Origin of the sequence: Pseudomonas sp. RA_105y_Pfl2_P56 (assembly GCF_963970845.1) — a bacterium.
GTDB classification, from domain to species: Bacteria; Pseudomonadota; Gammaproteobacteria; order Pseudomonadales; family Pseudomonadaceae; genus Aquipseudomonas; species Aquipseudomonas baetica_A.
This window is the reverse complement of record NZ_CAXAPL010000035.1, coordinates 1-57,464: the sequence shown is the minus strand read 5'-3', so window position 1 is coordinate 57,464 and position 57,464 is coordinate 1. Positions and strand designations below refer to the sequence as shown.

The 57,464-nt window shown below is 60.4% G+C and carries 51 protein-coding genes (1 of these 51 running past the window's edge); 24 read left to right on the top strand and 27 right to left on the bottom strand.

Annotation, left to right across the window (positions count from 1 at the left end; translation table 11 throughout):
• The 7 genes from pqqF to AACY11_RS21380 form a co-directional block, all read left to right on the top strand.
• Nucleotides 1-1,964: the 3' portion of a pyrroloquinoline quinone biosynthesis protein PqqF gene (gene pqqF / locus AACY11_RS21410; RefSeq protein ID WP_339495679.1), read on the top strand. 451 nt of this gene lie to the left of the window's left edge; only the last 1,964 of its 2,415 coding nucleotides appear in the window; its start codon lies beyond the left edge, outside the window; the stop codon is at nt 1,962-1,964.
• A 163-nt stretch (nt 1,965-2,127) separates the two neighbouring features.
• Nucleotides 2,128-2,202, top strand: a complete 75-nt coding sequence (gene pqqA / locus AACY11_RS21405) for a pyrroloquinoline quinone precursor peptide PqqA (RefSeq protein WP_003422658.1) — start codon at nt 2,128-2,130, stop codon at nt 2,200-2,202.
• Nucleotides 2,203-2,283: 81 nt separating this feature from the next.
• The gene (gene pqqB / locus AACY11_RS21400; protein WP_339430224.1) at nt 2,284-3,195 is read left to right on the top strand and encodes a pyrroloquinoline quinone biosynthesis protein PqqB; all 912 of its coding nucleotides are present in this window, start codon (nt 2,284-2,286) and stop codon (nt 3,193-3,195) included.
• Nucleotides 3,196-3,323: 128 nt separating this feature from the next.
• A complete protein-coding gene (gene pqqC, locus AACY11_RS21395) occupies nt 3,324-4,076 on the top strand; it encodes a pyrroloquinoline-quinone synthase PqqC (protein WP_339495678.1) in 753 nt (250 codons plus the stop codon).
• Nucleotides 4,073-4,348 (top strand): pyrroloquinoline quinone biosynthesis peptide chaperone PqqD, encoded by a 276-nt coding sequence (pqqD, locus tag AACY11_RS21390; RefSeq protein ID WP_041070005.1) that lies wholly within the window; start codon nt 4,073-4,075, stop codon nt 4,346-4,348. Before pqqC ends, pqqD begins: the two co-directional genes overlap by 4 nt.
• 7 nt (nt 4,349-4,355) lie before the next feature.
• Entirely contained in the window at nt 4,356-5,492 is a 1,137-nt protein-coding gene (gene pqqE, locus AACY11_RS21385; protein ID WP_401160105.1) for a pyrroloquinoline quinone biosynthesis protein PqqE, read from the top strand.
• Nucleotides 5,458-7,266, top strand: coding sequence for an alpha/beta hydrolase family protein (locus tag AACY11_RS21380; RefSeq protein WP_339495677.1), 1,809 nt, complete (start codon nt 5,458-5,460; stop codon nt 7,264-7,266). Before pqqE ends, AACY11_RS21380 begins: the two co-directional genes overlap by 35 nt.
• A gap of 135 nt (nt 7,267-7,401) precedes the next feature.
• Here AACY11_RS21380 and AACY11_RS21375 read toward each other — a convergent pair whose 3' ends face one another.
• The gene (locus tag AACY11_RS21375) at nt 7,402-7,560 is read right to left on the bottom strand and encodes a YqaE/Pmp3 family membrane protein (protein WP_003228885.1); all 159 of its coding nucleotides are present in this window, start codon (nt 7,558-7,560) and stop codon (nt 7,402-7,404) included.
• A 196-nt stretch (nt 7,561-7,756) separates the two neighbouring features.
• Nucleotides 7,757-9,025 carry an aspartate aminotransferase family protein gene (locus AACY11_RS21370; RefSeq protein WP_339495676.1) on the bottom strand — a complete coding sequence of 423 codons (1,269 nt, stop codon included), beginning with the start codon at nt 9,023-9,025 and terminating at the stop codon, nt 7,757-7,759.
• A 169-nt stretch (nt 9,026-9,194) separates the two neighbouring features.
• Here AACY11_RS21370 and AACY11_RS21365 point away from each other — a divergent pair, with 169 nt between their 5' ends.
• Entirely contained in the window at nt 9,195-10,124 is a 930-nt protein-coding gene (locus AACY11_RS21365) for a LysR family transcriptional regulator (RefSeq protein WP_339464447.1), read from the top strand.
• Between the two features lie 226 nt (nt 10,125-10,350).
• Here AACY11_RS21365 and AACY11_RS21360 read toward each other — a convergent pair whose 3' ends face one another.
• From AACY11_RS21360 to bioB, 10 genes are all read right to left on the bottom strand, one after another.
• Nucleotides 10,351-12,129: an acyl-CoA dehydrogenase C-terminal domain-containing protein gene (locus tag AACY11_RS21360; protein ID WP_339430229.1), complete on the bottom strand. Its 1,779-nt coding sequence runs from the start codon at nt 12,127-12,129 to the stop codon at nt 10,351-10,353.
• A gap of 213 nt (nt 12,130-12,342) precedes the next feature.
• Complete coding sequence (locus AACY11_RS21355; RefSeq protein ID WP_339495675.1) at nt 12,343-14,139, bottom strand: acyl-CoA dehydrogenase C-terminal domain-containing protein; 1,797 nt, start codon at nt 14,137-14,139, stop codon at nt 12,343-12,345.
• 90 nt (nt 14,140-14,229) lie between these two features.
• On the bottom strand, nt 14,230-15,519 hold the full coding sequence (locus tag AACY11_RS21350; protein ID WP_339430231.1) for a GGDEF domain-containing protein: 1,290 nt from the start codon (nt 15,517-15,519) through the stop codon (nt 14,230-14,232).
• Nucleotides 15,520-15,741: 222 nt separating this feature from the next.
• A complete protein-coding gene (locus AACY11_RS21345) occupies nt 15,742-17,547 on the bottom strand; it encodes a phenylacyl-CoA dehydrogenase (protein WP_339430232.1) in 1,806 nt (601 codons plus the stop codon).
• A 276-nt stretch (nt 17,548-17,823) separates the two neighbouring features.
• A complete protein-coding gene (locus AACY11_RS21340; RefSeq protein WP_221731127.1) occupies nt 17,824-18,120 on the bottom strand; it encodes a pyrroloquinoline quinone biosynthesis protein PqqE in 297 nt (98 codons plus the stop codon).
• Between the two features lie 108 nt (nt 18,121-18,228).
• On the bottom strand, nt 18,229-18,909 hold the full coding sequence (gene bioD / locus AACY11_RS21335) for a dethiobiotin synthase (RefSeq protein WP_339495674.1): 681 nt from the start codon (nt 18,907-18,909) through the stop codon (nt 18,229-18,231).
• The gene (gene bioC / locus AACY11_RS21330; RefSeq protein ID WP_339430234.1) at nt 18,906-19,718 is read right to left on the bottom strand and encodes a malonyl-ACP O-methyltransferase BioC; all 813 of its coding nucleotides are present in this window, start codon (nt 19,716-19,718) and stop codon (nt 18,906-18,908) included. The genes bioD and bioC overlap by 4 nt, the downstream gene beginning before the upstream one ends.
• On the bottom strand, nt 19,711-20,442 hold the full coding sequence (locus AACY11_RS21325; RefSeq protein ID WP_339430235.1) for an alpha/beta fold hydrolase: 732 nt from the start codon (nt 20,440-20,442) through the stop codon (nt 19,711-19,713). The genes bioC and AACY11_RS21325 overlap by 8 nt, the downstream gene beginning before the upstream one ends.
• Nucleotides 20,435-21,613 (bottom strand): 8-amino-7-oxononanoate synthase, encoded by a 1,179-nt coding sequence (gene bioF / locus AACY11_RS21320; RefSeq protein WP_339495673.1) that lies wholly within the window; start codon nt 21,611-21,613, stop codon nt 20,435-20,437. The genes AACY11_RS21325 and bioF overlap by 8 nt, the downstream gene beginning before the upstream one ends.
• Before the next feature lie 158 nt (nt 21,614-21,771).
• Nucleotides 21,772-22,827: a biotin synthase BioB gene (gene bioB, locus AACY11_RS21315; RefSeq protein ID WP_339430237.1), complete on the bottom strand. Its 1,056-nt coding sequence runs from the start codon at nt 22,825-22,827 to the stop codon at nt 21,772-21,774.
• 90 nt (nt 22,828-22,917) lie between these two features.
• Between bioB and AACY11_RS21310 the strand changes: the two genes are divergently transcribed.
• The 5 genes from AACY11_RS21310 (at nt 22,918) to rarD (ending at nt 28,756) form a co-directional block, all read left to right on the top strand.
• On the top strand, nt 22,918-23,652 hold the full coding sequence (locus AACY11_RS21310) for a ComF family protein (protein WP_339464452.1): 735 nt from the start codon (nt 22,918-22,920) through the stop codon (nt 23,650-23,652).
• A gap of 91 nt (nt 23,653-23,743) precedes the next feature.
• On the top strand, nt 23,744-24,508 hold the full coding sequence (locus tag AACY11_RS21305; RefSeq protein WP_339430239.1) for a TOBE domain-containing protein: 765 nt from the start codon (nt 23,744-23,746) through the stop codon (nt 24,506-24,508).
• 70 nt (nt 24,509-24,578) lie between these two features.
• Entirely contained in the window at nt 24,579-26,480 is a 1,902-nt protein-coding gene (locus AACY11_RS21300) for a PhoX family protein (RefSeq protein ID WP_339430240.1), read from the top strand.
• A gap of 208 nt (nt 26,481-26,688) precedes the next feature.
• A complete protein-coding gene (locus tag AACY11_RS21295; protein ID WP_339495672.1) occupies nt 26,689-27,663 on the top strand; it encodes a serine/threonine protein kinase in 975 nt (324 codons plus the stop codon).
• A gap of 205 nt (nt 27,664-27,868) precedes the next feature.
• Nucleotides 27,869-28,756, top strand: a complete 888-nt coding sequence (rarD, locus tag AACY11_RS21290) for an EamA family transporter RarD (protein ID WP_339430242.1) — start codon at nt 27,869-27,871, stop codon at nt 28,754-28,756.
• A gap of 223 nt (nt 28,757-28,979) precedes the next feature.
• Here rarD and AACY11_RS21285 read toward each other — a convergent pair whose 3' ends face one another.
• On the bottom strand, nt 28,980-29,498 hold the full coding sequence (locus AACY11_RS21285; RefSeq protein WP_339495671.1) for a glycine cleavage system protein R: 519 nt from the start codon (nt 29,496-29,498) through the stop codon (nt 28,980-28,982).
• Between the two features lie 453 nt (nt 29,499-29,951).
• Here AACY11_RS21285 and AACY11_RS21280 point away from each other — a divergent pair, with 453 nt between their 5' ends.
• Nucleotides 29,952-32,129 carry a malate synthase G gene (locus tag AACY11_RS21280; protein WP_339495670.1) on the top strand — a complete coding sequence of 726 codons (2,178 nt, stop codon included), beginning with the start codon at nt 29,952-29,954 and terminating at the stop codon, nt 32,127-32,129.
• Nucleotides 32,130-32,246: 117 nt separating this feature from the next.
• Here AACY11_RS21280 and AACY11_RS21275 read toward each other — a convergent pair whose 3' ends face one another.
• Entirely contained in the window at nt 32,247-32,693 is a 447-nt protein-coding gene (locus tag AACY11_RS21275; RefSeq protein ID WP_339430245.1) for a response regulator, read from the bottom strand.
• A 253-nt stretch (nt 32,694-32,946) separates the two neighbouring features.
• On the opposite strand from AACY11_RS21275, the gene AACY11_RS21270 reads away from it, so the two are divergent.
• From AACY11_RS21270 to AACY11_RS21260, 3 genes are all read left to right on the top strand, one after another.
• Nucleotides 32,947-34,887, top strand: a complete 1,941-nt coding sequence (locus tag AACY11_RS21270) for a putative nucleotidyltransferase substrate binding domain-containing protein (RefSeq protein WP_339495669.1) — start codon at nt 32,947-32,949, stop codon at nt 34,885-34,887.
• A complete protein-coding gene (locus AACY11_RS21265) occupies nt 34,884-35,591 on the top strand; it encodes a 3'-5' exonuclease (RefSeq protein WP_339430247.1) in 708 nt (235 codons plus the stop codon). Before AACY11_RS21270 ends, AACY11_RS21265 begins: the two co-directional genes overlap by 4 nt.
• An 85-nt stretch (nt 35,592-35,676) precedes the next feature.
• On the top strand, nt 35,677-36,306 hold the full coding sequence (locus AACY11_RS21260; RefSeq protein ID WP_339430248.1) for a glutathione S-transferase: 630 nt from the start codon (nt 35,677-35,679) through the stop codon (nt 36,304-36,306).
• 175 nt (nt 36,307-36,481) lie between these two features.
• Here the strand turns inward: AACY11_RS21260 and creD are convergent, their stop codons facing one another.
• On the bottom strand, nt 36,482-37,852 hold the full coding sequence (gene creD, locus AACY11_RS21255) for a cell envelope integrity protein CreD (RefSeq protein ID WP_339495668.1): 1,371 nt from the start codon (nt 37,850-37,852) through the stop codon (nt 36,482-36,484).
• A 143-nt stretch (nt 37,853-37,995) separates the two neighbouring features.
• On the opposite strand from creD, the gene AACY11_RS21250 reads away from it, so the two are divergent.
• Nucleotides 37,996-39,006, top strand: a complete 1,011-nt coding sequence (locus AACY11_RS21250; RefSeq protein WP_339495667.1) for an acyltransferase family protein — start codon at nt 37,996-37,998, stop codon at nt 39,004-39,006.
• Between the two features lie 21 nt (nt 39,007-39,027).
• Here AACY11_RS21250 and creC read toward each other — a convergent pair whose 3' ends face one another.
• The 3 genes from creC to rloA2 all read right to left on the bottom strand — a co-directional run bounded on the left by creC (nt 39,028) and on the right by rloA2 (nt 41,703).
• Nucleotides 39,028-40,446 (bottom strand): two-component system sensor histidine kinase CreC, encoded by a 1,419-nt coding sequence (gene creC, locus AACY11_RS21245; RefSeq protein ID WP_339495666.1) that lies wholly within the window; start codon nt 40,444-40,446, stop codon nt 39,028-39,030.
• Nucleotides 40,446-41,126, bottom strand: a complete 681-nt coding sequence (creB, locus tag AACY11_RS21240; RefSeq protein ID WP_339430251.1) for a two-component system response regulator CreB — start codon at nt 41,124-41,126, stop codon at nt 40,446-40,448. Before creB ends, creC begins: the two co-directional genes overlap by 1 nt.
• A gap of 73 nt (nt 41,127-41,199) precedes the next feature.
• Nucleotides 41,200-41,703: a retropepsin-like aspartic peptidase RloA2 gene (gene rloA2 / locus AACY11_RS21235; RefSeq protein ID WP_221731146.1), complete on the bottom strand. Its 504-nt coding sequence runs from the start codon at nt 41,701-41,703 to the stop codon at nt 41,200-41,202.
• 282 nt (nt 41,704-41,985) lie between these two features.
• Between rloA2 and AACY11_RS21230 the strand changes: the two genes are divergently transcribed.
• Nucleotides 41,986-42,873 (top strand): acyltransferase, encoded by an 888-nt coding sequence (locus AACY11_RS21230; protein WP_339495665.1) that lies wholly within the window; start codon nt 41,986-41,988, stop codon nt 42,871-42,873.
• A 1-nt stretch (nt 42,874) separates the two neighbouring features.
• Here AACY11_RS21230 and AACY11_RS21225 read toward each other — a convergent pair whose 3' ends face one another.
• Nucleotides 42,875-43,432: a DUF2780 domain-containing protein gene (locus tag AACY11_RS21225; protein ID WP_221731148.1), complete on the bottom strand. Its 558-nt coding sequence runs from the start codon at nt 43,430-43,432 to the stop codon at nt 42,875-42,877.
• A gap of 148 nt (nt 43,433-43,580) precedes the next feature.
• Here AACY11_RS21225 and AACY11_RS21220 point away from each other — a divergent pair, with 148 nt between their 5' ends.
• From AACY11_RS21220 to AACY11_RS21210, 3 genes are all read left to right on the top strand, one after another.
• Entirely contained in the window at nt 43,581-44,216 is a 636-nt protein-coding gene (locus AACY11_RS21220; protein WP_339495664.1) for a sigma-70 family RNA polymerase sigma factor, read from the top strand.
• Nucleotides 44,213-44,887: an anti-sigma factor gene (locus AACY11_RS21215; RefSeq protein WP_339495663.1), complete on the top strand. Its 675-nt coding sequence runs from the start codon at nt 44,213-44,215 to the stop codon at nt 44,885-44,887. Before AACY11_RS21220 ends, AACY11_RS21215 begins: the two co-directional genes overlap by 4 nt.
• Before the next feature lie 123 nt (nt 44,888-45,010).
• The gene (locus tag AACY11_RS21210) at nt 45,011-45,349 is read left to right on the top strand and encodes a hypothetical protein (RefSeq protein ID WP_339430255.1); all 339 of its coding nucleotides are present in this window, start codon (nt 45,011-45,013) and stop codon (nt 45,347-45,349) included.
• A 52-nt stretch (nt 45,350-45,401) separates the two neighbouring features.
• Here the strand turns inward: AACY11_RS21210 and fdhA are convergent, their stop codons facing one another.
• The 8 genes from fdhA to AACY11_RS21170 all read right to left on the bottom strand — a co-directional run bounded on the left by fdhA (nt 45,402) and on the right by AACY11_RS21170 (nt 55,209).
• Entirely contained in the window at nt 45,402-46,601 is a 1,200-nt protein-coding gene (gene fdhA, locus AACY11_RS21205) for a formaldehyde dehydrogenase, glutathione-independent (RefSeq protein WP_093429915.1), read from the bottom strand.
• A gap of 202 nt (nt 46,602-46,803) precedes the next feature.
• Nucleotides 46,804-47,661: a formyltetrahydrofolate deformylase gene (purU, locus tag AACY11_RS21200; protein WP_339430256.1), complete on the bottom strand. Its 858-nt coding sequence runs from the start codon at nt 47,659-47,661 to the stop codon at nt 46,804-46,806.
• Nucleotides 47,662-47,672: 11 nt separating this feature from the next.
• Entirely contained in the window at nt 47,673-48,305 is a 633-nt protein-coding gene (locus AACY11_RS21195) for a sarcosine oxidase subunit gamma (RefSeq protein WP_339430257.1), read from the bottom strand.
• 123 nt (nt 48,306-48,428) lie between these two features.
• The gene (locus tag AACY11_RS21190) at nt 48,429-51,446 is read right to left on the bottom strand and encodes a sarcosine oxidase subunit alpha (RefSeq protein ID WP_339495662.1); all 3,018 of its coding nucleotides are present in this window, start codon (nt 51,444-51,446) and stop codon (nt 48,429-48,431) included.
• Nucleotides 51,443-51,772 carry a sarcosine oxidase subunit delta gene (locus tag AACY11_RS21185; RefSeq protein WP_339430259.1) on the bottom strand — a complete coding sequence of 110 codons (330 nt, stop codon included), beginning with the start codon at nt 51,770-51,772 and terminating at the stop codon, nt 51,443-51,445. The genes AACY11_RS21190 and AACY11_RS21185 overlap by 4 nt, the downstream gene beginning before the upstream one ends.
• 14 nt (nt 51,773-51,786) lie before the next feature.
• Nucleotides 51,787-53,037, bottom strand: coding sequence for a sarcosine oxidase subunit beta (locus AACY11_RS21180; protein WP_221731155.1), 1,251 nt, complete (start codon nt 53,035-53,037; stop codon nt 51,787-51,789).
• Between the two features lie 20 nt (nt 53,038-53,057).
• Nucleotides 53,058-54,311, bottom strand: coding sequence for a serine hydroxymethyltransferase (locus AACY11_RS21175; RefSeq protein WP_339430260.1), 1,254 nt, complete (start codon nt 54,309-54,311; stop codon nt 53,058-53,060).
• Nucleotides 54,312-54,498: 187 nt separating this feature from the next.
• Nucleotides 54,499-55,209, bottom strand: a complete 711-nt coding sequence (locus tag AACY11_RS21170; protein WP_339430261.1) for a TraX family protein — start codon at nt 55,207-55,209, stop codon at nt 54,499-54,501.
• Between the two features lie 128 nt (nt 55,210-55,337).
• Here AACY11_RS21170 and AACY11_RS21165 point away from each other — a divergent pair, with 128 nt between their 5' ends.
• Both AACY11_RS21165 and AACY11_RS21160 read left to right on the top strand, forming a co-directional pair.
• Nucleotides 55,338-56,378, top strand: coding sequence for a threonine aldolase family protein (locus AACY11_RS21165; protein ID WP_339430262.1), 1,041 nt, complete (start codon nt 55,338-55,340; stop codon nt 56,376-56,378).
• Nucleotides 56,379-56,501: 123 nt separating this feature from the next.
• The gene (locus tag AACY11_RS21160) at nt 56,502-57,326 is read left to right on the top strand and encodes an SDR family oxidoreductase (RefSeq protein ID WP_339430263.1); all 825 of its coding nucleotides are present in this window, start codon (nt 56,502-56,504) and stop codon (nt 57,324-57,326) included.
• Nucleotides 57,327-57,464 lie beyond the last annotated feature (138 nt).

Sequence of the window (57,464 nt, the reverse complement as noted above, 5' to 3'; positions counted from 1 at the left end):
ACCAAGGTTTGCCAGCCGAGCATCCCTTGCGCGGGTTTCATGCGGGGAATCGGGCCAGCCTGCAAGTGGAGCTGCCGGCGTTTCAAGAGGCGTTGAAGGATTTCCACCAGCGGTTTTATCGCACCGGGCAAATGACATTGAGCCTGGTGGGGCCGCAGAGCCTTGAACAATTGCGCGCACTGGCCGTGCAGTTTGCGGCGACGTTGCCGGCCGGGGATCACGTTGCGCAAGCCGTGAGCCTCCCGCTGGCGGTGAGCCGTTATCAACAGGTCGGTGAACAGCGCTGCAATCTGCTGTTTGCGTTCGACGCGTTGCCCGAGTCGTCGGCTGAGGCGATGGCGTTTCTCTGCCATTGGCTCAACAGCGCCAAACCAGGTGGATTGCTGGCGTACTTGCGGGCACAGGCTCTGGCTGACGGCCTGCACGCAGCGCCGCTGTATCACTTTGCCGGGCAGGCCTTGCTGCATCTGGCGTTCAATGCACCCGCCGAATCGCTGGGTGCCATTGGCGAACACGCGCGCGACTGGCTGAGTTTCTTCGCGCAACAGGATTGGGCGCCGCTGCGCAAGGAATACGCCGCCGTGCTTGCGCGTCAACAACAAGTCAGCGCTGCGTTGCCACTGGCGCGGCTCGACAGCGAGCAACTCGAAAGCGGTTTGTCGGAATCGGGCGCGAGCGCGCTGAAACGAATGCTGCGTGAAATGGGCACGGTGGATAACTTCAGTCACCACTGGCACCTGCCCGCCGCCAATCCTTTCCTGCGGGCCAACGAGCCGCTGGCCAACGCCGGACTGATCCGCGGACAAACCAGCGCCCACCGAGGCCTGCGCACGTTTGCTCAGGATCGCTCACGCGGGCGTCGCGAACGTTCGCCAATGCAATTGAGTCAGGCCTTGCCGGACAACGGTGATGACGGGGCGATTTATCTGCGCTGGCAACTGGAGGCGGCGGCCTCTGCAGCTCTGCAATCGAGGCTGCTGCGCAGTCTGCGAGCAACTCAGGATGATGCGCGTCAGGCCGGGGTCGAGTTATCGCTCAGCATGGGCGGCAATCAATGGCTGTTGAAACTGACCGGGCTGCAAGAGCCCATGCCCAGCGTCCTTGAGCACGCGCTGAAATGTCTGACGCAAGTTGACGCCGATTCCCTGCCGGGTGAGGCGCAAGCGGCGTTGATACCGATCCGCCAACTGCTCAAGGCACTCCCGGAGCATTGTCTGCAACCCGCGAACACCTGCGATGACGCCAAACACCTGTGGACAACTTCTCGCTGGGATGGCCTGGCGTTGGGCCTTCATCCACAGACCCAATCGGCAATGGGCCTGGCCCTGAGCCGTATTCCCGGCGTACCGGACAATCAGTTGCCGGCACCGACAGCGCTCACCACACAACATTTGTGGCACCCCATCGAGACAGCATCCAGCGAACACGCCTTGTTGCTGTTCTGCCCGACCGCCGGGCGCGACATCGCCGACGAAGCCGCATGGCGCTTGCTCGCACAGCTTTGCCAGACGCCGTTCTATCAACGCCTGCGGGGCGAGTTGCAGTTGGGTTACGCCGTGTTCAGTGCACTGCGGCAAATCCATGGAAAGGTCGGGTTGCTGTTCGGCGTGCAATCACCAAACGCCACGACTACAGAATTGCTCGGCCACATTCAGCAATTCCTTGAAGGCATGTGCGCATTGATCGAATCCACCGACGAGGCCTGTCTCGACCAACAGCGCCAGCGCCTGGCGGATCAGTTCGACAGCACCCATCTGCCTTTCAAGGACACTGCCGAACTGCTCTGGCAGGCCAAACTCGCCGGCCACCCGTCGGATTATCTGGAGCAACTGGTCGCGGCAATCGGCCAACTGAGTCGACCGACATTGCTGGCCGCTGCGCAACGGTTGACCGCTGCCGAAGGCGGCTGGCACTGCCTCGCCAACGGCCCGATACCGGGCGCCCCCTGGCAAGCGGGAAAATGATCATTACCGAGGCTGCAAGGAGCTTTCTCAAAGATTCACGGACAATCCCTCTGAAATTTTGAGTAACATAGCCGCCTAACTATTTGGAACGTCCCTGCGCTGCCGTGGACTATACCTATGGATAGCGCTATCCCACCCGCCCTTTCAATGAAGGAGTCACCTGATGTCCTGGACAAAACCGGCTTATACCGACCTGCGTATCGGCTTCGAAGTCACCATGTACTTCGCCAGCCGCTGAGTTCTGCCTCGTCAGAATTGCAGTGCAACGCCTCGGCTCGCCGAGGCGTTTTATTTTCAGCGTTGAAATGATGGAGCGTTCATGTTCGTCCAGATTCTGGGTTCGGCCGCCGGTGGCGGTTTTCCGCAGTGGAACTGCAACTGCGTCAACTGTGCAGGCTTTCGCGACGGCAGCCTGAATGCCAAGGCCCGCACCCAATCGTCCATCGCCATTTCCGATGACGGCGTGAACTGGGTGTTGTGCAACGCCTCGCCGGACATCCGCGCCCAGTTGCAGAGCTTCGCTCCGATGCAACCGGGCCGTGCGCTGCGCGACACCGGGATCAGCGCGATCATCCTGATGGACAGCCAGATCGACCACACCACTGGCCTGCTCAGCCTGCGCGAAGGCTGCCCGCATCAGGTCTGGTGCACGGACATGGTTCACGAAGACCTGAGCACGGGTTTTCCGTTGTTCAAAATGCTCACCCACTGGAATGGCGGGTTGAACTGGAACCGCATCGAACTCGATCAAAGCTTCACCGTCGCCGCGTGCCCGAACCTGCGCTTCACCCCGCTGCCATTGCGCAGCGCCGCACCGCCCTACTCGCCGCATCGTTTCGACCCGCATCCGGGCGACAACATTGGCCTGATCGTCGAAGACTTGAAGACTGGCGGCAAACTGTTCTATGCCCCGGGTCTGGGCAAGGTTGACGCGCCGTTGCTCGAGATTATGGCGGGCAGCGATTGCCTGTTGGTCGACGGCACAATGTGGGACGACGATGAAATGCAGCGCCGTGGCGTCGGCACCCGCACCGGTCGCGAGATGGGCCATCTGGCGCAGAACGGCCCTGGCGGCATGCTCGAAGTGCTGGAACAGCTTCCCGAGCAACGCAAGGTGCTTATCCACATCAACAACACCAACCCGATTCTCGACGAGGATTCGCCGCAGCGCGCGGAACTGGCGCGGCGTGATGTTGAAGTGGCGTATGACGGCATGAGTATTGTGCTGTAGCGACCGGCCTCTTCGCGAGCACGCCCGCGCCCACAAGCAGACTGCATTCCAACGTGGGAGCGGGCTTGCTCGCGAAGGCATCAGACCAGACACCCAGGATCCCAACGGTTGTTCCCCGGAGAACCGCAATGACCGACCAACCGATGTCCCCCGCCGAATTCGAAGCGGCCCTGCGCGCCAAAGGCGCCTACTACCACATCCATCACCCGTATCACGTGGCGATGTACCAGGGCCGCGCCACCCGCGAACAGATTCAGGGCTGGGTTGCCAACCGCTTCTACTATCAGGTGAATATTCCGCTGAAAGACGCGGCCATCCTCGCCAACTGCCCGGATCGCGAAATCCGCCGCGAATGGATTCAGCGCCTGCTCGACCACGACGGCGCCCCCGGTGAAGACGGCGGCATCGAAGCGTGGTTGCGCTTGGGCCAAGCCGTCGGCCTCGATCCGGATCAACTGCGCTCCCAGGAACTGGTGTTGCCCGGCGTGCGTTTCGCCGTCGACGCCTACGTCAACTTCGCCCGCCGGGCCAGTTGGCAGGAGGCCGCCAGCAGTTCACTGACCGAACTGTTCGCACCGCAGATCCACCAATCGCGCCTCGACAGTTGGCCGCAACATTACCCGTGGATCGACCCGGCCGGTTACGCGTATTTCCGCACCCGCCTCGGCCAAGCGCGCCGGGATGTCGAGCATGGCCTGGCGATCACCCTTGAGCACTACAAGACCCGCGAGGGCCAGGAGCGCATGCTGGAAATTCTCCAGTTCAAACTGGACATTCTTTGGAGCATGCTCGATGCCATGAGCATGGCTTACGAACTGAACCGCCCGCCGTATCACAGCGTGACCGAGCAACGGGTCTGGCATAAAGGAATCACCTTATGAGTTTTGATCGCAGCAAGATCCCGACCTGGCGTCCCGGCTACCGTTTCCAGTACGAGCCGGCGCAGAAAGGCCATGTGCTGCTGTACCCCGAAGGCATGATCAAACTCAACGACAGCGCTGCGCTAATCGGCGGTCTGATCGACGGTGAGCGCGATGTCGCGGCGATCATCGCCAAACTCGACGAGCAGTTCCCCGGCGTGCCCGAACTCGGTGACGACATCGAGCAATTCATGGAGGTTGCCCGTGCGCAGCACTGGATCGAACTTGCCTGATTCATCGGTGCAAGTACCGCCCAAGCCTGAGATCGGCCTGCCGCTGTGGCTGCTCGCCGAGCTGACCTACCGCTGCCCCCTGCAATGCCCGTACTGCTCCAATCCGCTGGATTTCGCCGAGCAGGGCAAAGAGCTGAGCACCGAGCAGTGGATCAAGGTGTTTGGCGAGGCGCGGGAAATGGGCGCGGCGCAACTGGGTTTTTCCGGTGGCGAACCGCTGGTGCGCCAGGATCTCGCCGAGCTGATCGGCGAGGCGCGCAAGCTTGGGTTCTACACCAACCTGATCACCTCGGGCATTGGGCTCACCGAGCAGAAAATCAGCGACTTCAAGAAGGCTGGCCTCGATCACATCCAGATCAGTTTTCAGGCCAGCGACGAGCAGGTGAACAATCTGCTCGCCGGCTCGAAAAAGGCTTTCGCACAGAAGCTGGAAATGGCCCGTGCGGTGAAGGCCCACGGCTATCCGATGGTGCTCAACTTTGTCACCCATCGGCACAACATCGACAAGATCGACCGCATCATCGAGCTGTGCATCGCGCTGGAAGCAGACTTCGTCGAGCTTGCCACCTGCCAGTTCTACGGTTGGGCGCAGCTCAATCGTGTCGGTCTGCTGCCGACCCAGGAACAACTGGTGCGCGCCGAACGTATCACCAACGAATACCGCGCCAAGCTGGAAGCCGAAGGGCATCCGTGCAAGCTGATTTTCGTCACCCCGGACTATTACGAAGAACGCCCGAAAGCCTGCATGAATGGCTGGGGCAGCATCTTTCTGACCGTCACACCGGACGGCACTGCCCTGCCCTGTCATGGCGCGCGACAACTGCCGGTACAATTTCCCAACGTGCGCGACCACAGCATGCAGCACATCTGGTACGACTCGTTCGGCTTCAACCGCTTTCGCGGGTACGACTGGATGCCCGAGCCGTGCCGCTCCTGCGACGAGAAGGAAAAGGACTTCGGCGGCTGTCGCTGCCAGGCGTTCATGCTCACGGGTGACGCGAGCAATGCCGACCCTGTGTGCAGCAAATCCGAACATCACGGTGTGATCCTCAAGGCCCGCGAAGAAGCCGAGCACGCCACTCAAACCATCGAACAACTGGCCTTTCGCAATGAACGAAACTCACGCCTCATCGCCAAAAGCTGAGCCTTTCAGCGCCGCTCAAGCCGTCGCCGCCGGGATGGATTTCGCCGAACTGCAACTGGGTAGCAACGGTTTGTTCTGGAATGAATATCGCCCGGAGGATGCGGCGTGCCGGATCTGGCATTGGCGCGATGGCCTGGCGAGATGTCTGACGCCCGAAGGTTTCAGCGTGCGCAGCCGCGTGTACGAATATGGCGGTGGCGCGTTTTGCCTGACACCCGACGGGGTGGTTTTCGTCGGCGAGGCGGATCAGCAGTTATATCGACAGGCGCTGGATGGTCAGCCTGAAGCGCTGACGTCGGGTGAGTGTCGCTACGGCGATCTGCATGTTGCCCAGGGTCGGGTCTTGGCAGTGGAAGAACACCACGATCAGCATCGCTTGGTCGCGATTGATCTGGCTGACGGCACGCGTCATGTGCTGGCCGAGGGCGCGGACTTTTATGCCGCGCCGATCATCAGCCCGGATGGCCAGCGTTTGGCGTGGATCGAGTGGAGCCGGCCGCATCAACCGTGGACTTCGACTCGGTTGATGGTGGCTGGGCGCTCGGCTGACGGGGGCTTTTCAGCACCACGTTGCCTGGCGGGTGACTGGGTTGAGGAGTCGATCCAGCAACCGCGATTCAATACCGAAAACCGCTTGTTTTGTCTGACTGATCGCGGCGGATTCTGGCAGCCGTGGGGCGAAACAGACGATGGTCTGCAAGCGTTGCCAAGCGCCGAAGCCGATCATGCGCCCGCGCCTTGGCAACTGGGTGGCTGTACTTGGTTGCCCGTTGGCGACTCGTATCTGGGCAGTTGGAGTGAGGGCGGCTTCGGTCGTCTGACGCTCGACGGTGAAGACTTCACCGGCGACTACAGCCGCTTGCGTCATCTGGCACTGGATCAGCAATTCATCTATTGCATCGCGGCCTCGCCGATCAGCCCTTCGGCGGTGATCGCCATTGATCGCGCATCCCACGACGTAACAGTGCTGGCCGGTGGCGTCGCACCGTTGCCCGCCGAACGCATCAGCCGTCCACAAACCCTGCGTTATCCCAGCGGTTCGGGAGAGGCTCACGGGTTCTTTTATCCGGCCATGGGCGGTGAAGTGAAACCGCCGCTGGTGGTGTTCATCCATGGCGGCCCAACCTCGGCTTGCTACCCGATGCTTGACCCGCGCATCCAGTACTGGACGCAACGTGGCTTCGCCGTCGCTGACCTCAACTATCGCGGCAGCAGCGGTTATGGCCGCGAATATCGGCAGGCGTTGCATCTGAGCTGGGGCGATGTGGATGTCGAAGATGCTTGCGCAGTGGTGGGGTATCTCGCCGCACAAGGGCTGATCGACGCTGAACGTGCGTTCATCCGTGGCGGCAGCGCGGGCGGCTACACCACGCTTTGTGCCTTGGCGTTTCATCAGGTGTTTCGTGCCGGCGCCAGCGTTTATGGGGTCAGCGATCCGGTGGCGTTGGCTAGAGCGACGCACAAGTTCGAGGGGGATTATCTGGATTGGCTGATCGGCGATCCCGAGCAAGACGCCGAACGCTACGCCGCCCGCACGCCGTTGCTGCACGCAAGCAACATCCGCGTGCCGGTGATTTTCTTCCAGGGTGAACTGGATGCTGTCGTAGTGCCGCAACAGACCCGCGACATGGCCCAGGCGCTGGAGCGCAACGGCATTGCGGTCGAGGCGCATTACTACGCCGATGAGCACCATGGCTTCCGCCGCGCAGTCAATCAGGCGCATGCGTTGGAGCAGGAGTGGACGTTTTATCGGCGGGTGATGTTGGCGGACTGAGATCCACGCCCACTTTCATCCATCGAGTCGCCCCATTCGCGAGCAAGCCCGCTCCCACAGGAGATTTGTGAACAACACACATCCAGTGCGGGAGCGGGCTTGCTCGCGAAGACTATTTACCTGACGCCGCAGAACTCAACGCTTGGCGATGATGTAAACCGCATGCACGATCCCGGGAATGTAGCCGCACAACGTCAGCAAAATGTTCAACCAGAACGCCCCGCCAAACCCGACCTGCAGAAACACACCCAGCGGCGGTAACAGAATAGCGATGATGATGCGAATAAAGTCCATGGGGCAGCTCCTGAGTGGGGGCTGGCTCATTTGAGCCATACAAGCTAATCGACCTTTGCCGTTCGTCAGGGTTCACTGCATCTGACTGCTGTTTGCCACTACTGCGTACAAAAAAACGCCCCACGCCAAAAGAATCAGGCGTAGGGCGTGCGTTATACCGCGAGACGGTTCTTGAATTCGGGTAAGACAGTTCGGATCAGACGGCAATCCCTTTGCGGCATTGCATCTGTGCGCCAAGCACGCGGGAGAAGGCTCGGGCCAGGCGCAGGAGCATTTCGTCGATGTTGGCTTTGCTGACAGTGAGCGCCGGGGTGAAGCGCAGGCAGTCGGGTTGCGCAGCGGTGAGCAGCAGGCCTTCGTGCCGTGCGGCCTGGACCACAGCTTCGGCTGAATCGTCCGACAGGGTGAGGCCCCAGAACAACCCTTGACCACGCAACTCGCCATGGCCGTAGCGATGAGCCAAACGCGCAAGACCTTCGCGCAGATGCTGGCCGTTGTCTTTGACCTGTTCAAGAAAGGCCCGGTCCTGCACGCTGTCGAGTACCACCAGACCGGCCGCTGTCATCAGCGCGTTGCCGTGATGGGTCCCGCCCAGTTCACCGGGTTCGAAACAGCAAGCCTTGCCTCGCGCCAGCAGCGCCGCCAATGGCACGCCACCGCCCAGACCTTTGCCCAGCACGACGATATCGGCACGAACGCCGTAGGATTGTTCAGCAAGCAAGGTGCCGCAGCGGCCGATGCCGGTCTGCACTTCGTCGAGAATCAGCAGAATGCCCAACTCGCGGCACAGACGCTCAACGCCTTTGAGGTAATGCTCGGTGGCCGCAACCACCCCGGCATCGCTCTGGATCGGCTCCAGCATGATGGCCACGGTCTGCGCATCGACCGCCGCGTGCAGGGCCGGCAAATCGTTGAACGGCACGCGGTCGAAACCCGGCAGCAACGGAGCGAAACGGTTGTGCAGGTTGCCACTGTCCGACGCTGAAATCGTCGCCAGACTACGGCCATGACAGCCCTGTTTCGCAACGATGATCCGCGAGGCGCCACCGCGATGCAGTTGGCCCCACTTGCGCGCCAGTTTGATTGCCGCTTCACAGGCTTCGCTGCCGCTGTTGAGCAAATAAGCACGATCGCTGGAGGTGCTGGCGCACAGGCGTTCGACAAGGCTGAGCATGCCGCGATTGTGCAGGTTGAAACCAGAATTGATCAGCGCCTGAGCCTGACTGGTGATGGCTTTCACCAGCGCTGAAGGACTGTGACCGAGACTGTTGGCGCCGCCCGCCTGGGAAAAGTCCAGATAAGCGCGGTCGTTGCTGTCCCACAGCCAAGAACCCTGGCCCCGGACGAACACCTGGTGTGGTCGCTCGACGCTCGGCATCAGGCGCTCGCCGGTATCGGGCGGGGCGGCCTCGAATGAGAGGTCATCAAGGCTTGGCGTCTGGCGCCGCAAACTGAACAGATTCATTGAAAAAAACCTCGCTTGGAGTTTTTTGAACTGCCTATGCAAACACTGTCGAAGCGAACGTTCTTCATCGCGCTTTCTGGCCCTGTAAGCCTTGTGAATGCGGGTAGACTAGGCCCACTGACGGCTTCGAGCCATTTCGATTTCCCAGCATTTTCGATAAGTGTTACTTATGGATTTCAAACAACTGCGTTATTTCGTCGCGGTCTACGAAGAAGGCCATGTCGGCCGGGCTGCTGAGCGGCTGTCGATCTCGCAACCGGCGTTGTCGCAGCAGATCCGCCAGCTTGAGCAGAACCTCGACGTCACCCTGTTCGAACGCAGCAGCAAACGCCTGCTGCCGACGCTGGCTGCGCACACGCTGTACAACCACGCGCAGCCCTTGCTCGATGGCTTGCAACGGGCGCGCGAGGCGCTGGGTAACTTCAAGGGTCAGGCGTTGCGCACGTTGGCGATTGGTGTGCTGCAAACCGTACACACCGGCCTGGTGCCGCAACTGCTCGAACGCGTGCGCAAGGCCCAACCGCATCTCGTTGTGCAAATCTATGAGTTGACCGGGCTGGAGATCGAACGGCGCCTGCTCAATGGTTCGCTGGACATCGGCATCAGCTATCTACCACCGCGCCAACCGGGCCTCCATGGCGTGATGCTGTACGAAGATGAACTGACGCTGGTCATCCCGGCGGATCATCCATTGCGTGAATTCAAGAAAGTATCGATGCGCCAAGCGGCCGAATTGCCAATGTTGCTGCTGGGGGAAGAATTTCAGATTCGTCAGATCTGGCAGGCACAGCTGACCAGCCTCGGACGGCGCCCGCAGGTACAGGCCGAGCTGAACAATATGGTGGGGATTCTCGACAGTCTGCCGCACACCAAACTGGCGACGGTGCTGCCGGGACGTTCTCAGAAGGAGTACCACGATCAGGACCTGCTGTGGAAACCGCTGAGCGAACCTCGGGTGCCATTGAAAGTCGGGCTGGTGTGTCGCGATGTGCAACGTCAGCAGGCTTCTTTGGCGCTATTGCGCACATTGCTGGAAGAGGTGATGGCGCGTGAGGAGAGACCGCTTACAGGCGCATCGCCACTGGTCCCCTTGGCCTGAGACTTTTCTGCGGGAAAAAGAAAACCCCGCCGAAGCGGGGCTTTGCAGACTGTTTCCCTGACATCCATTTCACTCCGCCACCCTGGCAGAATCCTACGTGTCCGTGTTGTTGCTTTGCGCTTCCTGCGCGACGTCCATGAAATGTAGATTAGCTGTGGATCCAATCTACGCCTATGGGAGAACAGCATCATGTCACGTAAGCAAATGCTTACATGACGTTACATCATCAGAATTGCGCCGCCTCCAGCAGGAACAGCGACTCGCTGCCAGCCTTTACCGACGCGCTCAACGAATGAATACGCGGCAGCAGACGGGCGAAGTAGAAGCGTGCAGTGCCGAGCTTGCTGGCATAGAAATCTTCCTGCGCTTCTTTGCCCAATGCGGCTTTGGCCATCAATGCCCACATGTAGGCGTAAGCGGTGTAGCCAAACGCTTGCAAATATTCGACTGACGCCGCGCCGATTTCGTTCGGGTTGTTTTTTGCCCGATCCAGCAGCCATGCGGTCAACTCGTCAAGGGTGTCGACAGCCTCGTTCAGCGGCTTGGTGAATTCGCCCAGATCAGCACTGGCGGTTGCGGTGAAATGGCGGATCTCGTCAGCGAACAGTTTGTAGAACGCACCGCCGCTACCGACGATCTTGCGTCCGACCAGGTCCAGCGCCTGAATGCCGTTGGTGCCTTCGTAGATTTGGGTAATGCGTACGTCACGCACCAGTTGCTCCTGGCCCCATTCACGAATGTAGCCATGACCGCCGAAAATCTGCTGGCCGTGTACGGTGGTTTCCAGGCCTAGGTCGGTGAGGAATGCCTTGGCCACCGGCGTCAGCAACGCGACCAGATCTTCCGCACGCTTGCGCGTGGTCGCGTCTTCGCTGAACTTGGCGGTGTCGAGTTGCATCGCGACGTAGGTGGAGAACGCACGCCCACCTTCGTTCGAGGCTTTCATGGTCAGCAGCATGCGACGCACGTCCGGGTGGACGATGATAGGGTCAGCGACCTTGTCTTTGTTCTGCGCGCCGGTCGGCGAACGGCTCTGCAGCCGGTCACGGGCGTATTCAACGGCGTTCTGATACGAGCGCTCGCCAGTCGCCAGACCTTGAATACCGACGCCCAGACGTTCGTAGTTCATCATGGTGAACATCGCAGCCAGGCCCTTGTTCGGCTCGCCGACCAGATACCCGACGGCTTCGTCGAAGTTCATCACACAGGTCGCGGACGCCTGAATGCCCATCTTGTGTTCGATCGAACCGCAATTGGCCGGGTTACGCGCGCCCAGGCTGCCATCGGCATTGACCATGAACTTCGGCACCAGGAACAGCGAAATGCCTTTCGGACCGGCCGGCGCGTCCGGCAGTTTGGCCAACACCAGGTGGATGATGTTTTCAGTGAGGTCGTGTTCGCCACCGGTGATGAAGATCTTGGTGCCGCTGACCTTGTAGGAACCGTCGGCCTGCGGCTCGGCCTTGGTGCGGATGATGCCCAGGTCGGTGCCGGCATGCGGCTCGGTCAGGCACATGGAACCGGCCCAGACGCCGGCGTACATGTTTGGCAGGTACGCGGCTTTCAACTCTTCGCTGGCATGGGCGTTGATCGACAGGCAAGCACCGGCGGTCAGCATCGGGTACAGACCGAAGGACAGGCTGGCGGAGTTGACCATTTCTTCGACCTGGGCCGACACGGCTTTGGGCATGCCCATGCCACCGTATTGCGGATCACCGCCAACACCGACCCAGCCGCCTTCAGCGTAAGTCTGATAGGCCTGTGGGAAACCGGCGGGCGTGGTGACGGCACCGTCGGCCCAGTGACAACCTTCTTCGTCAGCGGCGCGGCTCAGCGGCGCAATGCTTTTGCTGGTGACCTTGCCAGCCTCTTCGAGAATCGCTTCAACCGTTTCAGCATCAACGGTCTCTGCCAGTGCCGGCAACTCAGCCCAGAGTTTGGCGACTTCGAATACTTCATTGAGGACGAAGCGCATATCGCGCAGCGGCGCTTTGTAGTCAGCCATGGCAAACCTCGCAAGATCTAAACAGGTGATTCGTGGAATGGTGCTTTCGTTGAGGCTGAGTGTACCTCAACAACTTTTGCGACACATAGGGTCAACCGGTGACTGATTTGTTATTTTTAGTCACCACAAAAAAGACCGCAGCCTTCGCCAGCGACCCAGGTAAAACGCGATTACCTGGAGAAGCCGACGAAGGCGGCGATCTTTTTTTTGCGCTTAGAGCGCAAATAGCTCTGCCGGCAGTTTCATCAGACAATCGCTACCCGCCTCGACCGCCGCACGATGCGCCGCCGTGCGCGGCAATAGCCGTTTGAAATAGAACTCGCACGTTGCCAGTTTCCCCCGAAGGTAATCCGCCTCACCCTCGCCCGCGTCCAGTTGCGCCTGCGCCACCTGCGCCATGCGCAGCCATAGATAGCCGAGAATGATGTAGCCGCTGTACATCAGATAGTCCACCGAGGCGGCACCGACTTCGTCCGGGTTCTTCATCGCCGCCATGCCGACCTTCATGGTCAGGTCGCCCCACTGCTGGTTCAGCTCGTTGAGCTGAGCGACAAAACTGCCCAGTTGCGCATGCTCAGCATTCGCCGCGCAGAACTTGTGGACGATTTTAGTGAAGCCCCGCAGCAGCTTGCCCTGACTGCCAAGCACCTTGCGCCCGAGCAGATCGAGCGCCTGAATGCCGTTGGTGCCCTCGTAGATCGGCGCAATCCGGCAGTCGCGAACCAACTGCTCCATGCCCCATTCACGAATGAACCCATGCCCGCCGAACACCTGCATGCCGTGGTTGGTCACTTCCAGCCCGGTGTCAGTCATGAACGCTTTGCAGATCGGCGTGAGGAACGCCAACAGGTCTTCGGCGTCCTGACGCGCTTGGGCATCGCCGCTCAGGTGCGCGACATCGAGCATCTGCGCGGTGAAGTAGGTCAGTGCACGATTGCCTTCGTTGAAGGCTTTCATGGTCAACAGCATGCGCCGCACATCCGGGTGGACGATGATCGGGTCGGCCGCTTTGTCCGGGGCTTTGGCGCCGGTCAGTGAGCGCATCTGCAAGCGGTCATTGGCGTATTTGATCGCACCCTGGAAACTCGCCTCGCCCAGACACAGCCCCTGCATGCCGGTACCAAGCCGTGCGTGGTTCATCATGGTGAACATGCAGTTCAGGCCCTTGTTCGGCTCACCGATCAGGAAGCCCTTGGCGCCGTCGAAGTTCAGCACGCAGGTGGCTGAAGCCTTGATGCCCATTTTGTGTTCGATCGAACCGCAGGACACGCCATTGCGCTCACCGGCCTCACCCGCAGCATCCGGCAAGAACTTCGGCACGATGAACAGCGAAATGCCCTTGGTGCCCGCCGGCGCGTCCGGCAGTTTGGCCAATACCAGATGGATGATGTTGTCGCTCATGTCGTGCTCGCCGGCAGAGATGAAAATCTTGCTGCCGGTGACCGCGTAACTGCCGTCAGCCTGGGGCACGGCACGGGTCTTGATGATGCCCAGATCAGTGCCGCAATGGGCCTCGGTCAGGCACATGGTGCCGGTCCATTGGCCGGCGGTGAGTTTGCTCAGGTAAGTGTCTTTCTGCTCGGCGGTGCCGTGGGCGTGGATCGCTGACATTGCGCCGTGGGTCAGCCCCGGGTACATGCCCCAGGACGTGTTGCTGGAGCCGACCATTTCACTGATCACCAGCCCCAACGAGCTCGGCAGGCCCTGGCCGCCATAAGTCGGATCCGCCGCCAGACCGTGCCAGCCGCCCTCGACATATTGTGCGAAGGCCTGCTTGAAGCCCGTAGGCGTTGTCACCACACCGTTGTCGAAATGGCAGCCCTCTTCGTCACCGCTGCGATTGAGCGGTGCCAGAACGTTCTCACAGAACTTCGCGCCCTCTTCAAGGATCGCGTTGATCATGTCCGGGCTGGCGTCATACGCGCCGAGGGCGGCGTAGTTGGCGTGGAAGTCGAAGACGTGGTCGATCAGAAAGCGCATGTCGCGCAGGGGAGCTTTGTACTCGGGCATGGTGGCTTCTCCGTCAGCAGATTTCTTCAACCTACTGCCGGCCACCCTGCCCCACAATCATTGTCCAGACGCTGAATGCGCCGTCATCACTCAACCGGCGGCAGTGTCCATGCGCACCGCGCCACGGCGGTTCTGTCCGAACGCCACCACGCAGTTACGCCCCGCGCCCTTGGCGCTGTAGAGCGCCTCGTCCGCGGACTTGAGCACTTGTTCGGGGTTGCGCTGCTCCACTCGTTCGGCAACGCCGATGCTGACCGTGACCGAAACGCTGGAAGCACCAGAGCCGGCGCGGCGCTGACGACCTTGCTGATCGTCCTGCGGGCGGTTTTCCTGGTTGCGCAGTTGAATGTTGTAGGAAGCAATCGACTCGCGGATGACTTCCAGGTGCGGCATGCATTCCTCAAGGGTTTTGCCTGCAAACACCAGGGCGAATTCCTCACCGCCATAACGATACGCCCTACCGCCACCGCTGATTTTCGACAGCTTGCTGGCGACCAGACGCAAAACCTGGTCACCAACATCGTGGCCGTGGGTGTCGTTGAATTTCTTGAAGTGGTCGACGTCGCTCATCGCCAGCACGTAATTTCGGCCAAGGCGTTGCATGCGCTCGTTGAGCGCGCGCCGGCCCGGCAGCCCGGTCAGTTCATCGCGAAAGGCCATCTGATAAGCCTCGTGCGCCACCGCCGCCGCAATCATCAACATCACCTGACTGCACATGATGTTCAGGGTGAATGGCAGGATGAAGGTTTTCGGCAGCATCCAGAACACCCCGAGCAACCCGACCAGTTGCGCCGCGTGCAGCGGACGCGGATTGCGCCAGTACTGCCAGGCCAGCAACACAAAGGCCGAGATGAACACCGGATACGACAACTGGATCAGGCTCATCCACGCGCCGTGCAGCGCCGGCCAGCGGATTTCCGAAAGCCACATCAGCAGCGCTTGTGGGTAACTTTGCTCAAGCCCCAGCGCCACGCTGCCGAAGGCCAATAACACGGCAAACCGCGCGACCATGTCCTGAAACAAATGCGTACGCTCTTGCCAGGCAGCGAACACACCGAACAACAACGGCAGCAGCAGGCAGACCAGATGGAACACCACGGCAGCGTCTTCGCGCACCTTGCCGTTGTCGCGGTAATAATCGGTCTGGGTGTCGAGCAAAAAGTAGGCGATGTACACCGTGAGCATCAGAAACAGTTCGCGCTGACGTCGGTAAACCGCGCAGTAGGCACCGCCCAGCAGCAGCACCAGAGTCGGCAAAACGTTGAACAGCGACGTGAAGAACACGTTGAGGTCTTTGACGTACGCAGCCGCCAACCCCGCGAGCAACAACAGCAGTGAAGGTAGGAAATGGCTGAGACGTACAGCGGAAGAACGCGGCAAAGGGTAGAACTCCGACCCGGCAAAAGATGGCGTTGTGCCTGCATTTTGAGCAGTTGAGCACATGCGGTGTGACGCGCGTCACATCGAAGCCTCTTTAACGGCAGGAAATCGTCTTTTCTTAGCGTTTTAGTGGGGAATTTTCATCGCTTAAACAATTTTTCATCAGGCAAGAAAAAGCCGCTGCCCCGAAAGGAGCAGCGGCTGTGCAGACCGCGTTAAGGCTTAGTAGCCCAGCGCGAAATCTTCTTCTTTCATGTCCATCAGGTTGTTGGCGCCCGACAGCATGGTAGCCACGTGGGTACGGGTACGCGGCAGGATGCGCTGGAAGTAGAAGCGCGCGGTTTGCAGCTTGGCGGTGTAGAACGCTGCGTCGCCAGTGCCTTCTGCCAGCTTCTGGGCTGCCAGACGTGCCATGTCAGCCCAGAAGTAGGCCAGGCAGGCATAACCGGAGTACATCAGGTAGTCCACGGAAGCCGCGCCCACTTCTTCGCGATCTTTCATGGCGGCCATACCGACCTTCATGGTCAGTTCGCCCCACTCTTTGTTCAGTGCAGCCAGCGGTTCGACGAATTCCTTAACGGCTTCGTTGCCTTCGTTGGTCTGGCAGAACTTGTGGACGATCTTGGTGAAGCTTTTCAGGGCTTCGCCTTGAGTCATCAGCACTTTGCGGCCCAGCAGGTCGAGTGCCTGGATACCGGTGGTGCCTTCGTACAGCATCGAAATGCGGCTGTCGCGAACGTTCTGCTCCATGCCCCACTCGGCGATGAAGCCGTGGCCACCGTAGATCTGCACACCGTGGTTGGCCGATTCAAAACCGACTTCGGTCATGAACGCTTTGGCGATGGGCGTCATGAACGCCAGCAGTGCGTCGGCTTTCTTCTTCTCTTCTTCGTCCACGCCGTATTTGACGATGTCGACCTGTTTGGCGGTGAAGTACACCATCGCGCGGTTGCCTTCAGCGAAGGCCTTCATGGTCAACAGCATGCGGCGAACGTCAGGGTGCACGATGATCGGGTCAGCCGCTTTATCCGGCGCTTTCGGGCCGGTCAGGGAGCGCATTTGCAGACGATCGCGAGCGTATTTCAGGCCACCCTGGAAACCGATTTCGGCGTGGGCCAGACCTTGCAGCGCGGTACCCAGGCGAGCGGTGTTCATAAAGGTGAACATGCAGTTCAGGCCTTTGTTTGCCGGGCCGATCAGGAAACCGGTGGCGCCGTCGAAGTTCATCACGCAGGTGGCGTTACCGTGGATGCCCATCTTGTGTTCCAGCGAACCGCAGTTCACTGCGTTGCGCGCACCAAGAGTGCCGTCAGCGTTCGGCATGAACTTAGGAACGATGAACAGGGAAATGCCTTTGGTGCCGGCCGGTGCATCCGGCAGGCGGGCCAGTACGATGTGGACGATGTTGTCGGCCATGTCGTGTTCACCGGCCGAGATGAAGATCTTGGTGCCGGAAACTTTGTAGGAACCGTCGGCCTGAGGTTCAGCCTTGGTGCGCAACATGCCCAGGTCGGTGCCGCAGTGCGGTTCGGTCAGGCACATGGTGCCGGTCCACTCGCCGGAAACCAGTTTGGTCAGGTACGCCTCTTGCTGCTCAGGAGTGCCATGCTCGGAGATGGTGTTCATCGCGCCGTGCGACAGGCCTGGGTACATGCCCCACGACCAGTTGGCTTCGCCTACCATTTCGCTGACGGCCAGACCCAGCGACTCAGGCAGGCCTTGACCACCATGCTCAACGTCGTGCGCCAGGCTAGGCCAGCCGCCTTCGACGAATTGTTTGTAAGCTTCTTTGAAGCCAGTCGGAGTTTTCACACCGGACTCGCTCCAGGTGCAACCTTCGGTGTCGCCAACGCGGTTCAGCGGCGCCAGTACCTGCTCACAAAACTTGGCGCCTTCTTCGAGAATGGCGTCAACCATGTCTGGAGTTGCGTCTGCGCAAGCCGGAAGGCTCTGATAGTGCGCTTCGTAGCCGAGCAGTTCGTCACGAACGAAGCGAATATCACGCAAGGGGGCCTTGTAGTCAGGCATAGCGATAAACCTCTGCTTATGTAACCGGGAATGAACGACCGCGTAGATTTGTTGTGACGGTCAAACAGTTGTTTGAAACATACGTTTACGCCGAAATCTTGTCAAGCATCGATCTTTTGCCGTTCGTCATCGCGTCTTTCGAACGCCGGACACAGCAAACCGCCATGCGCTCGAAAGAGCCACGGGCGATAAAAAAAGATTAGTTGAGGGAGAAGGACTTACAACGAAAAACGCCGCGAACAGGCGCGGCGTCGGCAATGCATGAATGGCGAAAAATCAGGCGAAGGTGTCGATGATCGTACCGAGCATTTCATCGGAGGCCTTGGCGACTTTTGCCCCCAGTTCCACTTGAAACTTGCCTTGGGCCATCTCGACCATGTCGCTGCCCAGATCCATTTGCTGGCTGCGATCCACGCCACGCAGACGATCGACCTGCGCCTCGGAAGACTGGCTGGTAACCGAGCGCTCAATGGTATTGTTGGCGATCTGGCTAGCGGCCTGATCGACGCGGTTCTGCCCGGTCTGAATCGTACTCAGACCCGCATAAAAAGCTGTGTTACCGGAGATTTCCATGGAAGTTCTCATCCTTGGGAAGGATCAATAGGCGCCATTGAAACAGAGACGTCAGAAAAACACCCGTCAAAAACACTAATGGCACAGTGCCTGTTCATAGCTAAAAACTTAGTCAAGCAGATCCAATTGCAAATGCTCAGCTACGGCCTCAGCACTTAAAGCCTTCAACTTCGGCACGCGCCCCAGGCACGGCGCCGGAATCCGCTCAGCCAGCGTCGCCAGGTTCTCCTCCAGCCGCGAAGTCTTGGGCTCGATGATATTCGCCACCCACCCCGCCAGTTGCAGGCCATCCCGAGCAATCGCCTCAGCCGTCAGCAGCGCATGACTGATGCACCCCAACCGCACGCCCACTACCAGAATCACCGGCAGTTTCAGTGCAATGGCCAGGTCCGACAGATTGTCCTGATCCGCCAACGGCACCCGCCAGCCACCCGCGCCTTCGATCAGGGTGAAATCGGCATTCATCGCCAGAATCTCGCGCATCGGCGTAAGCAGCGATTGCACCGTCAGCGCGACACCCGCTTCGCGCGCTGCCAAATGTGGGGCAATCGCCGGTTCGAACGCCACCGGATTGACCTGTTGATAACTCAGCGGCAATGAACACTCGGCCAACAGCGCGAGCGCATCGGCGTTACGCAGCCCCTTTGGCGTCACCTCGCAACCGGAGGCGACCGGTTTGCCCGCCGCCGTGCTCAACCCTGCCGAACGCGCCGCACACAGCAACCCAGCGGCGACGGTGGTTTTGCCGACGTCGGTGTCCGTCCCGGTGATGAAATAGGCTGCGCTCATAAGGGTTTCTCCAACACGGCGTAAACCACTTGATAGGTCGCCGGCAGTCCCTGTGCCTGACGGAATTGCTCATAAGCCTCGACCAAACCAAGAATCCGCGCCCGCCCGGTCAACCCGTCCGGCCGGCCAGGATTGAGATTGTGCGCACCCAACGCCTTCAGTTCATGGGTCAGGCTGCGCACATCCGGGTAGTGCAGTACATGCGCCTGCTGCTCCAGACTTACGACGCGCAAACCACTGGCCGCACACAACTGTTCATATCGAGCGAACTCGCGGAAGCGGTTGACGTGCACCAGGCCATCAACCTGGCGCCAGCTATCGCGCAATTCGAACAACGTCCCGACACAAAGACTAGCAAACGCGAAAACACCACCCGGTTTCAGCACGCGAAAGGCTTCACTGAGCACCGCATCAAAATTCGCACACCACTGCACCGCGAGGCTGGAGAAGATCAGGTCACAGGTCGAATCCTGCAACGGTAGCCGCTCCGCATCGCCAGCGATGAAATGCTCGGCGCCGCCCAATGGACGCGCGTGATCGAGCATGCCCTCGGCGATGTCCAGTGCCAGCCCATGACTTGCGAAAAAACGCTCGGCCAAGGCGCGAGTGAAGTAGCCGGTGCCACACCCCATATCCAACCAGCGCGCCGGCCGGAAATCCACAGGTAGACGCCGCAGCAACTGTGTACCGACATCACGTTGCAACTCGGCGACACTGTCGTAGCTGGCCGCCGCGCGGGAGAAAGAGGCCGCGACCTGGCGCTTGTCAGGCAAGCCGCCGGGCAGCGCGACAAGAGACAAATCAGTCATCACCGCACTCATGTAAAAAAGCCTGGATCGCGCCCGCTACTCCGTGTGGGTCTTCCAGAAGAAACGCATGGCTGGCCTGTTCGATCAGACCAATTTCGATATCCGGCAACAGGGTGAACAACTCGCCCGCAGCCTCGGCTGGCACCAACCCGTCCTGACCGGCGAACAAATGCAACTGCGGCCCACGAAACGCCTGCAAGGCTTCACGGGTGTCCAGTTGTGCGAGTAACTCCAGCCCGGCCATCAATGTTGCAGGCGCCGTGTTCGGCGCAGCGCCGAGCATCAGCCGCGACAAGCCGCGCGGGTCTTGCGCGCCCTGGGCACACAGCAGCGAGAAACGCTTGAGGGTCAGCCGTGGGTCGGCATGGCAACCGGCGAGAAATGCATCGAAGGTTTCGCCGGGCATCGCGCTCGGCCATTGTTCGTGGGCGACAAAAGCAGGGTTGCTCGCCAGCGTCAGCAAACCGCAGCAGTGTTCGCCGCGGTGCGCTGCCAGTTCGGACGCGAGCATGCCGCCCAGCGACCAGCCACCGAGCCAGACATCTTGAGGAATGCGTTCATCGAGTTCGTCGAGCCAGTCTTGCAGATCACTGGAGTCGAGTTCCGGCAACGGTTCGATCTCGACATGCAAGTGTTCATCGAGTCCTTGCAATGCAGCAGCCAAAGGCTCCATCGGCGAAACACCGAGGCCCCAGCCGGGCAGTAGAATCAGGCGATCACGCATGGCTTGGCTCCGACGACAGTTGGGCTAAGCAATCGGCCAGTCCCTCTAACAATAGCTGCACCTGCGCCTCGCTGTGGGCGGCGGTCAGGGTCACACGCAGTCGTGCGCTACCGGCGGGCACGGTCGGAGGACGAATCGCGGTGACCATCAGCCCGCGCTCACGCAGCATCTGCGACAGACGCACAGCACGGCCGGCGTCGCCAACCATGATCGGCTGGATCGGCGTAAAGCTGTCCATCAACTCCAGACCGATCTGTTCAGCGCCGTGGCGGAACTGGCGGATCAGCGCCTGCAAATGCTCGCGACGCCAGTGTTCGCTACGCAGCAACTCCAGACTTTTCAAGGTTGCGCAGGCCAGCGCCGGCGGTTGACTGGTGGTGTAGATGTACGGACGGGCGAACTGGATCAGGCTCTCGATCAACGCTTCACTGCCGGCGACAAATGCGCCAGCCGTGCCGAAGGCCTTGCCCAGGGTGCCGACCAATACCGGCACATCGTCCAGGCCCAAACCGAAATGCTCGACAATCCCGCCGCCGTTGGCGCCCAACGGGCCGAAGCCATGGGCATCGTCGACCATCAGCCACGCGCCCTTGGCCTTGGCCTCACGGGCCAGCGCTGGCAAGTCGGCAAGATCGCCATCCATGCTGAACACGCCGTCGGTGACCACCAATGTATTGCCGGTGGCTTTCTCCAGACGCTTGGCCAGACTGCCGGCGTCGTTGTGCAAATAACGATTGAACCGCGCACCGGACAACAGCCCGGCGTCCAGCAATGAGGCGTGGTTGAGTCGGTCTTCCAGCACCGTATCACCCTGCCCGACCAGCGCCGTGACCGCGCCAAGGTTGGCCATGTAGCCCGTGGTAAACAGCAGCGCACGTGGGCGCCCGGTGAGATCGGCCAAGGCCTCTTCGAGTGCGTGATGTGGGCCGCTATGGCCGATCACCAGATGCGAGGCGCCCCCGCCAACGCCCCAGCGCTGGGCACCGGCGCGCCAGGCTTCGATCACTTGCGGGTGATTGGCCAGGCCCAGGTAGTCGTTGTTGCAGAACGCCAGCAATGGCTGGCCGTCGACCACCACATCGGGCCCTTGCGGGGATTCGAGCAGCGGGCGCTGGCGATAGAGATTTTCGGCACGGCGGGCAGCAAGGCGTGCGGCGAGATCGAAAGACATGCAGGCCTCGAGTGTCAGCACAAGTTTTCTAATGTGAGAGCGGGCTTGCTCGCGAAAGCCTCGTATCAGCCAACAACGCCTTTACTGACAGACCGATTTCGCGAGCAAGCCCGCCCTCACAGGGGTTTTGCATTCCTTCAAAGGAAACGGGGCAGGCTTCAAACCGCCGCGTTATAAAACTGCTCGCTGCTCTTGTGCTCAACCAACGCCTGCTCGATGGCCGCCTGATGCACTTCATCCGAATGCTCTTCGCGGGCTTCCGGCTCAATGCCCAGACGTGCGAACAACTGCATGTCCTTGTCAGCCTGCGGGTTGGCGGTGGTCAGCAATTTGTCACCGTAGAAAATCGAGTTGGCGCCCGCGAGGAATGCCAGGGCCTGCATCTGCTCGTTCATCGCTTCACGACCAGCGGACAGGCGCACGTGGGATTGCGGCATGAGAATGCGCGCCACCGCGAGCATGCGGATGAAGTCGAACGGATCGACGTCGTCGGCATTTTCCAGCGGCGTGCCAGCGACTTTGACCAGCATGTTGATCGGCACCGACTCCGGATGCTCCGGCAGGTTGGCCAACTGGATCAGCAGATTGGCGCGGTCGTCGAGCGACTCGCCCATGCCGAGGATGCCGCCGGAACAGATCTTCATCCCCGACTCACGCACGTAAGCCAGGGTTTGCAGGCGCTCGCCGTAAGTACGGGTGGTGATGATGCTGCCGTAGAACTCAGGCGAGGTGTCGAGGTTGTGGTTGTAGTAGTCGAGCCCGGCCTTGGCCAGCGCTTGGGTTTGATCCTGATCGAGACGACCGAGGGTCATGCAGGTTTCCAGGCCCATGGCTTTCACACCTTCGACCATCTGCAGCACATACGGCATGTCTTTGGCCGATGGGTGTTTCCACGCCGCGCCCATGCAGAAGCGGGTCGACCCGATGGCTTTGGCGCGTGCCGCCTCTTCGAGGACTTTCTGCACTTCCATCAGTTTTTCTTTTTCAAGGCCGGTGTTGTAGTGACCAGACTGCGGGCAGTACTTGCAGTCTTCCGGGCAGGCACCCGTCTTGATCGACAACAACGTCGAGACCTGCACACGGTTAGCGTTGAAATGGGCGCGGTGCACCGTCTGAGCCTGAAACAGCAGGTCGTTGAATGGCTGTACGAAGAGTGCTTTGACTTCGGCCAGTGACCAGTCGTGACGCAGGGTGGCAGTGGTGCTCGCGCTCATGGGTATTTCCTTGGTTATGCTTGGCTGGCGACTGGGAAACGGAATACCCACAGTCGCTACACGGATGTTCGGCATATTTAAGGAAGAGCCATGCGCTGTCAACCACGATACGAAGGACAAGTTTACATCTGTTTAAAAAACGTACAGACCTGTTTGCTGTGCGATGAGCCGGCAGAGGCAGAAACGCCAATGTGCATGGCCTGCGAAGCCGAATTGCCTTGGCTCATGGGCCAATGCCGGACCTGCGCTTTGCCGCTGCCTGAATCCGGCCTGACTTGCGCAGACTGCCTGCTAGAGCCACCGGCGTTCGAACAGGTCGCTGTGCCGTGGCTTTATGGCTTTCCCGTGGACAGTCTGATTACGCGTTTTAAACACAACGCAAAATGGCCGTTTGGCCACCTGCTCGCCGACGTTCTCGGACAATACCTGCAATATCGCTTTGATGAAGATCTGCCTCGCCCCGACGTGTTGTTACCGGTGCCACTCGCCAGCAAACGTCTGCGTCAACGCGGCTTCAATCAAGCGGCGATGCTGGCGCGGTGGTTGAGCCTAAAACTGGACCTGCCTTGCGATGAGCAGGTGCTGTGCAGGATTCAAGACACCCGCGCGCAACAGGATCTGGATGCCAAGGCGCGAAAACGCAATTTGCGCAATGCTTTCGCTTTGACGCCCCAGGCGGATGTACGCGGCCGGCATCTGGCATTGATCGATGACGTGCTGACCACCGGCGCCACGGCTCAGGCGCTCGCTCGATTGTTAATGAACGCCGGCGCGGCAAGGGTTGATGTGTATTGCCTGGCGCGCACCCCGAAATCCGGATCCTGATCAGGCAACCGGCCCTGCGGGCAGGGGCTTGACTCACGCGTTGCCAGCGGCCAATTTCACCTCCCATCGCCAAAGTCAAAAGCGTCCCCCCATGTCCATGCCTTCCCTGTTGTCCCAGCACATCGTCCGACGGCCGCAGCGCATTGCCCTGCTGCAACACATCGCTGAACAGGGCTCGATCACCCGTGCCGCGAAAAGCGCAGGCTTGAGCTACAAAGCCGCGTGGGACGCCATCGATGAGCTGAACAACCTGGCGCAAAAACCCTTGGTCGAGCGTGCGGTGGGCGGTAAGGGCGGCGGCGGGGCCAAACTGTCCAGCGAAGGTGAGCGGGTGCTGCGCCTTTATCAAAAGCTGCAGGCCTTACAGGCGCAGGTGCTGGAAGCGGCGGAAGATGCCAGCGACCTCGACCTGCTCGGTCGACTGATGCTGCGCACCAGCGCGCGCAACCAGTTGCACGGCAAAGTCGTGGCGATCGCCGGCCAGGGTCGCAATGACCTGATCCGCCTGGAGTTGGCCGAAGGTCTTTGCCTCAACGCGCAGATCACCCACGACAGCACCGTGCACCTGGAGCTGCAACCGGGCACTGAAGTGGTGGCGCTGATCAAGGCAGGCTGGCTCGAATTGCTGAGCATCGAGCAACCTGCAACATCTGGTCACAATCTTCTGCGCGGCACGATTGAAGCCATTCTCGACGCTGAAGACGGCCCCAGCGAAGTGCGCATCGCCCTGCCCAACGGCCACACGCTCTGCGCCCTGGCTGAGCCGCTGCAACTTCGCACACGCGGACTGAACGTTGAGCAACCGGTGCACGTACAGTTCTCGCCGTCCAACGTGCTGATCGGCACGCCGCTGTAGGGTCGGCCTGCAACAAAAACTTCATCGCTCCCCATTAAGGTGGCTGCCAAAACCAAGCAGGGAGCCTGATGTGAGCCTATTAGAAGAAAACCAATCCACTGACCTGGAAAAAATGGTCGGCCTCAGCCGTCGCGGCTTCATCGGCGCCGGCGCGCTGTGCGGCGCGGCCATGTTTCTCGGTGGCAGCCTGTTGAGCCGCAGCGCGCTGGCCACAGGCGTCAGCGCCGGCAACAGCCGCTTGCTTGGCTTTGAAAGCATTAGCGCCGCGACCACCGACGTCATTACCCTGCCCAAAGGCTATAAGTCCTCGGTACTGATCAGTTGGGGCCAACCGCTGCACAAGAACGGCCCGGCTTTCGATCCGAGTGGCAACGGCACCGCCGCCGCGCAGGAAGTGCAGTTCGGTGACAACAACGACGGCATGAGCCTGTTCGAATTCCCGGATGACAGAAACCGCGCGTTGATGGCGATCAACAACGAATACACCAACTATCGCTACCTCTACCCGCACGGCGGCATGCCGCAATCGGCCGAAGACGTGCGCAAAGCCCTGGCCTGCGAAGGCGTGTCGGTGATTGAAGTGCAACGCAAGAACGGCCAGTGGCAATTCGTTCAAGGCTCGCGCTACAACCGCCGCATCCACGGCAACTCGCCACTGCGTATCAGCGGCCCGGCCGCGGGTCACGACCTGCTGAAAACCCGTGCCGACAAACACGGCAAAAAAGTCCTCGGCACCTTCCAGAACTGCGCCAACGGTAAAACGCCGTGGGGCACGTATCTGACGTGCGAAGAAAACTTCACCGACTGCTTCGGCAGCAGCAACGCCCAGCAGCAGTTCGACCCGGCGCAAAAACGCTACGGTGTCTCGGCGGCCAGCCGCGAGATCAACTGGCACCCGTTTGACCCGCGTTTCGACATGGCCAAGAACCCCAACGAACTCAACCGCCATGGCTGGGTGGTCGAGATCGACCCGTTCGATCCGCAGTCGACCCCGGTCAAACGCACGGCCCTGGGCCGCTTCAAACATGAAAACGCGGCCCTGGCCGAAACCGACGACGGCCGCGCCGTGGTGTACATGGGCGATGACGAGCGTGGCGAGTTCATCTACAAATTCGTCAGCCGCGACCGCATCAACCACCGCAACGCCAAGGCCAACCGCAATATCCTCGATCACGGCACCCTGTACGTGGCGAAGTTCGATGCCGGTGACGGCAACCCGGACCATCCGAAAGGCCAGGGCCAGTGGATCGAGTTGACCCACGGCAAGAACGGCATCGACGCCAGCAGCGGTTTTGCCGATCAGGCCGAAGTGCTGATCCATGCGCGCCTCGCGGCCAGTGTGGTCGGCGCAACACGCATGGACCGTCCAGAATGGATCGTGGTCAGCCCGAAGGACGGCCAGGTTTATTGCACCCTGACCAACAACGCCAAGCGCGGCGAGGACGGGCAACCGGTGGGCGGGCCGAACCCGCGGGAGAAAAACGTCTACGGGCAGATCCTGCGCTGGCGCACCGACCGCGACGATCATGCGTCGAAGACATTCGCCTGGGATCTGTTCGTGGTCGCCGGCAACCCGGGCGTGCACGCCGGCACGCCGAAGGCTGGCTCGTCGAATATCACTCCGCAGAACATGTTCAACAGCCCGGATGGCCTGGGTTTCGACAAGGCCGGGCGGTTGTGGATTCTGACCGACGGTGACTCCAGCAACGCCGGGGACTTTGCCGGGATGGGTAACAACCAGATGCTTTGCGCTGACCCTGCGACCGGTGAAATTCGCCGGTTCATGGTCGGGCCGATTGGTTGTGAAGTGACCGGGATCAGCTTCTCGCCGGATCAGAAAACCCTGTTTGTCGGGATTCAGCATCCCGGCGAAAACGGCGGTTCGACTTTCCCCGAGCATCTGCCGAACGGCAAACCGCGCTCTTCGGTGATTGCGATTACCCGTGAAGACGGCGCAATAGTCGGCGCCTGACAAACGGCTTTCGCGAGCAAGCCCCACACACATTGGATCTGTGCCGCATTGAAGATTGCAGGTACACAGAAAATCCACTGTGGGTGGGGGCTTGCTCCCGAAGGGGCCCTTACAGGCAGCCTACCATTCAAGGCAAAACCCTCAACCCTTACAGTCTGCGTTACCATGCCGGGCCGGACGCGGCAGCCTGCTGCGCGCAGGAGTCAGCATGGCCCATCCGTTTGAAACCCTCACACCCGACCTCGTCCTCGATGCCGTTGAAAGCATCGGTTTTTTGAGCGATGCACGCATTCTGGCGCTCAACAGCTACGAGAACCGCGTCTATCAGGTCGGCATCGAAGACGGCGAACCGCTGATCGCCAAGTTCTACCGGCCGCAGCGCTGGACCAACGAAGCCATCCTCGAAGAACACAAGTTCACCTTCGAACTGGCCGACGTCGAGATCCCGGTGGTGGCGCCGCTGATCCACAACGGCGAAACCCTGCACGAACACGCCGGTTTCCGCTTCACCCTGTTCCCGCGTCGCGGTGGCCGGGCGCCGGAGCCGGGCAATCTCGATCAGTTGTATCGCCTCGGCCAGTTGCTCGGGCGCATTCATGCCGTCGGTGCGACCAAACCGTTCGAACACCGCGAAGCCCTCGGCGTACAGAACTTCGGCCATGCCTCGCTGACCACGTTGCTCGAAGGCAACTTCATTCCCAAGAGCCTGTTGCCGGCCTACGAATCGGTCGCCCGGGACCTGCTTAAACGTGTTGAAGACGTCTACGCCGCCACGCCGCACCAGAACATCCGCATGCACGGCGACTGTCACCCCGGCAACATGATGTGCCGCGACGAGATGTTCCACATCGTCGACCTCGACGATTGCCGCATGGGTCCGGCGGTGCAGGACATCTGGATGATGCTCGCCGGTGATCGCCAGGAGTGTCTGGGGCAGTTGTCGGAGCTGATGGACGGCTACAACGAATTCCACGACTTCGACCCACGCGAACTGGCGCTGATCGAGCCGCTGCGCGCCCTGCGCCTGATGCATTACAGCGCCTGGCTGGCGCGCCGCTGGGACGACCCGGCGTTTCCACACAGTTTTCCGTGGTTCGGCACCGAGCGCTATTGGGGCGATCAGGTGCTGGCGTTGCGTGAGCAGTTGTCGGCACTCAATGAAGAACCGCTGAAACTGTTCTGATTCACCACACCCCCTGTAGAAGAGGGCTTGCTCCCGAAGACGGTCTGACATTCAACATTGATGTTGGCTGACACAGCGCCTTCGGGAGCAAGCCCCCTCCCACATTTATCCAGTGTTCACAATTTTCCGACCTTCTCGCTAAGGCATTCACCGACAAACCTCCTTACAATCCCTGCTTTGTTAGCTGCCTAAGCAAGGATTCTGCATGCAAGCCGCCAACCCGCGTCGCGGGTACATTCTGGGCCTGAGTGCCTACATCATCTGGGGCCTGTTCCCGATCTACTTCAAAGCCATCGCCGAAGTCCCGGCGGTCGAGATCATCATCCATCGCGTGCTGTGGTCGGCGCTGTTCGGCGCACTGCTGCTGATGGTGTGGAAACACCCGGGCTGGTTGCGCGAATTGCTCGACAACCCCAAGCGGCTGGCGATTCTGGCCTTGAGCGGCACGCTGATCGCCGCCAACTGGCTGACCTATGTGTGGTCGGTGAACAACGGGCGCATGCTTGAAGCGAGTCTGGGTTATTACATCAACCCGCTGGTAAACGTGCTGCTGGGGATGTTGATTCTCGGCGAACGCCTGCGGCGCATGCAGTGGGTCGCGGTGGGTCTGGCGGCGGTCGGTGTGGCGCAGCAGGTGTGGCAGGTCGGCAGTCTGCCGTGGGTGTCGCTGGTGCTGGCACTGACCTTCGGTTTCTACGGGCTGATCCGCAAGCAGGCACCGGTCAAGGCGTTGCCGGGGCTGGTGGTGGAAACCTGGATGCTGGTGCCGATTGCCGTCGCATGGCTGCTGTTCAACCCGACCGCGACCAGCGCTCAACCCGAGTTCTGGACGACGTCCGAAGCCTGGTGGCTGGTGGCGGCCGGCCCGGTGACGTTGATTCCGTTGGTGTGCTTCAACGCCGCCACCCGGCACTTGCCCTACACCACTATCGGCTTCCTGCAATACCTGGCGCCCACCCTGGTGTTGTTGCAAGCGGTGTTGCTGTTTGGTGAGCACTTGTCGTCCAGCACCTTGGTGGCGTTTATCTTCATTTGGGCCGGTCTGGCCGTCTACAGCGTCGATGCGTGGATAAGTCTGCGCCGACGCAGCTGATCAAAAAACGCACAACACTTCGCAGGCCACGGTTCTCGTGGCCTGTATCGTTCCTTCCCAAGCTTATCCACAGCGTGATCCCCGCCGTTTGTGCGCAACTCACTGAATACTGGCGATTTTTTGATCAGTATCCGCAAAACCACGGCGGGCGTGGCGTTGCGGGCAGTCTCTACAGGTTATCCACAGGCAGGTGCACGTTTAAACTGGATAACCCGTGCAGCGCCTAAACCTCTGTGCGTAATACCAGTTCCACCATCAAATCATCGGCCAGGGTTTCAAGGCGCGATTGCAGCACGTCGAGCGACAGCGTCAGCGGCACCGCGAGAATCGCTTCGGCATGGAACAACGGCTCGCTGCTCATCGGTGCCGGCCGCACTTCGGTCACCAGACGTTCGAGGTTTACACCCTGCTCGCTCAGCAAGCGGGTGATGTCGCGCACAATGCCCGGGCGATCATTGCCCACCAGTTCCATGGCGATCGGTTTCCAGGTGCAGGATTGCTCGATACCACTTTCGGCAATCAACACGCGAATGCCATGCGTCGACAGTGTTTGTAGGGCATCGACTAATTCGTCGTAAGCCTCTGCCGGCACGCCGACCCGCAGAATCCCGGCAAACTGCCCGGCCATCCGCGACATGCGGCTTTCCAGCCAGTTACCCCCATGCTCGGCGATACATTGGGCGATGCGCTCTACCTGCCCGGGCTTGTCCGGGGCGAAAACAGTGAGTACGAGATGGTCCATGGCGCAGCCCTCTTGTCATGACTTTTGTTATAGAAGGGCAAGTATAGGCAAGGGATGAACAGTCGCCTCAGACGCTCGAGACAACAAATCGTGTACAAGTTTTTATATTTAGCTGGAACAATCCATTGGTTTTTTGAGAACATCCCGTTCCGCGCTGTGACCGCAATGCGTCATGGAGTCGCAGAACGACGTTATTAGTCTCATTTTCACAAGCGCAACGCATCATGTAGTATGCCTCGGCGCGCACTACATAACGCTGGATCGATGTCTGCCCAAGGCACGTTCGCAACCCTGAAAGCCCCGTCATCAAGGCCCCAAGCCGTTGATTGGTCCCAGCCCAGCCGCCAGCAATGGCATGTACTGGTCGGAAGGTTTGTGGTTTAAATGGCCAGAGGCTTCATTGTTAAATTGAAGAGCTGAAAAGCGAAATAGCTGAGCAGAGTGAGGCAAGCAATGACTGAACACGTTCAAGTCGGTGGCCTGCAGGTCGCCAAAGTCCTGTTCGACTTCGTGAACAACGAAGCCATTCCCGGTACCGGCCTCACCGCCGACGCATTCTGGGAAGGTGCCGACAAGGTCATTCACGACCTGGCACCGAAGAACAAAGCCCTACTCGCCAAACGCGATGACTTCCAGGCTCGCATTGATGCCTGGCATCAGGAACACGCAGGCCAGGCGCACGACGCCGTAGCCTACAAAGCCTTCTTGCAGGAAATCGGTTATCTGCTGCCAGAAGCGGCTGATTTCCAGGCAACAACGCAAAACGTCGATGACGAAATCGCCCGTACCGCCGGCCCGCAACTCGTGGTTCCGGTGATGAACGCCCGCTTTGCGCTCAATGCTTCGAACGCCCGCTGGGGTTCGCTGTATGACGCCCTTTACGGCACCGACGCGATCAGCGAAGACGGTGGCGCGCAAAAAGGCCAAGGCTACAACAAGGTGCGCGGCGACAAAGTCATCGCCTTCGCCCGTGCATTCCTCGACGAAGCCGCGCCACTGGCCGCGGGCTCCCACGTCGATTCGACCGGTTACAAAATCGCTGACGGCAAACTGCTGGTCACCCTCAAGGGCGGCAGCAACAGCGGTCTGCGTGACGATGCTCAACTGATCGGTTTCCAGGGCGACGCCAACGCGCCAATCGCGATCCTGCTGAAACACAACGGTCTGCATTTCGAAATCCAGATCGACGCCAGCACCCCGGTCGGCCAGACCGATGCCGCCGGCGTCAAAGACGTCCTGATGGAAGCGGCGCTGACCACCATCATGGACTGCGAAGACTCCGTGGCGGCCGTCGATGCCGACGACAAAGTGGTGATCTACCGCAACTGGCTCGGCCTGATGAAGGGCGATCTGTCGGAAGAAGTCGCCAAGGGCGGCCAGCGCTTCAAACGCACCATGAACCCGGATCGCAGCTACACCACGCCCACTGGCGGTGAAGTGACTCTGCACGGCCGCTCGCTGTTGTTCGTGCGCAACGTCGGCCACCTGATGACCATTGACGCGATTCTCGACAAAGACGGCAACGAAGTGCCGGAAGGCATTCTCGACGGTCTGCTGACGTGCCTGGCGGCCATGCACAACCTCAACGGCAACACGTCGCGCAAGAACACCCGCACCGGTTCCGTCTACATCGTCAAACCGAAAATGCACGGCCCGCAAGAAGCGGCGTTCACCAACGAACTGTTCGGCCGCATCGAAGACGTGCTGGGTCTCAAACGCAACACGCTGAAAGTCGGGATCATGGACGAGGAGCGCCGCACCACGGTCAACCTCAAGGCTTGCATCAAGGCTGCCAGCGAGCGCGTGGTGTTCATCAACACCGGTTTTCTCGACCGCACCGGCGATGAAATCCACACCTCCATGGAAGCCGGCCCGATGGTGCGCAAGGCCGACATGAAGGCTGAGAAGTGGATCGGCGCCTACGAGAACTGGAACGTTGATATCGGTCTGAGCACCGGCCTGCAAGGTCGCGCACAAATCGGTAAAGGCATGTGGGCCATGCCGGACCTGATGGCGGCGATGCTCGAGCAGAAAATCGCTCACCCGCTGGCCGGTGCCAACACCGCATGGGTCCCCTCGCCGACCGCCGCCGCGCTGCACGCGCTGCACTACCACAAGGTCGACGTGTTCGCCCGTCAGGCCGAACTGGCCAAACGTGCCCGCGCTTCGGTGGACGACATCCTGACCATCCCGCTGGCGGTCAACCCGAACTGGACGCCGGAGCAGATCAAGAACGAACTGGACAACAACGCCCAGGGCATTCTCGGTTACGTGGTGCGCTGGATCGATCAGGGCGTCGGTTGCTCGAAAGTGCCGGACATCAATGACGTCGGCCTGATGGAAGACCGTGCCACGCTGCGTATCTCCAGCCAGCACATCGCCAACTGGCTGCGCCACGGTATCGTCACCGAAGCGCAAGTGATGGAAAGCCTCAAGCGCATGGCGCCGGTGGTGGATCGTCAGAACGCCAACGACCCGCTGTACCGCCCGCTGGCACCGAACTTCGACAGCAACATCGCCTTCCAGGCGGCGGTCGAACTGGTGATCGAAGGCACCAAGCAGCCCAACGGCTATACCGAGCCGGTGCTGCACCGCCGTCGTCGCGAGTTCAAGGCTGCCAACGGCCTGTAACCCTGCGTAGATGCCGGACATGAAAAAGCCCTGATCGGAAGATCGGGGCTTTTTTATGGTTCATCACAACCACTGGAGATCCATTGTGAGAGCGGGTTTTTCGGTGTGGCTTGAACGTCAGGGGTCGATCCCCAATTCGTGTTTGACCAGACCGAGCAACTTGCCCGTATCAATGGGTTTGAGCAGAAAGTCCACCACGCTCAAATGCATCGCCGCAATGGCGTCCTTCACATCGGCATCGCCAGACACAATGATGATCGGCATCGCTGCCCTTACCGACTCACGCACCTGGCGAATCAAGTCCAACCCACCGACATTGCCCATGCGCAAATCGGTGATCAACAGACCAATCGATGGTTTCTCCGCCAGCATCTTCAGCGCGGCCTCGCCACTGGCAGCGGTCAGGCACCGAATGCCGTCCAAGGCCAGAATCTCCGACAACAGCTCCCGAGCGTCCTTGTCGTCATCGACGATCAATACACGCTGCGCAGGAGGGTCAGGTTCGAGCATTACAGCACTGAGCGCTTCACGCTCGGCGTCGCTCAAAATATCGTGGTCGGGCATAGCGTTCTCTACGTTTTCAAATCATCACCTGGCACAGTCGTCAGACAACGCCAGGCAGAGCTTCAATGTGCACTTCGTCGGATTTTTTTCCAAGAGGTCGGACAGAAGAATTCCCGACTGATTTTGTAGGGCACTTCCCAAATATGCCCAACGGCATGACGAACCTAGACTTACGTCCAATGGGCACCCTGCACGAGGGGGCCGACCATGGGGGCAACGATCCGACAACAACAATTCGAAAAAGACTGCGGTAATGGTTATGAGTAAAGCGGACGCCTTCACCCAGGCTGGGAAAACCGCCGTGTTGCAGAACATTCAGGGCACCCTGCAGTTTCTCCAGCGCTTCCCGCCCTTCAATCAAATGGAACACGCCCACCTGGCTTATCTGGTGGAGCAATGTCAGCTGCGTTTCTACGGGCAGGGCGAGAGCATCATCAAACCCGCCGATGGCCCGGTCGAACACTTCTATATCGTCAAGCAGGGCCGCGTCGTCGGCGAACGCCCGCACACGGCCAAGGGCGGCACCGAGACCACCTTTGAAATCACCACCGGCGAGTGCTTTCCCCTGGCCGCGTTGCTGGGTGAGCGAGCGACACGCACCGCGCACTTGGCCGGCGAGGACACCTTCTGCCTGCAACTGAACAAACTGGCGTTCATCAAACTGTTCGCCCTCTCCAATGCCTTCCGCGACTTCGCCTTGCGCGGGGTCAGCAGCCTGCTCGATCAAGTCAACCAGCAAGTCCAGCAGAAAGCCGTGGAAACCCTCGGCACGCAATACTCGCTCAACACCCGTCTCGGTGAACTGGCCATGCGTCACCCGGTGACGTGCAGCCCTGCCATGCCACTGCGTGCAGCGGTGAAGCTGATGCACGAGCAACAGGTCGGCAGCATCGTCGTGGTGGATGAGCACAAAGCGCCGCTGGGGATTTTCACCCTGCGCGACCTGCGTCATGTGGTGGCCGACGGTGTGGCCGATTTCGGCGAAGCCATCGAGCGCCACATGACCCAGGCGCCCTTCTATCTTTCGCCCAACCACAGCGCCTTCGACGCGGCCATTGCCATGACCGAAAGGCACATCGCCCACGTCTGCCTGGTCAAGGATCAGCGCCTGTGCGGCGTGGTGTCCGAGCGCGATCTGTTTTCCTTGCAGCGGGTCGATCTGGTGCATCTGGCCCGAACGATCCGCAGCGCGCAACGCATCGAGCAACTGGTGATCCTGCGCGGCGAGATCGGCCAACTGGTCGAGCGCATGCTCGCCCACGGCGCCTCTTCAACCCAGATCACCCACATCATCACCCTGCTCAACGATCACACCGTGTGCCGCGTAATCGAACTGACCCTCGCCGAAAAAGGCGACCCGGGCATACCGTTCAGTTGGCTGTGTTTCGGCAGCGAAGGCCGGCGCGAGCAAACGCTGCACACCGATCAGGACAACGGCATTCTGTTCGACGCCCGCGATGCCGTGCATGCAGCAGAGATTCGCGCAAAGTTGCTGCCAATTGCCCAGCAGATCAATCAGAGCCTGGCGCAATGCGGCTTCACCCTGTGCAAGGGCAACATCATGGCCGGCAATCCTGAGCTGTGTTTGTCCCGGGCAGAATGGGCGCGGCGGTTCGCGGCATTCATTCGCGAGGCGACGCCGGAGAATCTGCTCGGGTCGAGCATTTACTTCGATCTGCGCGTGGTCTGGGGCGATGAACAGGGTTGCGCGCAACTGCGCCGGGGGATTCTCGATCAGGTCGGCGACAACCGTTTGTTCCAGCGCATGATGGCCGACAACGCCTTGCGTAATCGCCCGCCGGTCGGGCGTTTCCGCGAGTTTGTGCTGGCGCGCAAGAATGGCGAGAAAGCCACCCTCGATCTGAAGGTCCAGGGCCTGACGCCGTTTGTGGACGGCGCACGATTGCTCGCGCTGGCCAACGGCATCGACGCCAACAACACCCTCGAGCGCTTGCGCCAACTGGTGGATAAAGAAGTCATTGAACCGCTGGACGGCGCGGCGTATGAAGAGGCTTATCACTTCATTCAGCAAACGCGCATGCAGCAGCATCAGATCCAGACGCGCGAGAACCTGCCGTACTCCAACCGTGTCGACCCCGACAGCCTCAATCATCTGGATCGACGCATCCTGCGCGAATCCCTGCGCCAGGCTCAACGCCTGCAAAGCAGCCTGACCCTGCGGTATCAGTTATGAGCCTGTTCTCGTGGCTGCGGCCGGCCAGTGCGGCGCTGCCAGCGGATCTGCAGCAACGCCTGGGGCAACTGCCGGCGATCAGCGAGCTGAGTGAATGCAGCCTGCGCGAACAACGCTGGGTCGTGCTGGACCTGGAAACCACCGGGCTGAACCTGAACAAGGATCGGGTGTTGTCGATTGGCGCCGTGGTGATCGAGGACGGCGCGATCGATTTCAGCCAGCAGTTCGAACGCACGCTGCAATGTCGTGAACTCAAGCTCAGTCCCAGTGTGTTGATCCACGGTCTGGGGCCCAACGCGATTGCCGCCGGCAGCGATCCGGCCGAGGCATTGCTGGCGTTCATGGAGTTTGCCGGTGACAGCCCCGTGCTGGCGTTCCATGCGCCATTCGACCAGCACATGCTTGGGCGGGCACTGAAGGAACATCTGCGGCACAAGTTGCAGCATGTGTTTCTGGATGTCGCCGAGATTGCGCCGATGCTGTGCCCGCAAGCGAACATTCGTGAGGCCGGGCTGGATGAGTGGATCGACTGGTTCAAGCTTGAGGTGTTCGAGCGACATAACGCGAGTGCCGATGCGCTGGCGACGGCAGAGCTGGCGTTGATTCTCTTCAGCCGAGCACGGGGGCAGCAGATTGATAGCCCATTGAATCTTCAACAGCGCTTGAGCCAGTGGAAGCGACGGCGGCAGGTGCCGTCCTTCTAGATCGTCACCCATCAAATCCCTCGCCAGGTACGCCGCATCTGACTAGGCTAACCTCCTGCTCTTCGTCGACCACCGAGGTTCACCCATGTCCACACCCAGCATGACCCTGTTCCACAACACGCTCTCCCCGTTCGTTCGCAAAGTGATGGTGATGCTGCACGAAACTGGCCAGCAGGATCGCGTCACCTTGCAAGACTGTGTCCTCAGCCCGGTCAGCCCGAGTGCCGAGCTCAACGCCGACAACCCGTTGGGCAAGATCCCGGCCCTGCGTCTGGCCGACGGCAATGTCATCCATGACAGCCGCGTGATCCTCGACTACCTCGACCACCAACACGTCGGCAATCCGCTGATCCCCCGTGACGGCTCGGCCCGCTGGCGCCGCCTGACCCTGGCCTCGATGGCCGACGGGATCATGGATGCGTCGGTGATGGTGCGTTACGAGCAGGTGCTGCGTGCCCCGGAAAAACACTGGGACGAGTGGATCGAGGCCCAGCGCGACAAGATCCGTCGCACCCTGGCCCTGCTGGAAAGTGATGCGATTGCCGAGCTGACCTGCCATTTCGATATTGCTGCGATCAGCGTGGCCTGTGCCCTGGGTTACCTCGACCTGCGCTTCCCGGATCTGGGCTGGCGCGAGGCCAATCCGCAATTGGCCCACTGGTTCACTGAAGTGAGCTTGCGACCGTCCATGATCGCGACCCTGCCCAAACCTTAAATCGGCGGCGCTTGTTCCGGCCTCTTCGCGAGCAAGCCCGCTCCCACACTGGATTTCGGTAGGCAGGTTCTGTGTGTGGCTTGCCAGCGATGGCACCACCGCGGTGCCGGCGGAAGTGACGCAAAGATCAGCGTCACCAACACCTCAGCCTCTCGCTGATCCTCACGCAACCCGCTCATTGCATCGCCCCCACGTCAAACTCCAGTGGTTTGGCCGGTTTCTGACCGATCCCGTACCAATCCAGTTTGCGCGTCAGCACCATGAACACGCCGAGCAAGCCGAACAGCAACAGCGAGCCCATCAGCAGCGCGTAATCCTCGGCGCTGAGCAACCCGTAAAGCAGGCCATACAACCCTGCCAATCCCGCCGAAAAACACAAACCGTGTCGCACGCTGTGCAAGACGTGGCAGACGTAAAACCCGATCAATAACACGCAGCCACTGGCCGACAGCAGATACGCCAGGGCAAAGCCGATGTGCTCCGACAACGACAGCAGCAACAGATAAAAAAACGCCAGCGCCACACCCACCAACGCGTATTGCACCGGGTGCACTGCCAGGCTCTTGAGCACTTCGAACAGGAAGAAACCGGCGAACGTCAGGACAATGAACAGCAGCGCATATTTGATCGCCCGGTCACTCTTCAGATACTGATCCACCGGATCGATGAAACTCACCCCGAAGCTGCGGGCATTGAACCCATCGCAATCATTGCCGCTCACGCAACGGCTCATGGCGTCTTGCAGGTTGGTAGAAAAAAACGTGGTCTGCCAGTCGGCGCTGAAACCGGCGTCGTTGATTTCACGTTTGGCCGGGAGGAAGTTGCCGATGAAGCTGGGGTGCGGCCAGTTGGCAGTGAGGCTAACGCTGCTGCTCCTGCCCACCGGTAGCACCTGCAACGAACCGGTGCCTTGCAGGCGCAGATCGAAACCGAACGCCAGTTCGTTGGCTTTACGGGTATCGAGCAGTGGCAGCGTTACCCGCACCCCCTCACCCAGCCAACCGACCTGAGTACCGGGAACGAAGTCCAGACGCTGGCCGTCGAGCTCCAGTTTCAAAGCGTTTTCGATCCCGCGAATGTCGCTGATGCCGACCGCCAGAAACGGCGCATCGAACTGGTAATCGCTGAAATCTTCCTGGATGCCCAATTGCGCCGGTAGCGAAAAACTGCCGGTGATGCGGTTATCGGCATGGAACAACCGCGCCTCGTAGATACCCCGGGCACGCAGTTCGGTTTGCACCTGGCCATCGAGTTCGAAGCGCTCGGGCAAAAAATACAAACGCCCACGCTCCTCGCTTGGTTCGTCGTAACGCTGCTCGGTCTTGTCGTTGATCTTCCAGTTGTGAATCACTTTGCGATACGGCACCACCATCACCGGCCCGCTCAATTGCTGGCTGTAACTGGAACTGCGGGCAATGTCTTCCAGCACCCCGTCGCGCCGTTGCTGGCGGTCATCGATGATGCCGTCAATCATCAGCAGCGGTATCAGCAACAGCAGGATCAACAGGGCAACAGCCCCGAGTTTGATAGTCAGATTTCGATTCATGACGACGCTCCCTGGTTGGAATGCGGCCAGTCTGGGAGTGCTTTGTGGTTTTGCTATGGAGGTTGTGTGGGCTTTGTGTGGAAATACCTGTAAAACGCTTTTTCCTCATAACCTTGGCGATGTTCAAAGAAAGGACCGGCACCTTGCGCAACAACTCATTCGATTTGATCCGACACATAGCGGCACTCATGGTACTGGTCAGCCATCACTTTGCGCTGTGGGGCCTGCCAGAGCCAGGCATCGCAGGCTTCAACTCACTGGGCGGTATCGCCGTGACCGCGTTCTTTGCGATCTCCGGCCTGCTGATCACTCGCAGCTTCGTCAACGCCAACAACTTCACTGACTATCTGATCAAACGCATTGCCCGCATATTTCCGGCATTGATCCTCTGCGCCTTCGCGATGACTTATATCGCCGGCGCGCTGTTTGCCGAAGGCTATGTCACAAGCTCAAGCGCTACGATCGATTTCTTGCGCATCTCGGTTTTCGGTCGAGCCACTATCGAACAGATCACCAATGGATTTATCTTCGATGAATCCTTCAACGGCAGTCTCTGGACGCTGAAGATCGAATTCGGCTTTTACTTGCTGCTGGCGGCGGTTCTGGGTCTGTACCGAAAAGCCCTGTTGCCATGGATCCTGCTGACGGGGTTTGCCCTGGCAACCTATGTCCTGAGCAATGCCGTTGCCGGCGCCATGGCGCAAAAACTGGCGACCTACTGCGTTGCTGGTATCGCCTTCTTTGCCGGTTCCGTGATTGCCTTTCACAAACAGTACCTCAGCAATCCCCGTGTGCTGGCGATCGCTCTGACGGTGGGGATCGGATTGATCTACCTCAGCGTCGGCACCCCATTGGCCACAGTGCTGGCGACGCTGGGCTGTGCGCTGATCACCCTGAGCGTGGGCCTGCTCTACGTCGACAAAAGTATCCGGGGCCGATTCGATATTTCTTACGGAATCTATCTGTATGCGTTCCCGGTCCAGCAACTGGTCATCAACAAATCCAACCTGAGCTTCCTGCCGTCCATGCTTGTCTCGGCGCTGATCGTGATCGCGCTGGCGATCGCTTCATGGCGTCTGGTGGAGCAGCCAGCATTGAACTTCGCCCATCGGAAAAAGCTTCAGCGCACCGCACCGGCCTCGTCCCGACCCTGAGCTTGCGCCTGCCCCTCAGGTTCAGGGCAGGCTTAGAACTGCTTGCACACCGCCCGACACGTTGCTGATCGACAGTTGGCCGCCATGCAACTTGGCCACCTCTGCCACAAAGTTCAGCCCAAGCCCGGTGCTCTTGCGCCCACTGTCCGGGCGCGGCAACGAGTAAAACCGCTCGGTCAAACGCGGCAAGGCGTAGTCGGGAATCTGCGCCGTTTCATTGAACAAGCGAAACTCAACCTGCTCGCCCACCCGCTCGGCGCTGAAGCGCAACAACCCCTGCAGTGGCGTGAAATCCAGCGCGTTCTCCAGCAGATTGCCCAGCGCCTGACGCAACAGAAAGGGCTCACCCATCAGCAGCAGATCCGCCGCCACAGCCTGCTCAATGCGCAACTGTTTACCCTCGATGCGCGCCGCCTGCCCTTGCAGCAACTCATCCACAAGCACCGCCAGAGGCACCGCAGTGCGCTCTTCCAGCCCCTGACGCTGTTCAACTTGCGCCAGATTGAGCAACCGCTCGATCAACTGCTGCATCCGCGCACTTTCGCTGTCGATGTTGCTGACAAAACGCATTCGCTGAACCGCGGGCATTTCACCTTGCAGCAACTCCGCCGCACCACGAATCGCCGCCAGGGGGCTTTTCAGTTCATGGGTCAGCGTGTGCACGTAACGCTCGACGTAGGCCTTGCCTTCCAGTTGCGTGCGCATCTGCTCCACCGCTGTCGCAAGCTGCTCCAACTCACCACCGCGATAGTGCGGCACTTCCACCCGCCGCCCTTCACTGACGGCCTGGGCGTAACCGGTCAAACGATGCAGCGCACGGCTCAACCACCACGACAGCAAGGCGCCGAACAACAGACCGAGGCCGATGAGCCCGGCACCATAAAACAGCAGGCGCCGTTCGGTGCGATCAACATAAGGTTGCAATGAGCTGTTGGGCTTGGCGACGGTCACCACACCAATGATCTGACCCTTGTCGCGGATCGGCGCGCCGACGTGCATCACCGAGGACGCGGGGTCATCCGGATCGCTGCGGCTGGAGCGTGCGCCGTACTCGCCACGCAACGTCAGATAGACGTCGTTCCAGCGCGAATAATCCTGCCCCACCGCCACGCCACTGGAATCGAGCACGACGATGCCCTTGGCGTCGGTGACGTAAATGCGATGGTTGACCTGGTTTTTCGGCAGCCCCCAGATCGTCGCTCGCGGTTGGCGTTCGCCGTAGGCGCGCAGCAACTCGGGCCAGCGGTTCTCGCTGAGGGTGTCGGCCTTGAAATCGTCGCGCAGGATTTCCGCCAGCAGGTTAGCGGTGTCGACCAAGGTTTCTTCGGTGGACTGACGCACGCCGGGACGGATTTCCTCCATCACCGTGTTGAGCACGAAATAGCCGGTCAGGCCGACAAACAGCACATACACCAGGAATATCCGCAGGCCCAACGACATCAGCTATGCCCCGGGCTGTAGCTGTAACCGAGCCCGCGATGCGTCTGGATCGGTTCGGCCTCGGCCCGCACCAGACGCAACTTGGCGCGCACGCTTTTGATGTGGCTGTCGATGCTGCGCTCGTAACCGGCGTCGGCCGCGACGCCCAGTGCATCGAGCAATTGCTCGCGGCTGAACACCCGCTCCGGTTGTTCAAGCAGGCATTGCAACAGACGGAATTCGTGACGGGTCAGGCTCAGCGCCTGGCCGCGATAGCTGATCTGCACACGTTCCGGATCGATGCGAAACAGCCCTGACGTGGCGTCGATGATGGGGCGCGGCGCCATGCGTTTAAGGATAGCCCGGACTCGCGCCGCCACTTCCCGTGGGCTGAACGGCTTGACCACGTAGTCGTCGGCGCCGATCTCCAGGCCCACCACACGGTCGATTTCGGCATCGCGGGCGCTGAGGAACAGCACCGGCACTTCGCTGAAACGCCGCAACTGTTTGCAAGTCTCGAAACCGCTGATGTCCGGCAGACCGATATCGAGGATGAGCAGATCCGCCGGCGTCTGCCGTTGATGTGCCAGCGCCGCCGCGCCGAGGCTCACCCAAGTGGTGGTGAACCCCTCGCCCTGCAAGGCAAAAATCAGCGTGTCGGCAATCGCCGCTTCGTCTTCGACAATCAGAATATGAGGCATGGCGTCCGAGCCTGTGGGTTAGGTGCGCGAACGGTGCCCCAAGCCTGACGTTACGTCAATGAGACCACTTGGCTCAGCAGTCCGGTTTGTCAGCGGTGAAGCGCCGCGCCGGATTCACTGCCGCGCCGAATTCACGCAAGGCCTTGGCACCGATCAGCAGCGGATAGTTGAAATTGCTGCGGTCGGTCAGGTTGACCTCCACGGTGCGTTTGACGTCACCCAGGCACAGTTCCAGATCGACCACCGGGCGCTTGGCGACTTCAGTGGTGTCGCCCTCGTCCTCTTCATCCGAGCGGCTCTTGATCTTGCTGATCCGCGCGACTTTGTGTTCGTAGACCTTGTTGCTGGCGTCCTTGGTGGCGAGGCGGAAGCGCACCCAGTTTTCACCGTCGCGGGTGAAGGTCTCGATGTCTTTGGCCGACAGCGAGGCGGTCAGCGCGCCGGTGTCCATCTTGGCCTTGAGTACTTCACCGCCGATTTCCGGCAGCGCAATGTATTCGTAACGCCCGTACAGGGTCGGCTCGGCGGCCATGACCGGCAGGGCGACGAGGGCAAACAGTGCAAGGAGGGATTTCACGTAGAGGGCTTCCTTGAAAAATGAGGGCGGCAGACGCGAGATTTTAGACACTCATTGAAGCATTCGTTCGCCTTGACCGGCCTTCGCGAGCAAGCCCGCTCCCACAAGGGGAACGCATTTCAAAATGTGGGAGCGGGCTTGCTCGCGAAGAGGCCAGAACAGTCAATACGCATTTAACCCGCACAATACCGGTACAAAAGTGAAACATTCGTCAGCGCAAATTTGGTCTGCCGCCCGAAGCTGCTTATCATGGCGCGCCCATCCAACGTCATAGAGTTGCTTATGCGCCGCCTGCTCACCGGCTGTTTCGTCACCCTGCTGCTGTTGCTCAACACCCTGATCCTGATCGGGCCGTTGATGGTCTTTGCCCTGCTCAAACTGGTGGCGCCCGGCCGCTGGCGCGACTATGCGTCGTGGGCGGTGATGTGGATCGCCGAGACCTGGGCCGAGATCGACAAGCTGATTTTCCACCTGTGCATCCCCACTCAATGGGACATTCGCGGCGGCGACGATCTGCGCGGTGACACCTCTTATCTGGTGGTCAGCAACCATCAGTCGTGGGTGGATATTCCGGCGCTGATCCAGACGCTCAACCGGCGCACGCCGTTCTTCAAGTTTTTCCTCAAGAAAGAGCTGATCTGGGTGCCGTTCCTGGGGCTGGCGTGGTGGGCGCTGGATTACCCGTTCATGAAGCGCTACACCAAGGCGTTTCTGGCGAAACACCCGCAACTGGCGGGCAAGGATCTGGAAATCACCAGGCAGGCCTGCGAGCTGTTCAAGCGCCAACCGGTCACCGTGGTGAATTATCTGGAAGGCACCCGCTACACCGCCGCGAAAAGCGCGCAGCAGCAATCACCGTTCAAGCATTTGCTCAAGCCCAAGGCAGGCGGCGTGGCGTTTGTGCTGGCGGCGCTGGGTGAACAGCTGGATGCGATTCTCGACGTCACCGTGGTTTATCCACAGGCGAACATCCCGGGCTTCTGGGATTTGATCAGCGGCAACGTGCCGAAGGTGATCATCGACATCAAGACCCGAGAACTCGACCCGGCGCTGTGGCAGGGCGATTACGAAAACGATCCGGTGTTTCGCCAGACGGTCCAGAGCTGGGTCAACCAACTCTGGAACGAGAAGGATCAGCGCATTGGCGAACTGAAAAACGCGCGCCGCTGAATCAGCTACCGGTGCCCGCGCCCCAGATGCTGCCCAGGCTCTGCAGGAGCGGGCCACCGACACCTTGATCACCGAGGTATTTGAGGAGCACCGGGGCAAACTGGCCGATCATCCCGCTGTCCATGCCCAAGGCGCCGAAGGCGTTGTTCAGATCGCTGGTGTTCTTGACGTTGCCCAGTGCGTTTTCCAGTCCGGCTGACTTGCCCGACGAGCCCAGCAACCCGCTCAACGCCGCCAGGTTGCCGCTACCGCCCGACAGCTTGTCGATGCCTGGCACTTCTTTGGCCAACTGCGAATAATCGGTGCTGCTCAATTGGTTCTTGGCCAAGCCAAGCATGGCGCTCGTGCCGCCGACGGCTTGCTGAGGGGTAACCCCCAGACCGGTGACGGCTTGCAGCAAACCGGCCGTTTCCGAGGTCGGCGCAGCGGCGGTGGCAGCGTTGCCGCCCTGCATGCTCGAAGCAGCCTTGGTCACATCGTCCAGGCTGAACCCGGCAAACACCGGGCTGGCCGCAAGGGTCATCAGCGAAGCCATGGCAATACCGCGTGAAATCTTCATTCAGACATCCTCTTGCGCTGTGAAAACCGCCCGTCAATGAACGGTAAAACTGCCGGTTTGACCGGGCATCCGCCGGCATGTTCCAAGCCAGCGCATCCATTTTCAGCATAGCCACGTATACAGATCGTGAAACCCTGGAATGATCGCGATGAATGGCATAACCGCTGTCGCTGGACTAGCCTGTGAACAGCCCGATACTCACCTTCGTCGCCGAACCTTTGCCTGGAGAGTCGTCATTTCCCTCGCCGACACCGATCAGTTGCGACAGTTGTTGGCCCAGTGTTCACTGGGCGATCGTCGCGCCTTCGAAACCCTGTACCGCAGCGTCGGCCCGCGCCTGCACGGCGTGGCCCTGCGGTTCATGGGCCGCAGCGATCTGGCGGAAGAAGTGCTGCAGGAAAGCTTCGTGCGCATCTGGAACAACGCCTCGCGCTACGAAGCGCACCTGTCGGCGCCGATGACCTGGATGATCAACATCACTCGCAACCAAGCCATCGACCAGTTGCGCAAACACCGCGACCGGCCGCTGAGCGATGTCGAACAGGACGCGCTGGCGGACGAAAGTCCTTCAGCACACGACCAATTGAGCAGCGCCCGCGAAGCCCACGCCTTGAACCGCTGCCTGGACAGCCTCGACGGCATGCAACGTCAGTCGATCAGCGTCGCCTACTTTCAGGGATTGTCGTGCACGGAGCTGGCCGAACACCTGGCCACGCCGCTGGGCACGGTGAAATCGTGGATTCGCCGTGGCATGGAACGCTTGCGCCGGTGCCTTGAATCATGAACTACCAGACCCCAGCCCTGCGCCGCGCCCTCGCCGCCGATTACGCCATTGGTTTGATGGGCTCGGCAGCACGGCGACGTTTTGAACAGTTGCTGCTCGACGACGCGGCGCTGCGGGCTGAACTGGCGCAATGGCAGGAAAGCCTGGTTTCTTTGACCGAAGCGCTGCCGGAACATCCGGTGCCCGACCGCGTGTGGCATGGCATTACCGCGCGGATTGAGCCGCAAGTCCTGCATGTGCCGGAAAAACGTCCGTTCTGGAACTGGCTGCGCGTCACGGCGGCGCTGTGTTCGATCGTGGTTTTGGTATTCCTCGGCTCGCTGTACAACCGCGATGACGCCCGCTACAGCGCAACCCTGCTGAGCGCCGACGCGCAACCGGCGCTGAAGATTGAAGCGCATGCCGATTATTTGCAGGTCGAGCCGCTGACCCTGGCTGTCGTCGATCCCGCTCGCAGCCTGGAGTTGTGGGCGATTCCAGCCGATGGCAAGCCGATCTCGCTGGGGGTGATACCCACGGGGGGCAAAGGCAGAGTTGAGTTGAGTGATGCGCAGAAGGTGTTGATTGGTCAGCCGATTGCGCTGGCTGTGAGTCTTGAGCCTAAGGGTGGTTCGCCAACAGGAAAACCGACTGGGCCGGTGTTGTATCAAGGGGCGCTGGCGACGTTGTAATTGGATAGTAATTAAAAAGAAAAGAACAATCGCGAAAAAGCATAAAAAACTGTCAGTTCTAACAGTTGGCAGCTTTCATTATCAAAGAGAAAATTTCCGCTCCTACTATGTAATGGAGTACAAATGATGAAGCTGAAAATTGTCTCGGGTGTTCTGGTTAGTCTGGCCATGATGAGCACTGCCTATGCAGGAACTTGCTCGACTCTCTCGGTAACCCATTCTCAAGGTGCCGAGGATCTCACCTTCACCTCTGCACGCTTGAAAGACAAAGACAGCGCCAATTCCGTTGTCATTTGTCGCTACAACGGCAAAGACGACCTCGGCGCCTCGTCCGGTTACAGGAACGGTACTCCGGTTAAAGCCACTGGAACCGGTTGGAAAGATAAGGAAGGTAAACCTTCGGATGATTGCGTAGTCACCGATGGTGACGTCAGCAAATGCTCGTTTGAAGAAAAGAATTAATAACACGTAAAAAAGGGCAACCCCAGGGTCGCCCTTTTTATATGCGTGGAACTTACGCCGCACTAAACAACTTGTGCGGATCAATCACAAACTTCTTCGGCACGCCGGCATCGAACTCGCCGTAACCTTCCGGCGCCTGATCGAGGCTGATGACTTGCACGCCCACCACTTCGGCGATGTTGATGCGATCCCACATGATCGCCTGCATCAGTTGGCGGTTGTACTTCATCACAGGCGTTTGGCCGGTGTGGAAGCTGTGGGATTTGGCCCAGCCCAGACCGAAGCGAATGCTCAGGCTGCCCATTTTCGCGGCAGCGTCCACGGCGCCCGGATCTTCGGTGACGTACAGACCGGGAATGCCGATCTTGCCCGCTACGCGCACCACGCCCATCAGCGAGTTGAGCACGGTGGCCGGCGCCTCGGCTTTGACGCCGTCGTGGCCGTGGCCGCGTGCCTCGAAGCCGACGCAGTCCACTGCGCAATCGACTTCCGGTTCGCCCAGCAGCGCGGCGATCTGTTCGTGCAGCGGCGTGTCTTTGGACAGGTCGACGATTTCAAAACCCTGCGCCTTGGCGTGGGCCAGGCGGATGGTGTTGACGTCACCGACGATCACCACCGCAGCGCCCAGCAAACGTGCCGAAGCGGCAGCGGCCAGACCGACCGGGCCGGCGCCGGCAATGTAAACGGTGCTGCCCGGGCCAACGCCGGCAGTGACTGCGCCGTGATAACCGGTCGGCAGAATGTCGGAGAGGCAGGTCAGGTCACGGATTTTCTCCATGGCTTTGTCGCGATCCGGCAGTTTCAGCAGGTTGAAGTCGGCGTACGGCACCAGCACGTATTCGGCCTGGCCACCGGTCCAGTCGCCCATGTCGACATAGCCATAGGCGCCGCCGGCACGGGCCGGGTTGACGGTCAGGCAGACGCCCGTGTGTTGCTCTTTGCAGGAACGGCAGCGCCCGCAAGCCACGTTGAACGGAACGGAAACCAGATCACCGATTTTCAGGTTTTCGACGTCGGAGCCTTTTTCGATCACCTCACCGGTGATCTCGTGGCCCAGCACCAAACCGGTCTGCGCCGTGGTACGGCCGCGCACCATGTGCTGGTCGGAGCCGCAGATGTTGGTGGAAACCACTTTGAGAATGACCCCGTGCTCGATCTTGCGACCGCGCGGGTCCTGCATTTTCGGATAGTCGATTTTCTGTACTTCGACCTTGCCAGCGCCGAGATACACCACACCACGATTGCCAGACATGCTTTCACCTCGCTGTTGTTTTTATGGAACCGCGTTGCCCAGGCAGGCAGCGCGTTAAGTGCTCGGGTTATTGCTTGTGGGTGCTGCGTTGTCAGTAATGGCTCCTTCGCGAGCAAGCCGGCTCCCACTGGGTTCGGTGGTGAATTCAAATTTTGCGAACGACACCAATCCCTGTGGGAGCGGGCTTGCTCGCGAAAGCGATCTAGAGAACGACTGTTCTATTGGCGTTCAAAAACACCCTTCTTTCGATGTGATAGCCAACGGCCCGGGCCAAGGTCAGACCTTCGATATCCCGTCCCTTGGCAATCAGATCTTCCGGGTAATGGCTGTGATCCACCGCCTCGACGCCCTGGGCGATGATCGGCCCTTCATCCAGATCGTTGTTGATGTAATGCGCCGTCGCCCCCACCAGTTTCACGCCTTTGTTATAGGCCTGGTGATACGGCTTGGCGCCTTTGAAGCCCGGCAGCAGCGAGTGATGGATGTTGATTGCCTTGCCATCAAGCTTGCGGCACAGCTCCGGCGACAACACCTGCATGTAGCGGGCGAGGATCACCAGCTCAGCGCCGGACTCTTCGATCACCTGCCATACCTGACGCTCCTGCGACGGCTTGTCGTTGGGGTCGAGGGGGAAATGGTAGTAGGGAATCTGGTGCCAGTCGGCCAACGGCTTGAGGTCCGGGTGATTGGACACCACCGCCGCCACGTCCATCGACAATTGGCCGATGCGCTGGCGGTAGAGCAAGTCGTTGAGGCAGTGATCGGCCTTGGAGACCATGATCACCACTTTTGGCCGGTAGTTCGGCGCGGTCAGCTCGAAGACCATGCCGAAGGCCTGACCACGCTCGCCGAGGCTGGCGCGAAAGGTTTGTTCGTCGAAACCGTCAGGCTGGCGAAACTCCACGCGAATGAAGAAGCGGCCCGAGAGCCGGTCATCGAAGGAGTGGTGCTCGGTGACGTAGCAACCCTGCTCGAACAGAAAACGCGTCACCGCGTCCACAGTGCCGAGAACGCTGGGGCAGTCGGCGGTCAGAATCCATGTGTCTGGGGCGCGGCTCATGGTTGTGTCTCCTAGGCCTGGACGCTGAGGCCGTACTCGGCCGATGCATCCTGCAACCACAACCACCAGTAATCCGAGAAGCTGCGACGGATCAGCAGCTCCCAGGTGTCTTCAGCGGTATGGCGAATCATCAACTGCGATTTGGCGAACACCGTGCCGACCGCTTTACCGACCGGGAAGTTGTTCGGGTGCACGTCGTAGCTGGTGGATTTCATCAGCACCTGACGCACATTCGGCCCGCTCAGTTCGAGCACTTGCTGGCCGCCGCTGACGTTGACGATGGCGATGTGCAGATCGCCCAAGGCTTCGCGCAGCTTTTGCTCGGCGGCGAACTCTTCACCGCTGGGCACGATCAGCAGCCATTCATCCGGGCCCATCCATTGCAGGCTGGTTTCGCCTTTGACGATGACGCTCAGAGCGCCGGGCAGTTCGATGCCCAATGCTTTGTGCACACCGGCGGCGAAAGCGGCATCGTGGCCATCGCCACGAAGAGTCAGGTGGCCGAGGAGTTTTTTCTCACGCACGATCACGCCGGCGCTCTTGCGGCCCTTGCCGACCAGGCTGGCGAGGTCGGCATGGTGCAGCGACGACTCGGCACGGGCACCGGTGGTCGGGCGTTGTTGGTACACGTTGGCTGTGGTCATAAAGCACCTTTGCTGAATTCTGTGGTGAATCTACTGGCGCCTTCGCGAGTAAGCCCGCTCCCACATCTGGAATGCATTCCCCTGTGGGAGCGGGCTTGCTCGCGAAGGCCGCGACTCGGTCTATCAGATATTTTGACGGTCGCCCTTCGGATCGAAGAACACCGAAGACACAATCTCCGCTTCGATCACGCTGCCATCGGCCAGCGGCGCAAACACCCGCTCACCCATACGCTTGAGACCGCCCTTGACCACGCCCATGGCAAACGAATAACCGAGGGAGTTGTGCGCGTAACTGGAGGTCACGTGACCGACCATGGTCATCGGGATCGCTTGCTTGGTGTTGAACACCAACTGCGCACCTTCGGGCAGCCACACATTCGGGTCGATCGGTTTCAGGCCCACCAACTGTTTGCGCTGATCACGCACGCAGTCTTCACGGTTCATGCCGCGCTGACCGATCCACGAGAACGGTTTGGTGCGACCGACGCACCAGCCCATGTTCAGGTCATCCGGGGTCATCGAGCCGTCAGTGTCCTGACCGACGATGATGAAACCTTTCTCGGCGCGCAGAACGTGCATGGTTTCAGTGCCGTACGGGGTCAGGTTGTACGGCTTGCCGGCCTCGACGATTTTCTCCAGCACGCCCATCGCATAATCGGCCTGCACGTTGACTTCGTACGACAGCTCACCGGTGAACGAGATGCGGAACACCCGCGCCGGCACACCGCCAACCTGACCTTCCTTCCAGGTCATGAACGGGAACGCTTCGTTGCCCAGATCGATGTCGGTCACGGCGCTGAGCAGCTTGCGGCTGTTCGGCCCGGACAGGGTCATGGTCGCCCAGTGGTCGGTGACGGACGTGAAGTAGACCTTCATGTCTGGCCATTCGGTCTGGTGGTACAGCTCCAGCCATTGCAGCACGCGCGCCGCACCGCCGGTGGTGGTGGTCATGACGAAATGGTTGTCGGCCAGGCAAGCCGTCACCCCGTCGTCGAAGACCATGCCGTCTTCTTTGCACATCAGGCCATAACGGGCCTTGCCCACGTCGAGCTTGGTCCAGGCGTTGGTGTACACGCGGTTGAGAAACTCGCGGGCATCCGGGCCTTGAATGTCGATCTTGCCCAGGGTCGAGGCATCGAGCAGGCCGACGCTGTCGCGCACGGCTTTGCATTCGCGCTTTACGGCCGCGTGCAGGTCTTCACCGTTTTTCGGGAAGTACCACGGACGTTTCCACTGGCCCACATCTTCAAACTCGGCGCCATTTTTCAGGTGCCATTGATGCAGTGCGGTGTAGCGCACCGGTTCAAAGATGTGCCCACAGTGACGGCCGGCCACGGCGCCGAAAGTGACCGGCGTGTAGTTCGGGCGGAACATCGTGGTGCCCATCTGCGGGATGGTCACGTTCAGCGAACGGGCGGCAATGGCCAGACCGTTGACGTTGCCAAGCTTGCCCTGATCGGTGCCGAAGCCCAGCGCGGTGTAGCGCTTGACGTGCTCGACCGACTCGAAACCTTCGCGGGTCGCCAGTTCGATGGCGGCGGCGGTGACGTCGTTTTGCAGGTCGACGAATTGCTTCGGCGCACGGGCCGTGCCCTTCTCATGCGGCACCTGGAACAGCGCCAGCGTCGGCTCTTCGAGACGGCTCAGGGCTTTGGGCAGCGTGCCTTCGACCGCCGCGAAACCGGCTTCACTGGCAGCGCGCACGCCACCTTCAAAACCGTCGGCCAGCGAATCGCCGAGACCGTAAACGCCGTTGATGCCACCCACGCACACGCGTTTCTGCGGTGCTTCGCCCGGTATGAAACCGAGGATGTCTTCGCGCCAGGTCGGCTTGCCGCCCAGGTGCGAGGCCAAGTGAACCACCGGGCTGTAACCGCCGGAACTGGCGACCACATCGCAGTCGAGCCATTCGCCCGGGCTGGTCACGGCGTGCGCCTTGACATCAATCGCGGCGACGCGGGCAGCGGTCACGCGCTTGCTGCCACGGGCCTCGATCACGGCGCTGCCGGTGAGGATACGGATGCCTTTGGCGCGCGCTTCTTCCACCAGCGCACCGCGCGGATTGCTGCGGGCGTCGGCGATGGCCACCACTTGCAGACTGGCGTCGAGCCAGTCCAGCGCCACGCGATAGGCGTGATCGTTGTTGGTCGACAGCACCAGTTTCTTGCCCGGCGCCACGCCGTAACGGCGCACGTAAGTCGACACAGCACCGGCCAGCATGTTGCCCGGCACGTCGTTGTTGCCGTAAACCAGCGGACGCTCGCAAGCGCCGGTCGCCAGCACCACACGCTTGGCACGAACGCGATGGATGCGCTGACGCACTTGACCGATTGGCGCGCGGTCGCCGAGGTGATCGGTCAGGCGTTCGTGAATGGTCAGGAAGTTGTGGTCGTGGTAGCCGTTGACCGTGGCGCGCGGCAACAGCAGCACGTCCGGGGTGTCTTTCAATTCGGCGATGACGCTGGCAACCCAGTCCATCGCCGGTTTGCCGTCCAGGCTTTCGCGCGAATCGAGCAGGCTGCCGCCGAACTCTTCCTGCTCGTCAGCCAGAATCACCCGGGCACCGCTGCGCGCAGCCGCCAGTGCAGCGGCCAGACCCGCAGGGCCAGCGCCGACGATCAGCACGTCGCAGTGCTGGTTCATGTAGTCGTAGGTGTCCGGATCGACTTCGGTCGGCGAACGGCCCAAACCTGCAGCCTTACGGATGTACTTCTCGTACGTCATCCAGAACGATTGCGGGTACATGAAGGTTTTGTAGTAGAAACCCGGTGGCATCAGCTTGCCGCCGACCTTGCCGAGAATGCCCATCATGTCGTTGTTGACGTTGGGCCAACCGTTGGTGCTGGTCGCGACCAGGCCTTGGTACAACGCCTGTTGCGTGGCGCGCACGTTGGGGATCTGCGTGGCTTCGGTCGCACCGATCTGCAGCACGGCGTTCGGTTCTTCGGCACCGGCAGCGAAAATGCCCCGTGGACGCGAATACTTGAAGCTGCGACCGATGATGTCGACACCGTTGGCGATCAGCGCGGCGGCCAGCGAGTCACCCTCGAAGCCTTTGTAGGTCTGACCGTTGAAGGTGAAGCTCAGCACTTTGTTGCGGTCGATCCGTCCACCGTTGGACAGGCGATTGGTCTGGCTCATACCTTCTCTCCCAGCGCCGTCGTGGCTGTTTTTGCAGGGTCAGCCTTGTCGGTGAATTGCGGCTTTTCGCCGATCTTGTAGGTTTCGAGAATCTCGTAGGTCACGGTGTCGCGAGTGGCGTTGAAGTACTGGCGGCAACCGGCGACGTGATCCCACAGCTCGTGGTGCAGACCGCGCGGGTTGTCGCGGAAGAACATGTAGTCGCCCCACTCCTCGTCGGTGCAGGCGGCAGGGTCCAGCGGGCGCGGGATGTGCGCCTGACCGGATGCATGAAATTCCTCTTCGGAGCGCAGTTCGCCGCAGTGAGGACAGAAGATATGCAACATGGGGATTTCTCCTGTTAGTGGGCGACGGCAGCAGCGCCGTGTTCGTCGATGAGGGCGCCGTTGTGGAAACGGTCGATGGAAAACGGTGCGGCCAACGGGTGCATTTCACCCTTGGCCAGGCTGGCGGCAAACACGTTGCCCGAGCCAGGTGTGGCCTTGAAGCCACCGGTGCCCCAACCGCAGTTGAAGAACATGTTCGGTACCGGGGTTTTCGAAATGATCGGGCAGGCGTCCGGCGTGGTGTCGACGATGCCGCCCCACTGACGGTTCATGCGCACCCGCGACAGCACCGGGAACATCTCGACGATGGCCTGGATGGTGTGCTCGATCACCGGGTACGAACCGCGCTGGCCGTAGCCGTTGTAGCCGTCGATACCGGCGCCGATCACCAGATCGCCCTTGTCGGACTGGCTGATGTAACCGTGCACGGCGTTGGACATGATCACGCTGTCGATAATCGGTTTGATCGGCTCGGACACCAGCGCTTGCAGCGGGTGGGATTCGATCGGCAGACGGAAACCGGCCAGTTTCGCCATGTGTCCGGAATTACCGGCCGTCACCACGCCGACACGCTTGGCGCCGATGAAGCCTTTGTTGGTTTCGACGCCGATGCACACGCCGTTTTCCTTGCGAAAGCCGATCACTTCGGTCTGCTGGATCAAGTCCACACCGAGGGCGTCGGCGGCACGGGCAAAGCCCCAGGCCACGGCATCGTGACGGGCGACGCCGCCGCGACGCTGGACGGTCGCGCCCAGCACCGGGTAGCGCGTGTTTTTCGTGCAGTCGAGGTACGGAATCTCGTCAGCCACTTGCTTGGCGTTGAGCAGTTCGCCATCGACGCCGTTGAGGCGGTTGGCGCTGACCCGACGCTCGGAATCGCGGATGTCCTGCAGGGTGTGGCACAGGTTGTAGACGCCACGCTGGGAGAACATCACGTTGTAGTTCAGGTCTTGCGACAGACCTTCCCACAATTTCATCGCGTGTTCATACAGGTGCGCCGACTCGTCCCACAGGTAGTTGGAGCGCACGATGGTGGTGTTGCGCGCGGTGTTACCGCCGCCCAGCCAGCCTTTCTCGACCACGGCCACGTTGGTGATGCCGTGTTCTTTGGCCAGATAGTAGGCCGTCGCCAGACCATGCCCGCCGCCGCCGACGATGACCACGTCGTAAACCTTTTTCGGCGTGGGCGTGCGCCACATGCGCTGCCAGTTTTCGTGGTGGCTGAGGGAGTGTTTGAAGAGGCCGAAGCCCGAATAGCGTTGCATAGTCATTTACTCCAGAACGCTCAGCGATAAACCGGGAAGTCTGCGCACAGGGCCGCAACCTGCTGGGCGACATTGGCCTCGACATCGGCATCGCCGAGGTTGTCGAGGATGTCGCAGATCCAGCCGGCCAGCGTTTCGCACTGAGTCACCTTGAAGCCGCGCGTGGTCACTGCCGGGGTGCCGATGCGCAGGCCCGAGGTGACGAACGGCGACTGCGGGTCGTTCGGCACGGCGTTCTTGTTGACGGTGATGTGGGCACGGCCGAGGGCGGCGTCAGCATCTTTGCCGGTCAGGCCCTGACGGATCAGGCTGACCAGGAACAGATGATTGTCGGTACCACCGGACACTACATCGTAGCCACGTTTGATAAATACGCTCGCCATCGCCTGAGCGTTGTCGATCACTTGCTGCTGATAAGCCTTGAAGCCTGGCTCCAGCGCTTCCTTGAAGCACACGGCTTTACCGGCGATGACGTGCATCAGCGGGCCACCCTGGGCACCCGGGAAGACAGCAGCGTTGAGCTTCTTCTCGATCTCTTCGTTGGACTTGGCCAGGATCAACCCGCCACGCGGACCGCGCAGGGTCTTGTGGGTGGTGGTGGTGACCACGTCAGCGTAAGGCAGCGGATTCGGGTACAGGCCGGCAGCGACCAGACCCGCAACGTGGGCCATGTCGACGAACAACAGCGCCCCGACCTTGTCGGCGATCTGACGGAAACGCGGGAAATCCAGGGTCTTGGAGTAAGCCGAGAAACCGGCCACGATCATCTTCGGCTGGCACTCAACGGCCAGACGCTCGACTTCGTCGTAATCGATCAAACCGGTCTTGGTGTCGATGCCGTACTGCACAGCGTTGTACAGCTTGCCCGAGGACGACACTTTGGCGCCGTGGGTCAGGTGACCGCCGTGGGCCAGGCTCATGCCCAGGATGGTGTCACCTGGTTTGATCAACGCCAGATACACGGCGCTGTTGGCCGAGGAGCCGGAGTGCGGCTGGACGTTGGCGTAATCGGCACCGAACAATTGCTTGGCGCGTTCGATGGCCAGCGCTTCGACTTTATCCACATGCTCACAACCACCGTAATAGCGCTTGCCCGGATAACCTTCGGCGTACTTGTTGGTCAGGCCGCTGCCCTGCGCTTGCATGACGCGTTTGCTGGTGTAGTTCTCGGACGCGATCAGCTCGATGTGATCTTCCTGACGTTGCTCCTCGGCATTCATCGCCGCCAGCAGTGCATCGTCGTAACCCTGGATCTGGTCTTGCTTGCTGAACATCGCGTCTCTCCCAGCGGCGGCGGTGCGCCATTCGTCTCGGTCAGGCACCGGCGTGCCCTTTGATGCGATGGTATGACCGGCGCAGACAGCTCAAATGCCTACGGACGCCACGCAAAGGTGCGTTTACGACATGGCGGGAAATGTCGTTGAAAACACTATCCTCAAACCTGCACAGCCCCCACAGGGGTTATGTGTAGGCCGCACGAATGGCGAGCAACAGAAGAAAATGCGCAGGATAGAGGGCGTAAGCCCAGCGGCGCATGGGTGGCGGATGAAGCGACCGGGTCTGTCGCAACAGGAACAGGCCAAGCAGTGGCGCAATCAGACAAGTGATAAGGCCGAAGATCGCTACTTCATTGCCCAATTGCGCCGACTCGAAAAGCACCCGCCACTGATTCGCCGCCAGACACACCAGCCCCGGCAACAGGCTGAAATACCACTCACGGCGGATCACCAGCAGTGTCGCCAATGGCAGCAACACCCCAAAAATGCCAAACATCAGTCGCTCGCAAAACACCGCGGCCAGTAGCACAGCCGCGACACCGACCAGTCGCCAAACCCGTGTTCCATCCTGCCAGCCCCGCGCCACCAGCAGCCCTAATGCCAACGTAGGCATAACGTTCAACGTGTCGGGGTCAGGCATGTACAAGCGATACGGAATTTCACTGACGGCACTGAACAACACCAACCACCCCAGATAACGCCACTCGATCTTGCGCATGCCATCACGGGAAAGATTCGCCGCCATCGCCAGACAGAACCACGCAAACGCCAGCCGCCCCGGCACGTAAAGCCAATCGACGCTGATCCCGACATATCGCAGATGATCGAGCAGCATGCTTGCAAGCGCTAACCACTTGAGCAGATCCAGCGCGCCGTCACGTTGACTCAGGTGCATAATCGGCCCGTGTCCTTGTAAAGTTCTGACAGCGACATCCCGTGTGCTCCCCGGATGATCTTCGGTAAAGTGCGCAACCCTCATTGACCAACGAAGCGTCAAAAGCGCTTCGATCACGGAAGCCGGCCATGACCGACAAGAGCCAACAATTCGCCAGCGACAACTATTCCGGCATCTGCCCTGAAGCCTGGGCTGCCATGGAACAGGCCAACCACGGCCACCAACGCGCTTACGGCGACGATGAATGGACAGCGCGAGCCGCCGACCATTTCCGCAATCTGTTCGAAACCGACTGCGAAGTGTTCTTCGCCTTCAACGGTACCGCCGCCAACTCGCTGGCGCTGTCGTCGCTGTGCCAGAGTTACCACAGCGTGATCTGCTCGGAAACCGCCCACGTCGAAACCGACGAATGCGGCGCCCCGGAATTCTTCTCCAACGGCTCGAAACTGCTGATCGCCCGTACCGAAAACGGCAAGATCACGCCGGAATCGATCCGCGAAGTTGCGCTCAAGCGCCAGGACATTCACTACCCCAAACCGCGCGTGGTCACACTGACCCAAGCCACCGAAGTCGGCAGCGTCTACACCCCGCAAGAAGTCCGCGCCATCAGCGCGACTTGCAAAGAACTGGGCCTGCACCTGCACATGGACGGCGCACGCTTCTCCAACGCCTGCGCCTTCCTCGGCTGCTCGCCGGCGGATCTGACCTGGAAGGCCGGTGTGGATGTGCTGTGCTTCGGCGGCACGAAAAACGGCATGGCCGTGGGTGAGGCGATTCTGTTCTTCAACCACAAACTCGCTGAAGACTTCGACTACCGCTGCAAACAGGCCGGACAACTGGCCTCGAAAATGCGCTTTTTGTCGGCGCCGTGGGTCGGCATCCTCGAAAACGACGCCTGGCTCAAATACGCCCGCCACGCCAACCACTGCGCGCAGTTGCTGGCCGAACTGGTCAGCGATATTCCCGGCGTGGAGTTGATGTTCCCGGTGCAGGCCAACGGCGTGTTCCTGCAACTGTCGGAACCGGCAATTGCGGCGTTGACCGCAAAAAACTGGCGTTTCTACACCTTCATCGGCAAGGGCGGGGCACGCTTCATGTGCTCGTGGGACACCGAAGAAGAGCGCGTGCGTGAGCTGGCCCGCGACATCCGCGAAGTCATGTCCCACTAACGCCTCTCCCCGCACTGCTCGTTCCCACGCAAAGCATGGAACGAGCAACGCTCTCGCGCTTGCTGCTTGGTCTACATTGTCTGTCGAGCCTCCGCTCACACAACAATAAGCAGGAGCATCGGCATGTCGCTACAAGGCAAAACCCTGTTCATCACCGGCGCCAGCCGTGGCATTGGCCGTGAGATTGCGCTGCGGGCAGCCAGGGACGGGGCCAACATCGTCATCGCCGCCAAGAGCGCCGAACCCCACGCCAAGTTGCCCGGCACCATTCATAGCGTCGCCGCGCAAGTCGAGGCTGCTGGCGGCAAGGCATTGGCACTGCAAGTCGATGTCCGCGACGAAACCGCAGTGCGACAGGCGCTGGCTCAGGCGAATGAGCATTTCGGTGGGATCGATGCACTGGTGAACAACGCCGGGGCGATCAAGTTGACCGGCGTGCGACACATCGAGCTCAAGCGGTTCGACCTGATGCACCAGATCAACACCCGCGCGGTGCTGTTGTGCAGCCAGGCCGCCCTGCCCTATCTGAAAAAATCCGCCGGACACATTCTCAATCTGTCACCGCCGCTGAATCTGGCGAGCAAGTGGTTCGCCCAATACAGCCCCTACACCGTGACCAAATACGGCATGAGCATGCTGACGCTGGGCATGAGTGAGGAATTCGCCAATGACGGCATCAGCGTCAATTCGCTGTGGCCGCAGACCATGATCGCCACGGCGGCCATCGAATTTCAGCTGGGCAGTCGCGAGTCGTTCAAGCATGCGCGCACGCCGGCGATCATGGCGGATGCAGCGCATGTGATTTTGAGTAGCCGCGGACGCCAGATCAGCGGGCGGTTGTTGATTGATGAAGAGATTTTGCGCGAGCACGGCGCGACTGAATTCGACCACTACCGTTTCGAGCCGGACAGCGACGCCGCTTTGATGCCCGACCTGTTCGTGGATTGAAACACCCTCCGCTGTGGGAGATTCTATGGTTCATGCCTAGCCCCTAAACCGCTTTAGGTGAGTATTCGCTCTGGTTTTTCAACAGAGCAAATACCACCCGGGCAAGCTTGCGGGCTAGTGCGACCAGTGCTTGGGTAG

Excerpts from the sequence above, each read along its gene's own strand:
- pqqB (WP_339430224.1), top strand. The coding sequence starts at position 2,284 with ATGTTCGTCCAGATTCTGGGTTCGGCCGCCGGTGGCGGTTTTCCGCAG.
- AACY11_RS21285 (WP_339495671.1), bottom strand. The coding sequence starts at position 29,498 with ATGGACCATCTCGTACTCACTGTTTTCGCCCCGGACAAGCCCGGGCAG.
- AACY11_RS21260 (WP_339430248.1), top strand. The coding sequence starts at position 35,677 with ATGTCCACACCCAGCATGACCCTGTTCCACAACACGCTCTCCCCGTTC.
- creC (WP_339495666.1), bottom strand. The coding sequence starts at position 40,446 with ATGTCGTTGGGCCTGCGGATATTCCTGGTGTATGTGCTGTTTGTCGGC.
- AACY11_RS21230 (WP_339495665.1), top strand. The coding sequence starts at position 41,986 with ATGCGCCGCCTGCTCACCGGCTGTTTCGTCACCCTGCTGCTGTTGCTC.
- AACY11_RS21305 (WP_339430239.1), top strand. The coding sequence starts at position 23,744 with ATGTCCATGCCTTCCCTGTTGTCCCAGCACATCGTCCGACGGCCGCAG.
- bioD (WP_339495674.1), bottom strand. The coding sequence starts at position 18,909 with ATGAGCGCAGCCTATTTCATCACCGGGACGGACACCGACGTCGGCAAA.
- AACY11_RS21265 (WP_339430247.1), top strand. The coding sequence starts at position 34,884 with ATGAGCCTGTTCTCGTGGCTGCGGCCGGCCAGTGCGGCGCTGCCAGCG.
- AACY11_RS21375 (WP_003228885.1), bottom strand. The coding sequence starts at position 7,560 with ATGGACTTTATTCGCATCATCATCGCTATTCTGTTACCGCCGCTGGGT.
- AACY11_RS21345 (WP_339430232.1), bottom strand. The coding sequence starts at position 17,547 with ATGCCTGACTACAAGGCCCCCTTGCGTGATATTCGCTTCGTTCGTGAC.
- pqqD (WP_041070005.1), top strand. The coding sequence starts at position 4,073 with ATGAGTTTTGATCGCAGCAAGATCCCGACCTGGCGTCCCGGCTACCGT.
- creB (WP_339430251.1), bottom strand. The coding sequence starts at position 41,126 with ATGCCTCATATTCTGATTGTCGAAGACGAAGCGGCGATTGCCGACACG.
- AACY11_RS21280 (WP_339495670.1), top strand. The coding sequence starts at position 29,952 with ATGACTGAACACGTTCAAGTCGGTGGCCTGCAGGTCGCCAAAGTCCTG.
- AACY11_RS21295 (WP_339495672.1), top strand. The coding sequence starts at position 26,689 with ATGGCCCATCCGTTTGAAACCCTCACACCCGACCTCGTCCTCGATGCC.
- purU (WP_339430256.1), bottom strand. The coding sequence starts at position 47,661 with ATGAGCCGCGCCCCAGACACATGGATTCTGACCGCCGACTGCCCCAGC.
- pqqC (WP_339495678.1), top strand. The coding sequence starts at position 3,324 with ATGACCGACCAACCGATGTCCCCCGCCGAATTCGAAGCGGCCCTGCGC.
- AACY11_RS21355 (WP_339495675.1), bottom strand. The coding sequence starts at position 14,139 with ATGCCCGAGTACAAAGCTCCCCTGCGCGACATGCGCTTTCTGATCGAC.
- AACY11_RS21160 (WP_339430263.1), top strand. The coding sequence starts at position 56,502 with ATGTCGCTACAAGGCAAAACCCTGTTCATCACCGGCGCCAGCCGTGGC.
- AACY11_RS21360 (WP_339430229.1), bottom strand. The coding sequence starts at position 12,129 with ATGGCTGACTACAAAGCGCCGCTGCGCGATATGCGCTTCGTCCTCAAT.
- AACY11_RS21325 (WP_339430235.1), bottom strand. The coding sequence starts at position 20,442 with ATGCGTGATCGCCTGATTCTACTGCCCGGCTGGGGCCTCGGTGTTTCG.
- AACY11_RS21275 (WP_339430245.1), bottom strand. The coding sequence starts at position 32,693 with ATGCCCGACCACGATATTTTGAGCGACGCCGAGCGTGAAGCGCTCAGT.
- AACY11_RS21165 (WP_339430262.1), top strand. The coding sequence starts at position 55,338 with ATGACCGACAAGAGCCAACAATTCGCCAGCGACAACTATTCCGGCATC.
- AACY11_RS21215 (WP_339495663.1), top strand. The coding sequence starts at position 44,213 with ATGAACTACCAGACCCCAGCCCTGCGCCGCGCCCTCGCCGCCGATTAC.
- AACY11_RS21380 (WP_339495677.1), top strand. The coding sequence starts at position 5,458 with ATGAACGAAACTCACGCCTCATCGCCAAAAGCTGAGCCTTTCAGCGCC.
- AACY11_RS21220 (WP_339495664.1), top strand. The coding sequence starts at position 43,581 with ATGAATGGCATAACCGCTGTCGCTGGACTAGCCTGTGAACAGCCCGAT.
- AACY11_RS21170 (WP_339430261.1), bottom strand. The coding sequence starts at position 55,209 with ATGCACCTGAGTCAACGTGACGGCGCGCTGGATCTGCTCAAGTGGTTA.
- AACY11_RS21185 (WP_339430259.1), bottom strand. The coding sequence starts at position 51,772 with ATGTTGCATATCTTCTGTCCTCACTGCGGCGAACTGCGCTCCGAAGAG.
- AACY11_RS21190 (WP_339495662.1), bottom strand. The coding sequence starts at position 51,446 with ATGAGCCAGACCAATCGCCTGTCCAACGGTGGACGGATCGACCGCAAC.
- AACY11_RS21365 (WP_339464447.1), top strand. The coding sequence starts at position 9,195 with ATGGATTTCAAACAACTGCGTTATTTCGTCGCGGTCTACGAAGAAGGC.
- bioB (WP_339430237.1), bottom strand. The coding sequence starts at position 22,827 with ATGAGCGCGAGCACCACTGCCACCCTGCGTCACGACTGGTCACTGGCC.
- AACY11_RS21195 (WP_339430257.1), bottom strand. The coding sequence starts at position 48,305 with ATGACCACAGCCAACGTGTACCAACAACGCCCGACCACCGGTGCCCGT.
- AACY11_RS21270 (WP_339495669.1), top strand. The coding sequence starts at position 32,947 with ATGGTTATGAGTAAAGCGGACGCCTTCACCCAGGCTGGGAAAACCGCC.
- AACY11_RS21210 (WP_339430255.1), top strand. The coding sequence starts at position 45,011 with ATGATGAAGCTGAAAATTGTCTCGGGTGTTCTGGTTAGTCTGGCCATG.
- creD (WP_339495668.1), bottom strand. The coding sequence starts at position 37,852 with ATGAATCGAAATCTGACTATCAAACTCGGGGCTGTTGCCCTGTTGATC.
- AACY11_RS21175 (WP_339430260.1), bottom strand. The coding sequence starts at position 54,311 with ATGTTCAGCAAGCAAGACCAGATCCAGGGTTACGACGATGCACTGCTG.
- rarD (WP_339430242.1), top strand. The coding sequence starts at position 27,869 with ATGCAAGCCGCCAACCCGCGTCGCGGGTACATTCTGGGCCTGAGTGCC.
- AACY11_RS21340 (WP_221731127.1), bottom strand. The coding sequence starts at position 18,120 with ATGGAAATCTCCGGTAACACAGCTTTTTATGCGGGTCTGAGTACGATT.
- AACY11_RS21370 (WP_339495676.1), bottom strand. The coding sequence starts at position 9,025 with ATGAATCTGTTCAGTTTGCGGCGCCAGACGCCAAGCCTTGATGACCTC.
- AACY11_RS21225 (WP_221731148.1), bottom strand. The coding sequence starts at position 43,432 with ATGAAGATTTCACGCGGTATTGCCATGGCTTCGCTGATGACCCTTGCG.
- bioF (WP_339495673.1), bottom strand. The coding sequence starts at position 21,613 with ATGTCTTTCGATCTCGCCGCACGCCTTGCTGCCCGCCGTGCCGAAAAT.
- AACY11_RS21180 (WP_221731155.1), bottom strand. The coding sequence starts at position 53,037 with ATGCAACGCTATTCGGGCTTCGGCCTCTTCAAACACTCCCTCAGCCAC.
- AACY11_RS21310 (WP_339464452.1), top strand. The coding sequence starts at position 22,918 with ATGCGCTGTCAACCACGATACGAAGGACAAGTTTACATCTGTTTAAAA.
- bioC (WP_339430234.1), bottom strand. The coding sequence starts at position 19,718 with ATGACTGATTTGTCTCTTGTCGCGCTGCCCGGCGGCTTGCCTGACAAG.
- fdhA (WP_093429915.1), bottom strand. The coding sequence starts at position 46,601 with ATGTCTGGCAATCGTGGTGTGGTGTATCTCGGCGCTGGCAAGGTCGAA.